Origin of the sequence: Amycolatopsis sp. cmx-4-61 (assembly GCF_046548775.1) — a bacterium.
GTDB lineage: Bacteria > Actinomycetota > Actinomycetes > Mycobacteriales > Pseudonocardiaceae > Amycolatopsis.
This window is the reverse complement of sequence record NZ_JAEBEI010000004.1, coordinates 392,496-448,325: the sequence shown is the minus strand read 5'-3', so window position 1 is coordinate 448,325 and position 55,830 is coordinate 392,496. Positions and strand designations below refer to the sequence as shown.

53 protein-coding genes and 2 pseudogenes (1 of these 55 cut by a window edge) are annotated in these 55,830 nt (G+C 72.0%); 26 read left to right on the top strand and 29 right to left on the bottom strand.

The window, feature by feature from the left end; all coding sequences use genetic code 11:
• From ACLJOU_RS16925 to ACLJOU_RS16895, 7 genes and pseudogenes are all read right to left on the bottom strand, one after another.
• Positions 1-207: pseudogene (locus ACLJOU_RS16925) on the bottom strand (IS5/IS1182 family transposase); the annotation flags it as partial.
• Between the two features lie 198 nt (positions 208-405).
• Positions 406-2,391 carry an RICIN domain-containing protein gene (locus ACLJOU_RS16920; RefSeq protein ID WP_410568328.1) on the bottom strand — a complete coding sequence of 662 codons (1,986 nt, stop codon included), beginning with the start codon at positions 2,389-2,391 and terminating at the stop codon, positions 406-408.
• Between the two features lie 35 nt (positions 2,392-2,426).
• Positions 2,427-4,181, bottom strand: coding sequence for a glycoside hydrolase family 35 protein (locus ACLJOU_RS16915; RefSeq protein WP_410568326.1), 1,755 nt, complete (start codon positions 4,179-4,181; stop codon positions 2,427-2,429).
• Entirely contained in the window at positions 4,174-5,721 is a 1,548-nt protein-coding gene (locus ACLJOU_RS16910) for an alpha-N-arabinofuranosidase (protein WP_410568324.1), read from the bottom strand. Before ACLJOU_RS16910 ends, ACLJOU_RS16915 begins: the two co-directional genes overlap by 8 nt.
• Positions 5,718-7,061, bottom strand: coding sequence for an ABC transporter substrate-binding protein (locus ACLJOU_RS16905; RefSeq protein ID WP_410568322.1), 1,344 nt, complete (start codon positions 7,059-7,061; stop codon positions 5,718-5,720). Before ACLJOU_RS16905 ends, ACLJOU_RS16910 begins: the two co-directional genes overlap by 4 nt.
• A 33-nt stretch (positions 7,062-7,094) precedes the next feature.
• Positions 7,095-7,904, bottom strand: a complete 810-nt coding sequence (locus ACLJOU_RS16900) for a carbohydrate ABC transporter permease (protein ID WP_410568369.1) — start codon at positions 7,902-7,904, stop codon at positions 7,095-7,097.
• Between the two features lie 70 nt (positions 7,905-7,974).
• Entirely contained in the window at positions 7,975-8,901 is a 927-nt protein-coding gene (locus ACLJOU_RS16895; protein WP_410568320.1) for a carbohydrate ABC transporter permease, read from the bottom strand.
• A 171-nt stretch (positions 8,902-9,072) separates the two neighbouring features.
• On the opposite strand from ACLJOU_RS16895, the gene ACLJOU_RS16890 reads away from it, so the two are divergent.
• Complete coding sequence (locus tag ACLJOU_RS16890; RefSeq protein ID WP_410568318.1) at positions 9,073-10,125, top strand: LacI family DNA-binding transcriptional regulator; 1,053 nt, start codon at positions 9,073-9,075, stop codon at positions 10,123-10,125.
• Positions 10,126-10,379: 254 nt separating this feature from the next.
• The gene (locus ACLJOU_RS16885) at positions 10,380-10,565 is read left to right on the top strand and encodes a hypothetical protein (protein ID WP_013229246.1); all 186 of its coding nucleotides are present in this window, start codon (positions 10,380-10,382) and stop codon (positions 10,563-10,565) included.
• Here ACLJOU_RS16885 and ACLJOU_RS16880 read toward each other — a convergent pair.
• Positions 10,540-11,166, bottom strand: a complete 627-nt coding sequence (locus ACLJOU_RS16880; protein WP_410568367.1) for a DsbA family oxidoreductase — start codon at positions 11,164-11,166, stop codon at positions 10,540-10,542. The two genes, ACLJOU_RS16885 and ACLJOU_RS16880, sit on opposite strands and share 26 nt — an antisense overlap.
• Before the next feature lie 121 nt (positions 11,167-11,287).
• Here ACLJOU_RS16880 and ACLJOU_RS16875 point away from each other — a divergent pair, with 121 nt between their 5' ends.
• From ACLJOU_RS16875 to ACLJOU_RS16865, 3 genes are all read left to right on the top strand, one after another.
• Entirely contained in the window at positions 11,288-11,887 is a 600-nt protein-coding gene (locus tag ACLJOU_RS16875) for a QsdR family transcriptional regulator (protein ID WP_410568316.1), read from the top strand.
• 198 nt (positions 11,888-12,085) lie between these two features.
• Positions 12,086-13,015, top strand: a complete 930-nt coding sequence (locus ACLJOU_RS16870) for an alpha/beta hydrolase family protein (RefSeq protein ID WP_410568314.1) — start codon at positions 12,086-12,088, stop codon at positions 13,013-13,015.
• Positions 13,016-13,167: 152 nt separating this feature from the next.
• On the top strand, positions 13,168-14,160 hold the full coding sequence (locus ACLJOU_RS16865) for an LLM class flavin-dependent oxidoreductase (protein WP_410568313.1): 993 nt from the start codon (positions 13,168-13,170) through the stop codon (positions 14,158-14,160).
• A 1-nt stretch (position 14,161) separates the two neighbouring features.
• Here ACLJOU_RS16865 and ACLJOU_RS16860 read toward each other — a convergent pair whose 3' ends face one another.
• The 4 genes and pseudogenes from ACLJOU_RS16860 to sigK form a co-directional block, all read right to left on the bottom strand.
• Positions 14,162-14,836: a fasciclin domain-containing protein gene (locus ACLJOU_RS16860; protein ID WP_410568311.1), complete on the bottom strand. Its 675-nt coding sequence runs from the start codon at positions 14,834-14,836 to the stop codon at positions 14,162-14,164.
• Positions 14,837-14,929: 93 nt separating this feature from the next.
• Positions 14,930-15,787: pseudogene (locus ACLJOU_RS16855) on the bottom strand (molybdopterin-dependent oxidoreductase).
• Positions 15,780-16,463: an anti-sigma factor domain-containing protein gene (locus ACLJOU_RS16850; protein WP_410568309.1), complete on the bottom strand. Its 684-nt coding sequence runs from the start codon at positions 16,461-16,463 to the stop codon at positions 15,780-15,782. Before ACLJOU_RS16850 ends, ACLJOU_RS16855 begins: the two are co-directional and overlap by 8 nt.
• Positions 16,460-17,056, bottom strand: coding sequence for an ECF RNA polymerase sigma factor SigK (gene sigK, locus ACLJOU_RS16845; RefSeq protein ID WP_410568307.1), 597 nt, complete (start codon positions 17,054-17,056; stop codon positions 16,460-16,462). Before sigK ends, ACLJOU_RS16850 begins: the two co-directional genes overlap by 4 nt.
• A gap of 326 nt (positions 17,057-17,382) precedes the next feature.
• Here sigK and ACLJOU_RS16840 point away from each other — a divergent pair, with 326 nt between their 5' ends.
• Together ACLJOU_RS16840 and ACLJOU_RS16835 are read left to right on the top strand one after the other, a co-directional pair.
• Positions 17,383-17,796 carry an SsgA family sporulation/cell division regulator gene (locus tag ACLJOU_RS16840; RefSeq protein ID WP_410568305.1) on the top strand — a complete coding sequence of 138 codons (414 nt, stop codon included), beginning with the start codon at positions 17,383-17,385 and terminating at the stop codon, positions 17,794-17,796.
• A 110-nt stretch (positions 17,797-17,906) separates the two neighbouring features.
• Positions 17,907-19,274 carry a class I adenylate-forming enzyme family protein gene (locus ACLJOU_RS16835; protein WP_410568303.1) on the top strand — a complete coding sequence of 456 codons (1,368 nt, stop codon included), beginning with the start codon at positions 17,907-17,909 and terminating at the stop codon, positions 19,272-19,274.
• Here the strand turns inward: ACLJOU_RS16835 and ilvD are convergent.
• On the bottom strand, positions 19,253-20,944 hold the full coding sequence (ilvD, locus tag ACLJOU_RS16830) for a dihydroxy-acid dehydratase (protein WP_410568301.1): 1,692 nt from the start codon (positions 20,942-20,944) through the stop codon (positions 19,253-19,255). The genes ACLJOU_RS16835 and ilvD overlap by 22 nt on opposite strands.
• A 116-nt stretch (positions 20,945-21,060) precedes the next feature.
• Here ilvD and ACLJOU_RS16825 point away from each other — a divergent pair, with 116 nt between their 5' ends.
• The gene (locus ACLJOU_RS16825) at positions 21,061-22,137 is read left to right on the top strand and encodes a dihydrodipicolinate reductase (RefSeq protein ID WP_410568299.1); all 1,077 of its coding nucleotides are present in this window, start codon (positions 21,061-21,063) and stop codon (positions 22,135-22,137) included.
• Complete coding sequence (locus tag ACLJOU_RS16820) at positions 22,134-22,619, top strand: carboxymuconolactone decarboxylase family protein (protein WP_410568297.1); 486 nt, start codon at positions 22,134-22,136, stop codon at positions 22,617-22,619. Before ACLJOU_RS16825 ends, ACLJOU_RS16820 begins: the two co-directional genes overlap by 4 nt.
• 31 nt (positions 22,620-22,650) lie before the next feature.
• On the opposite strand, the gene ACLJOU_RS16815 is transcribed toward ACLJOU_RS16820, so the two are convergent.
• On the bottom strand, positions 22,651-24,216 hold the full coding sequence (locus ACLJOU_RS16815) for a GMC oxidoreductase (RefSeq protein WP_410568295.1): 1,566 nt from the start codon (positions 24,214-24,216) through the stop codon (positions 22,651-22,653).
• Positions 24,217-24,425: 209 nt separating this feature from the next.
• Between ACLJOU_RS16815 and ACLJOU_RS16810 the strand changes: the two genes are divergently transcribed.
• Entirely contained in the window at positions 24,426-24,794 is a 369-nt protein-coding gene (locus tag ACLJOU_RS16810) for an RNA-binding S4 domain-containing protein (protein WP_410568293.1), read from the top strand.
• 167 nt (positions 24,795-24,961) lie between these two features.
• Entirely contained in the window at positions 24,962-25,447 is a 486-nt protein-coding gene (locus ACLJOU_RS16805) for a sigma-70 family RNA polymerase sigma factor (protein WP_410568292.1), read from the top strand.
• 10 nt (positions 25,448-25,457) lie between these two features.
• Here the strand turns inward: ACLJOU_RS16805 and shbA are convergent, their stop codons facing one another.
• Together shbA and ACLJOU_RS16795 are read right to left on the bottom strand one after the other, a co-directional pair.
• Positions 25,458-26,105, bottom strand: coding sequence for an RNA polymerase sigma factor ShbA (gene shbA, locus ACLJOU_RS16800; RefSeq protein WP_410568365.1), 648 nt, complete (start codon positions 26,103-26,105; stop codon positions 25,458-25,460).
• Between the two features lie 247 nt (positions 26,106-26,352).
• The gene (locus ACLJOU_RS16795) at positions 26,353-27,297 is read right to left on the bottom strand and encodes a hypothetical protein (RefSeq protein ID WP_410568290.1); all 945 of its coding nucleotides are present in this window, start codon (positions 27,295-27,297) and stop codon (positions 26,353-26,355) included.
• A 317-nt stretch (positions 27,298-27,614) separates the two neighbouring features.
• On the opposite strand from ACLJOU_RS16795, the gene ACLJOU_RS16790 reads away from it, so the two are divergent.
• Both ACLJOU_RS16790 and ACLJOU_RS16785 read left to right on the top strand, forming a co-directional pair.
• Positions 27,615-27,791 carry a hypothetical protein gene (locus ACLJOU_RS16790; protein WP_410568289.1) on the top strand — a complete coding sequence of 59 codons (177 nt, stop codon included), beginning with the start codon at positions 27,615-27,617 and terminating at the stop codon, positions 27,789-27,791.
• A 154-nt stretch (positions 27,792-27,945) separates the two neighbouring features.
• Positions 27,946-30,258 carry a putative bifunctional diguanylate cyclase/phosphodiesterase gene (locus ACLJOU_RS16785; RefSeq protein ID WP_410568287.1) on the top strand — a complete coding sequence of 771 codons (2,313 nt, stop codon included), beginning with the start codon at positions 27,946-27,948 and terminating at the stop codon, positions 30,256-30,258.
• A 117-nt stretch (positions 30,259-30,375) separates the two neighbouring features.
• Here ACLJOU_RS16785 and ACLJOU_RS16780 read toward each other — a convergent pair whose 3' ends face one another.
• Positions 30,376-31,203 carry a cyclase family protein gene (locus tag ACLJOU_RS16780; RefSeq protein WP_410568286.1) on the bottom strand — a complete coding sequence of 276 codons (828 nt, stop codon included), beginning with the start codon at positions 31,201-31,203 and terminating at the stop codon, positions 30,376-30,378.
• Positions 31,204-31,349: 146 nt separating this feature from the next.
• On the opposite strand from ACLJOU_RS16780, the gene ACLJOU_RS16775 reads away from it, so the two are divergent.
• A complete protein-coding gene (locus ACLJOU_RS16775) occupies positions 31,350-31,775 on the top strand; it encodes a DUF5709 domain-containing protein (RefSeq protein ID WP_410568284.1) in 426 nt (141 codons plus the stop codon).
• Between the two features lie 22 nt (positions 31,776-31,797).
• Here ACLJOU_RS16775 and ACLJOU_RS16770 read toward each other — a convergent pair whose 3' ends face one another.
• Positions 31,798-32,175 (bottom strand): MerR family transcriptional regulator, encoded by a 378-nt coding sequence (locus ACLJOU_RS16770; RefSeq protein ID WP_410568282.1) that lies wholly within the window; start codon positions 32,173-32,175, stop codon positions 31,798-31,800.
• Between the two features lie 64 nt (positions 32,176-32,239).
• On the opposite strand from ACLJOU_RS16770, the gene ACLJOU_RS16765 reads away from it, so the two are divergent.
• The gene (locus ACLJOU_RS16765) at positions 32,240-33,403 is read left to right on the top strand and encodes an MFS transporter (protein WP_410568280.1); all 1,164 of its coding nucleotides are present in this window, start codon (positions 32,240-32,242) and stop codon (positions 33,401-33,403) included.
• A 49-nt stretch (positions 33,404-33,452) separates the two neighbouring features.
• On the opposite strand, the gene ACLJOU_RS16760 is transcribed toward ACLJOU_RS16765, so the two are convergent.
• Complete coding sequence (locus tag ACLJOU_RS16760) at positions 33,453-34,655, bottom strand: glycoside hydrolase family 18 protein (protein ID WP_410568278.1); 1,203 nt, start codon at positions 34,653-34,655, stop codon at positions 33,453-33,455.
• A 144-nt stretch (positions 34,656-34,799) separates the two neighbouring features.
• Here ACLJOU_RS16760 and ACLJOU_RS16755 point away from each other — a divergent pair, with 144 nt between their 5' ends.
• Positions 34,800-35,189 (top strand): hypothetical protein, encoded by a 390-nt coding sequence (locus ACLJOU_RS16755; RefSeq protein WP_410568276.1) that lies wholly within the window; start codon positions 34,800-34,802, stop codon positions 35,187-35,189.
• Here the strand turns inward: ACLJOU_RS16755 and ACLJOU_RS16750 are convergent.
• Positions 35,183-36,526: a pyridoxal phosphate-dependent decarboxylase family protein gene (locus ACLJOU_RS16750; RefSeq protein ID WP_410568363.1), complete on the bottom strand. Its 1,344-nt coding sequence runs from the start codon at positions 36,524-36,526 to the stop codon at positions 35,183-35,185. The genes ACLJOU_RS16755 and ACLJOU_RS16750 overlap by 7 nt on opposite strands.
• Before the next feature lie 104 nt (positions 36,527-36,630).
• Here ACLJOU_RS16750 and ACLJOU_RS16745 point away from each other — a divergent pair, with 104 nt between their 5' ends.
• Complete coding sequence (locus ACLJOU_RS16745; RefSeq protein ID WP_410568274.1) at positions 36,631-37,164, top strand: GNAT family N-acetyltransferase; 534 nt, start codon at positions 36,631-36,633, stop codon at positions 37,162-37,164.
• Here the strand turns inward: ACLJOU_RS16745 and ACLJOU_RS16740 are convergent.
• Positions 37,154-37,621 (bottom strand): nitroreductase family deazaflavin-dependent oxidoreductase, encoded by a 468-nt coding sequence (locus ACLJOU_RS16740; protein ID WP_410568361.1) that lies wholly within the window; start codon positions 37,619-37,621, stop codon positions 37,154-37,156. The two genes, ACLJOU_RS16745 and ACLJOU_RS16740, sit on opposite strands and share 11 nt — an antisense overlap.
• An 82-nt stretch (positions 37,622-37,703) precedes the next feature.
• Here ACLJOU_RS16740 and ACLJOU_RS16735 point away from each other — a divergent pair, with 82 nt between their 5' ends.
• The 4 genes from ACLJOU_RS16735 to ACLJOU_RS16720 all read left to right on the top strand — a co-directional run bounded on the left by ACLJOU_RS16735 (position 37,704) and on the right by ACLJOU_RS16720 (position 39,984).
• Entirely contained in the window at positions 37,704-37,961 is a 258-nt protein-coding gene (locus ACLJOU_RS16735; protein ID WP_410568272.1) for a hypothetical protein, read from the top strand.
• Between the two features lie 96 nt (positions 37,962-38,057).
• Entirely contained in the window at positions 38,058-39,236 is a 1,179-nt protein-coding gene (locus ACLJOU_RS16730) for a PucR family transcriptional regulator (protein WP_410568270.1), read from the top strand.
• A gap of 56 nt (positions 39,237-39,292) precedes the next feature.
• Entirely contained in the window at positions 39,293-39,772 is a 480-nt protein-coding gene (locus tag ACLJOU_RS16725; protein ID WP_410568268.1) for a DUF2975 domain-containing protein, read from the top strand.
• Positions 39,772-39,984 carry a helix-turn-helix domain-containing protein gene (locus ACLJOU_RS16720; protein ID WP_410568267.1) on the top strand — a complete coding sequence of 71 codons (213 nt, stop codon included), beginning with the start codon at positions 39,772-39,774 and terminating at the stop codon, positions 39,982-39,984. Before ACLJOU_RS16725 ends, ACLJOU_RS16720 begins: the two co-directional genes overlap by 1 nt.
• Here ACLJOU_RS16720 and ACLJOU_RS16715 read toward each other — a convergent pair.
• A complete protein-coding gene (locus ACLJOU_RS16715) occupies positions 39,981-40,451 on the bottom strand; it encodes a MarR family winged helix-turn-helix transcriptional regulator (protein WP_410568265.1) in 471 nt (156 codons plus the stop codon). The two genes, ACLJOU_RS16720 and ACLJOU_RS16715, sit on opposite strands and share 4 nt — an antisense overlap.
• An 87-nt stretch (positions 40,452-40,538) precedes the next feature.
• On the opposite strand from ACLJOU_RS16715, the gene ACLJOU_RS16710 reads away from it, so the two are divergent.
• On the top strand, positions 40,539-40,946 hold the full coding sequence (locus ACLJOU_RS16710; protein ID WP_410568263.1) for a RidA family protein: 408 nt from the start codon (positions 40,539-40,541) through the stop codon (positions 40,944-40,946).
• Positions 40,947-41,071: 125 nt separating this feature from the next.
• Here ACLJOU_RS16710 and ACLJOU_RS16705 read toward each other — a convergent pair whose 3' ends face one another.
• Positions 41,072-41,569: a hypothetical protein gene (locus ACLJOU_RS16705; RefSeq protein ID WP_410568261.1), complete on the bottom strand. Its 498-nt coding sequence runs from the start codon at positions 41,567-41,569 to the stop codon at positions 41,072-41,074.
• A gap of 269 nt (positions 41,570-41,838) precedes the next feature.
• Between ACLJOU_RS16705 and ACLJOU_RS16700 the strand changes: the two genes are divergently transcribed.
• Positions 41,839-42,909, top strand: a complete 1,071-nt coding sequence (locus ACLJOU_RS16700) for a DUF3068 domain-containing protein (RefSeq protein WP_410568259.1) — start codon at positions 41,839-41,841, stop codon at positions 42,907-42,909.
• Here the strand turns inward: ACLJOU_RS16700 and ACLJOU_RS16695 are convergent.
• Complete coding sequence (locus ACLJOU_RS16695) at positions 42,906-43,664, bottom strand: class I SAM-dependent methyltransferase (protein WP_410568258.1); 759 nt, start codon at positions 43,662-43,664, stop codon at positions 42,906-42,908. The genes ACLJOU_RS16700 and ACLJOU_RS16695 overlap by 4 nt on opposite strands.
• Before the next feature lie 97 nt (positions 43,665-43,761).
• On the opposite strand from ACLJOU_RS16695, the gene ACLJOU_RS16690 reads away from it, so the two are divergent.
• Positions 43,762-44,994 (top strand): glycosyltransferase family 4 protein, encoded by a 1,233-nt coding sequence (locus ACLJOU_RS16690; RefSeq protein WP_410568359.1) that lies wholly within the window; start codon positions 43,762-43,764, stop codon positions 44,992-44,994.
• An 896-nt stretch (positions 44,995-45,890) separates the two neighbouring features.
• Here ACLJOU_RS16690 and ACLJOU_RS16685 read toward each other — a convergent pair.
• Both ACLJOU_RS16685 and ACLJOU_RS16680 read right to left on the bottom strand, forming a co-directional pair.
• Positions 45,891-46,073, bottom strand: coding sequence for a hypothetical protein (locus ACLJOU_RS16685; protein ID WP_410568256.1), 183 nt, complete (start codon positions 46,071-46,073; stop codon positions 45,891-45,893).
• 3 nt (positions 46,074-46,076) lie between these two features.
• Positions 46,077-47,759 (bottom strand): hypothetical protein, encoded by a 1,683-nt coding sequence (locus ACLJOU_RS16680; protein ID WP_410568254.1) that lies wholly within the window; start codon positions 47,757-47,759, stop codon positions 46,077-46,079.
• Between the two features lie 70 nt (positions 47,760-47,829).
• On the opposite strand from ACLJOU_RS16680, the gene ACLJOU_RS16675 reads away from it, so the two are divergent.
• Positions 47,830-49,032, top strand: a complete 1,203-nt coding sequence (locus ACLJOU_RS16675; protein WP_410568252.1) for a polysaccharide biosynthesis protein — start codon at positions 47,830-47,832, stop codon at positions 49,030-49,032.
• Positions 49,033-49,205: 173 nt separating this feature from the next.
• On the opposite strand, the gene ACLJOU_RS16670 is transcribed toward ACLJOU_RS16675, so the two are convergent.
• A complete protein-coding gene (locus tag ACLJOU_RS16670; protein WP_410568250.1) occupies positions 49,206-53,216 on the bottom strand; it encodes an alpha-(1->3)-arabinofuranosyltransferase family protein in 4,011 nt (1,336 codons plus the stop codon).
• Between the two features lie 110 nt (positions 53,217-53,326).
• Here ACLJOU_RS16670 and ACLJOU_RS16665 point away from each other — a divergent pair, with 110 nt between their 5' ends.
• The gene (locus ACLJOU_RS16665) at positions 53,327-54,001 is read left to right on the top strand and encodes a class I SAM-dependent methyltransferase (protein WP_410568248.1); all 675 of its coding nucleotides are present in this window, start codon (positions 53,327-53,329) and stop codon (positions 53,999-54,001) included.
• Here ACLJOU_RS16665 and ACLJOU_RS16660 read toward each other — a convergent pair.
• Together ACLJOU_RS16660 and ACLJOU_RS16655 are read right to left on the bottom strand one after the other, a co-directional pair.
• Positions 53,995-55,737, bottom strand: a complete 1,743-nt coding sequence (locus tag ACLJOU_RS16660) for a hypothetical protein (RefSeq protein WP_410568358.1) — start codon at positions 55,735-55,737, stop codon at positions 53,995-53,997. The two genes, ACLJOU_RS16665 and ACLJOU_RS16660, sit on opposite strands and share 7 nt — an antisense overlap.
• An 11-nt stretch (positions 55,738-55,748) precedes the next feature.
• A protein-coding gene (locus tag ACLJOU_RS16655) for a substrate-binding and VWA domain-containing protein (RefSeq protein WP_410568246.1) crosses the window boundary here: on the bottom strand, positions 55,749-55,830 show its final stretch. 1,499 nt of this gene lie beyond the right edge of the window; only the last 82 of its 1,581 coding nucleotides appear in the window; its start codon lies beyond the right edge, outside the window — the gene reads right to left on this strand; it ends in the stop codon at positions 55,749-55,751.

Below are 55,830 nucleotides of genomic sequence, written 5' to 3'. Positions count from 1 at the left end.
GGCAAGGCTGATGCGGTGGTCGGTGGCGAGCCGGTGGACGGGGGTGGCGTCACGGAACCAGCGCAGCACCAGGACCGCCTGCTGGTAGGGGGTCAGTGCGCGGCGGCCTCGGCGAGTGCCGCGCCGCTTGCGCTGCACCCTCAGAAGACGGGCGACGAACCAGACCAGCTCTCGCGCCACGTCGAGCGTGGCACCATAATTGATCACGTGGGGCCTCTGGAACCTCGGACTTGATCTTCGCAAATCCAGTCCTACCAGGGGCCCCACGCCTCAACCCCGGTCAACACGCGCACCCGGCCCCAGCCTTACTGAGAAAACCTCAATGTGGCCTTCGGTGCGTGAGACGCACCGAAGGCCGCCTTGGGTGCGTCTGACGCAACCAAGGCCGCCTTGGGGCGCTCGGGGTCAGCGGGTGACGGCCTGCCAGCGCTGGTTGGGGCCGTTCGTGGGCTTGTACAGGCCGATGCGGGCGCCGTCCTCGCGGGATTCGCCGATGACGTCGAGCAGCTGACCGCTCGCCGCGTTGACGAATGTCCAAGTACCGTCGCCCGTCGTGGACAACGTCCATTCCGCCGCCGGGTCGCACGTGCCCGCCGCGGCCAGCGTCACCGCGCCGCCGGCCGTGCCGAGCACCTGCCCGGTGCCCGCGTTGGTGATGGTGAACCGGTCGCGGTTGCCGTAGCGGCCCGTGCGGTCGGTGAGCGTCCACCGCTGCGCCGCCGCGGAGGCGTCCGTCGTGCGCTGGACCAGCGAGCCGTTCTCCGCCGAGAGCGACTTGCCGCTCTGCACCCCGGTGAGGGTGACCGGCTTGCCGGAGCCGATGCCCGTGCCGGCCGCCGTCGCGGAGACGCCGTCGACCAGGAAGCTCGTCACCGAGCGCGCCGGCACCCGCAGCGTCGCCCGGCCCGCGGCCACCCGCACCGGCTTGCCGCGTTTGAGCGCCCCGGTGACGTCGGTGACGACCGGCGTCACCGACGCGCCCGGCCGGACGTTCCGGAAGCCCGACAGGTCCAGCGTGACGTCCTGCTCGTCCGTGCCCGCGTTGGTGTGCACGACCGTCGCGAGGTCCTCACCGCGCACGGCGGCCGTCGACGCGGTGTCGTCCACCCCGATCAGGCGATCACCCGGCCGGATGTAGTGGGTGAAGTTCCGCATCGTGTTGAACTTCGTGTTCGTCTTGATCGGGCAGGTCCGCAGCGTGGCGTTCGCCGGGCAGTCGAACGGGACCTGGATCTCGCCCCAGTTCATCCCGGCCGCGCTTTCGCCGCCCGGCTTCATGTTGTCGTAGTCCTCGATCGGCTGCCAGCTGACCCACGCGCTCGGCTCGAGCAGCCGCAGGTCGTCGGTGATCTGCTTGGCCATGCCGAGGCCGGGGTCCATGTCGGTGAAGTCCTGCCGGTCGAGCCAGCTGCCGCCGACCTCGCTCATCCACAACGGCTTCCCCGCGCCCTTGGCCAGGTCCCGCGGGACCGGCCGGTTGCCGGTGCCGTAGGTGTGCACGTTGAGCCGGCCCGCCGCGGCGCGGGCGTCGGCCGACCAGCCGGCCCAGTCCGCCGCGAAGATGTCCGGGTTGGTCTCGTCCGGTGCCGAGACGATCGCCCGCGAACCGGCCGACTTCAGGGCCGAGGCCATCGCCGGGATCAGCCGGGACTGGACCGAGGGCCCGATGTGCGCGCCTTCCTGCCGCCCGCCGGTCGGGTTCCCGTCGGCGCCCAGGGTGGTCTTCCAGTAGTTCGTGTTCGGCTCGTTCATCGGGTTCACCGACGCGAACTTGATGCCGTGCGCCTTTTCCAGGGTGCGCACCGCCTGCGTCAGGTACGCGGTGAAGTCGCCGATCCGGTCGGACCGCAGCTGCTCGTCGGTGGCGGTGAAGCCGCCCGAGACGTACCCGGACACGGTCTGGAAGTACGGCGGCGAGTTGCTGAACGCCTCCCACTTCGTGACGCGGTTCTTGATCCGGTCGACCCACCAGCGCTGGTTAGGGTCCGCCGCCGGGTCGAACTCGGCCGGATCACCGGGTGTCCACCAGTCCCTGTCGGCGCGGGTGGTGCCGGCCGGCGCCTTCCACCAGCCGGGGACCGCGGCTCCCGGGCGCAGGTACGCCGGGACGTCCGGGGCGTTGCCGCCACCGACGTTGAACCGGGCGATGTTCAGGTTCAGCCCCTCGGGCCCGAAGACGAGGTCCGCCAGCTTGTTCCGGACGGCGTTCGGGTAGCCGCCGGTCGCCTCGGCCATCCAGGCCAGGCTGGCGCCCCAGCCGTCGAACGGCTGCTGCCGGTAGGTCGGGTCCGGCTTCACGGTCACGGTGGTGGCCGCCACCGCGGGCGCGGCCACGACCGCGCCGCCGACCAGAGGTACACAAAGGACGGTGAGCAAACGCCGCAGGTTCATCGTCGAACTGCCCTTCGGTGCGGTGGGGACTCTTCTCAGGCCTCGGTGTGGCCGAGCAGCGGCCGCGGCACGAACCGGACCGCGGGGTCGAGCAGCGTGCCCAGTTCGAGCACGACGAGTTCGTTGGCGCCCGCCCGGACCACCGGACGCGGCACGTACAGCGTCCGTTGCGGGCCCCGCCGCCAGTACCGGCCGAGCGCGAACCCGTTCAGCCAGGCGACGCCCTTGCCCCACTCCCCGGTGTCGAGGAACAGGTCGGCGGGCTCGTCGACGTCGATCCGGGCGCGCAGCACCACCGGCCCGGCCACCGCACCCGCCACCGGCTCCGGTCGCGCGGGCCGCAGCGACGGCAGGGCGGCCAGGTCGAACGGCAGCACGTCCCAGCCGGCCAGCGGTTCGCCGTGCAGCGCCGCCCCGCCGATGATGCCCTTCGCCTCGCCGATGCGCGGGCCGTAGTCGACCCGGCCCTGATCCTCGACCAGCACGAGCAGCTCACCGGCCGCGCGCGGCAGCGGGATCGCGCGCTCGTGGTGGTCACGGCTGAGCGTGCCCACGAGGGCGCCGTCGAAGAACACCGTGGCGCGGTCGCGGACCTCGCCGAAGGTCAGCACGCCGGGCCGCTCGCCCTGCACGGTCGTGCGCAGCAGCGCGAACTGCGGCATCGGCGTCAGGTCGTCGAACGCGGGCAGGTCCTCGTGGAACTCCCAGGTGCCCCAGCGGTCCGGGGCGTCGAGCAGCCGGACGGGGTCGCCGAGCACTCCCGACGGCGTCGGCGCGGGCCGCGGCGGCGGCGGGACCGTGTCGGGGACCTTGTGGTAGCGGGCGATCACGTCGCGGAAGGCGTGGTACTTCGGCGTCGGGTCACCGGCTTCGTCCAGCGGCGCGTCGTAGTCGTAGGAGGTGATCAGCGGCTGGTAGACGCCCTTGTCGTTGGCCCCGTTGGTGAGGCCGAAGTTGGTGCCGCCGTGGAACATGTAGAGGTTGACCGACGCGCCCGCGGCGAGCAGCGCGTCGAGTTCCGCCGCCGAATCCGCGGCCGGCGTCGTGTGGTGGTGGGCACCCCAGTGGTCGAACCAGCCGTTCCAGAACTCGCTGCACATCAGCGGCCCGGTCGGCTGGTGCGCGCGCAGGATCGCCAGCCGCTCCTCGGCGCCGGAGCCGAACGACGCCGTGCGGTGGAGCCCGTCGAGGCTGCCGGCTTCCAGCATTTCCGGGGTCGGCTGGTCCACTGTGGTCAGCGGCACGGTGACGCCGGATTCGCGCGTGTGCTCGGCAAGCGCTTTCAGGTAGCGCTTGTCGTCGCCGAACGCGCCGTACTCGTTCTCCACCTGGACCAGCAGCACCGGCCCGCCGCGGTCGACCTGGTGCGGGACGACGACCTCGTACACCTTCGTCAGGTAGTCGCGCACCGCGTCGAGGTACTTCGGCTCGGACGAGCGCACCCCGACCGACGGGTCGCGGAACAGCCAGGCGGGCAGCCCGCCGTTGTCCCACTCGGCGCAGATGTACGGGCCGGGCCGCACGATCGCGTACATCCCGGCCTCGGCGACGAGCCGCAGGAAGCGGTCGAGGTCGAGCCCGCCGGTCAGGTCGAACACCCCCGGCTCCGGGGCGTGCGCGTTCCACGCCACGTACGTCTCGATGGTGTTGAGCCCCATCCGCCGGGCCTTGTCGATCCGGTCGGCCCACAGGTCCGGGTGGACGCGGAAGTAGTGCAGGGCACCGGAGAGGATGCGGAACGGGCGGCCGTCGAGCAGAAAGTCGTGCTCCCCGATCACGAACTCAGGCATGCGGGCCCGCCTGCGGGGTCAGCTGCAGCACGGTCCAGGACAGCGGTGGCAGTGTCACGGTGATGGTGGTCCCCCCGGGGTCGGACGTCGCGGCGGCGCCGGGTAGCGGCACCGGCCGGACCGGTTGTGCGTCGGCGGTGTTCGCGGTGTGGCGGTTCTCGCCGTCCGGCGTGGTCAGCGTTTCGGCGGCGTAGACGCCGAACCGGGCGCCACGCAGGCGGATCCGGACCTCGGTCGCCGACGCCGTCGCGCGGTTGGTCAGGAACACCGCCCCGCGCCCGGACTCCCCGACCGTCGCGGCGACGTCGACGAGGTCGACTTCGCCGTGCTGCGCGGTCCGCAGCTGCTCGCCTTCGACGCTCAGGCGCAGGCTCGCCCCGCGGGCCAGCGCGGCGACCCGCTGGAACGGGTGGAACGTCGTCTGCCGCCACGCCGGGCCGCCGGGCTCGGTGCGGATCGGCGCGATGACGTTCACCAGCTGGGCCTGGTTGGCCATGGTGACGCGGTCGACGTTGCGCAGCAGGGAACCCAGCAGCGAACCGACGACGACCGCGTCGGTCACGGTGTAGGTGTCCTCGATGATCCGCGGGTGCTGCCGCCAGCCGCCCTCGGCGAGTTTCGCCTGGTCGACCTCGTTCCAGCGGCGCAGGTCCCAGACGTTCCACTCGTCGACGCTGATCCCGATCTTCTTGTCGAGGCCCAGCTCGGCGAGGGTTTCGTCGATGACACCCGCCGTCGTGCGGATGTAGCGGTCCAGCGCGGCCGCGCTGGCCAGGTAGCTGTCGGTGTCGCCGTGCAGTTCCTGGTAGTAGGCGTGCAGCGAGATGTGGTCGGCCAGCTCCGCGGTGTGGCGCAGCACCGTGCGCTCCCACTCGCCGAACGTCGGCATGTCGGCGTGCGAGCTGCCCGCGACGACCAGTTCGAGGTCCGGGTCGATCATCCGCATCAGCCGGGCGGTCTCGGCGGCCAGGCGGCCGTACTCCTCGGCCGTCTTGTGGCCGATCTGCCACGGGCCGTCCATCTCGTTGCCCAGGCACCACAGCTTGAAGCCGAACGGGCGGTCGGCGCCGTTGGCGCGGCGCCGCTCGCTCAGTTCGGTGCCGCCGGCGTGGTTGCAGTACTCGAGGACGTCGGCGGCCTCCTGGACGCCGCGGGTGCCGAGGTTGACGGCGTACATCACCTCGGCACCCGCGGCTTCGGCCCACGCGGCGAATTCGTGCAGGCCGAAGCGGTTGGATTCCACGCTGTGCCACGCCGGATCCAGCCGGACGGGCCGCTCGGGCCCGACACCGTCTTCCCAGCGGTAGCCGGAAACGAAGTTCCCGCCGGGATAGCGGAGCACGGTGGGGCCGAGTTCCCGGACCAGCTCGAGGACGTCGCCGCGGAACCCGCGTTCGTCCGAAGTGGAGTGCTCCGGTTCGTACAGCCCGGTGTAGACGGACCGGCCCATGTGCTCGACGAACGAGCCGAAGAGGCGACGCGGAACGGGGCCGATCACCTGAGCAGGGTCGCCGACGTCGCCTTCGATGTGGACGGTCATCCGGCGCTGACCGTGAAGCCCTGCTGGTTGCCGTAGTCGACGATGGCCTGCTGCCAGGCCGCCAGCCCGGCGTCGAGGCCGGTGCCGTTCAGGTAGGCCTTGCCCGCGGTGTCGCTGAAGACGCTGTTGGCGTAGGTCTGGTACGGCAGGTAGGTCCAGCCCGGGGCGACGTCCTTCGATGCCTGGGTCAGCACCTGGTTGATCTTCTGGCCACCGAAGTACGGCACGGCCTCGTCGACGAACGCCGGCGAGGTCAGGTCGGCCGTGGTGGACGGGAAGCCGCCGCTCTTGATGAAGGGCTGGACGCCGCCGGCGTGGTTGAGCCAGCGCACGAAACCCGCGGCCAGCGCCGGGTTCTTGCTCTGCTTGACCACGGACTGGGCGCTGCCGCCGTTCTCCGCGGTGACCGCCTTCTGGCCGTCGTAGGTCGGCATCGGCGCCACGGCCCACTTCCCGCTGCCACCGGGCACCGAAGAGATGAAGTTGCCCGGCATCCAGGCGCCGGTGACCAGGGAGGAGATGGTGCCGTCGCCGAGGGCGCGGAACCAGTCGTCGGACCACTCCTTCACCGGGGCGAGCAGCTTGCCCTGGATCATCTGGTCCCACATCGCGGTCCACTTCTTGGTGCCCGCGTCGGCGAGGTTGACCTTGACGTTGCGGCCGTCGACGGTGAACGGGTGGCCGCCGGCCTGCCAGATCATGCTCAGCACGGCCCCGGGGTCACCGGTGTCCGAGGTCATGTACTTGGTGGGGTCGGCGGCGTGCAGCTTCTTCGCCGCGGCGATGTACTCGTCCCACGTCTTCGGCACGGCGATGCCGTTCTTGTCGAAGACCTCCTTGTTGTAGAACAGCGCCATCGGGCCGGAGTCCTGCGGGAGGCCGTAGACGCCGTTGCCGTTCTTCACCTGCGCCCACGTCGAGGCGCTGTAGTCCTTTTCGAACGAGCCGAAGCCGAACTGGTTGAGATCGGCCAGCGAATCGGTCAGCGCGAACTGCGGGAGGGCGTAGTACTCGATCTGGGCGACGTCGGGGGCACCCGAGCCGGCCTTGATCGCGTTCTGCAGCTTGGTGTACTCGTCCTTGTTGGTGCCCGCGTTGACGTAGTTGACCTTGACGTTCGGGTATTCCTTCTCGAACGCGGCCACCTGGTCCTTCGCCGACGGCGTCCAGCTCCAGTAGGTGATCTCGCCGCCCGCCTTCAGCGCGGCGTCGACGGAGTCCTGGGTGCCGGTGGCGGCGGCGGGCGCGGACGACGAGCCGCCCCCGGACGAGCAGCCGGCCGCCAGTGCGGCGGCCAGCGCCACGGCGGCGAGCGCCTTGGCATTGCGGATGCGTGACATCGAGTGTCCCTTCACGACGGTGTGACGGCGGGTTTACTGCTTGACGCTTCCGGCGCTCAGCCCGGACTGCCAGAACCGTTGCATGAGCAGGAAAGCGAGGACGAGAGGGATGATGGTGAGCAACGACCCGGTGAGGACCAGGTTGAAGATCGGCTGGGCGCCGGCGCCGTTGGCCTGGGCGCTCCACTGGTTGAGCCCGACGGTCAGCGGGTACCACTTCGGCTCGCTGAGCATGATCAGCGGCAGGAAGTAGTTGTTCCACGTCTGCACCATCGTGAACAGCGCGACCGTGATGATCCCGGGGACCAGCTGGCGCAGCGTCACGGTGAGGAAGATCCGGAGTTCGCCCGCGCCGTCGATCCGCGCCGCCTCCAGCAGCTCGTCCGGGATGGCGTCGGTGGCGTAGACCCAGACCAGGTACAGGCCGAACGGGCTGATCAGCGACGGGATGATGACCGACAGCGGCGTGTTCGTCAGCCCGAGCTTGCTGAACATCAGGAACGTCGGCACGGCGAGCGCGGTCGGCGGCACGGCGACGGCCCCGAGGACGACGGCGAACACCGCGCGGCGGCCGGGGAAGCGGTACTTGGCCAGGCCGTAGCCCGCGGCCGTGGCGAGGATCGTCGCACCGCCGGCCCCGACCACGACGTACAGCAGGGTGTTCCCGAGCCAGCGGAAGAAGATCCCGCCGTTGTAGGTGAACGTCTGCCCGATGTTGTCGAAGAGGGCGAACGAGTCGCCGAAGGACAGCCCCGAGGTCGAGAACAGCGACGGCTGGGTCTTGGTCGCGTTGATCACCAGCCACACCAGGGGCACCAGGGTGTAGAGCAGGTAGAGCGCCATGAAGCCGGTGAGGACACGCGACTTGCGGGGTCTGGTCACGGAAAACTGCGTCCTGGAAAGAACGGCCACGTCACACTTCCTTCCGCGAGCCGCGCAGCTGCACGACGTAGGCGATGACCGCGGTGATCACGCCCATCACGATCGCGACGGTGGCGGAGTAGTTGTACTGCTGCCCGTTGAAGGAGAGGTTGTAGGCGTACATGTTCGGCGTGTAGAAGGTGCCGATCGTGTTCGGGACGAGGTTGCGCATGATGTTCGGCTCGTTGAACAGCTGGAAGCTGCCGATGATCGAGAAGATCGTCGCGACCACGATGGCGCCCCGGATCGCGGGGAGCTTGACCGACCGGATCGTGCGGAACGTGCCGGCGCCGTCGATCGCGGCCGCCTCGAACAGCTCCTTCGGGATCACCTTCAGCGCGGAGTAGAAGATGAGCATGTTGTAGCCCACGAACTCCCACGTGACGATGTTGCCGATCGACGTGAGCAGCCAGTTCGGCGACAGCGGCTGCACCGCGGTGCCCAGCAGGTGGTTCAGGTCGGCCGCGAGCCCGAAGTGGTCACCGTAGATGAAGCCCCACATCAGCGCGGCCACCACGGCGGGGACGGCGTAGGGCAGGAAGATCACGATCCGGAAGAACCCGGCGGCGTGCAGCCGGGCGCTGTCGATCGCCAGTGCCGCGATCAGCGCGAGCAGCAGCATGATCGGCACCTGCACGGCGAGGAAGACCAGCACCCGCCGGAAGGCCTCCCAGAACTTCGGGTCGCCGAAGACCTGCACGTAGTTGTCGGCGCCGACGAAGACCGTGCCGCCGAAGAAGGCCTGGTCGCGGAAGAGGCTGAGCACGAACGCGTAGACGACGGGCGCGATGAAGGTCAGCGCGAAGACCAGCATGAAGGGGGCGACGAAGAGCCAGCCCCGCCACTTTCGCCGCGGCCGGCGGGCCGCGGGCGCCCGGCGCGCGGGCACCGGGGCGGGCGGAGCCGCTGTGGACGTCATCGTCTCTCCGAGTGTTCGCCTCGCCAGGCGCGGGACCCGGCGAGATGTTTACGTCAACATGAACGGCCGCAGAGTAACGTGTTGACGTAAACATGTCCAGGACACCGTGTGACAGCCGGGGCTTCGCCCCGGGCCGGGGGCTTCGCCAGCCGGACCCCCGAAAGCTAAGGAGTGACCGTGCCGCGCCAGACAGCGACGTCATCCGCATCCGGCCCCGCCCGGCGCCGGGGCCCGTCGATGGCGGACGTGGCCCGCGAGGCGGGCGTGTCGGGCCAGACGGTCTCCCGGGTGGCCAACGGGAAGACCAATGTGGACGACGCGACCCGCGAGCGGGTCCTCGCCGCGATGCGCCGGGTCGGCTACCGCCCCAACAGCGCGGCCCGCGCCCTGCGCAACGGCCAGTTCCGCAGCATCGGCGTGATCATTTCGGCCCTCCCGACGTTCGGCAACAGCCGCACGCTCGACGCCATCGCGGCGGCGGTGGTGACGGAGGGGTTTTCGATCATCCTGATGCCGGTGACGCGCCCGACGCAGGGCGAGGTGACGGGCGCGTTCAGCACGCTGAACGAGCAGGCCGTCGACGGCGTCATCATCCTCATCGAACAGCACCAGCTCGACCAGAGCGAAATCGAGCTGCCGCACGGGCTCCCGGTGGTGGTGATCGACTCGAGCGCCCGCTACGACTACCCGGTGGTGGACAACGACCAGGCCGACGGAGCCGCCCGCGCGACGAGCCACCTGCTGTCACTGGGCCACTCGACGGTCTGGCACATCGCGGGCCCGCCCCAGTCGTATTCGGCCGAGCGCCGCCGGAAGTCCTGGCAGGCCACTTTGGAGCGGGCGGACCGGGTGGTCCCGCCGGTACTGGCCGGTGACTGGTCCCCGGAGTCGGGCTACCGGGCGGGGTTGCGGCTGGCGGCGGACCCGACGGTGACCGCGGTGTTCGCGGCGAACGACCAGATGGCGTTGGGATTGCTGCGCGCGTTGCACGAGACGGGTCGCGGGGTGCCCTCGGAGGTGAGCGTGGTGGGCTTCGACGACATGGAGGAGTCGGCCCATTTCTGGCCCCCGCTGACGACGATCCGCCAGTCGTTCGAGGCGGTGGGTCGCCACGCGGTGGAGGCGTTGTTGACGGAAATCGAGACGGGCACGGAGGCCGGAGAACCGGTGCTGCTCCCGACGGAGCTGGTGGTCCGCTCCAGCACGGCCCCGCCCCCTGCGTGAAACGAAACTGTCGGTGCCGTCCGGTGGCGTGGAAACGCGGGCGCCGCCGCGGACGCGGCTCGCTGCAGTGATCAGGCGGGCCGGGCCGGCGGCTGCGCGAGGCGGGTGGTGGGCCGCGAAGGTGGTCGGGGAAAAGGTCGTTTCAGGCGGGCGGGGCGGGGGAATTACCGGCCACCAACGCCGGGACCCCCCGTCCCGCGAACGTCGCAGTGGTGTGGACCATTCGGGCGCACCCCCACGGAAACGAGGCCTTCATGCTCGCCATTCTCGCCGCCGTGCTCTTCGGGCTCGCTCTGCTCATGGAGCTGGCCGGGTTCGGGCTGGGCCCGGTGATCACCACCGGGACGCTCACCACCGCCGGGCTGTTGTGCGTGGCCCTGCACCTGGCCGGGGTCGCCACCGACCGGTCGCGGTTCACCCGGCGGCGGCGCCGTCGCTGACTCGCCTCAGCACCTGCGCGAACACCTCCGGCGACTGGGCTCCCGCCACGCCGAACCGCTGGTCGATCACGAAGAACGGCACGCCGGACGCGCCGAGCGCGCGGGCCTGCTCGCCGTCCGCCGCCACTTCCGCTTCGTACGCGTCGGACTCGAGCACGGCCCGCGCCTCCGCAGCGTCCAGGCCGGCTTCCGCGGCCAGTTCCACCAGCGAGTCGCGGTCGAACAGCGAGCGCCGCTCGGTGAAGTGGGCCCGGTAGAACCGGTCCACGACGGCGTCGGCCAGCCCCCGGTCCGCGGCGAGGTGGACCAGGCGGTGGCCGTCGACGGTGTTGCCCATGTGGACACCGTCGAGGTGGTACTCGAGGCCGTCGGCGGCCGCGCGCTGCTCCATCCCGGCTTCCATCGCGTCGGCTTCTTCCAGGGTCCGGCCGTACTTCTCGGCCAGCACCTCGCGCGTCGGCCGCGAAGTCCCGCGCGGGAACGACGGGTCGAGCTGGAACGAGTGGTGCACCACCTCGACGTCCACGCCGGCTTCGGCCACCGCCTGCTCGAAGCGGCGTTTGCCGAGATAGCACCAGGGACAGACCAGATCGGACCAGATGTCTACGCGCACGAAACCCACGCTAACCGAAGGGGCGGCGCGCACTTCAAGGTAACCGGCGGCCACCTGCGGACCGCACCATGCGGGCCCGCTCCGAAGCCGGCGAAGCTAGGGTGAGCCGGTGACCGTCTCGACCGACGACATCGTCCGGCACGCGGCCCGGCTGCTGATGGCCGGGACGCGCCTCGACCTCGGCCGGATGGCGGCCGAACTCGGGATTTCGCGCACGACGTTCTTCCGGCGCGTCGGCAACCGCGACGATCTCATGGGCGCCGGGCTGCGGCTGCTCTCCGACCGGACCTGGCAGCGGGCGCTCGACGGCTGGCGCGCCCGGCACGGCGACGCGGTGCGCACGCCGGAGGGCCGGCTGCGCTGCCTCTGGGTCATGGAGGAGTACCGCCGCGAGGTCGCCGGCAGCGACGGCATGCGCAAGCTGATCGAGGCGGAGTCGAGCGTCGCCCTGCGCGTGCTGACCGACCCGCGCGGCGCCGTCCAGCCCGGGCTGGTCGACGCGCACGTCGAGCTGTTCCGGGCCGACACCGAAGCCGCCGGGCTGGCCCCGCTGGTCGGGCTGCCCGACCTGGCCTTCGCGGTGGTCCGGCTCGGCGAGTCCTTCCTCTATTCCGACGTCCTGGCCGCCCGCTCGGTGGACCTGACCGTGGCGACGACCCTGGTCGACACCCTCGTGCGCGGCGCGCTGGATCCGGTACCGGTTCACTGAGCGACCGCCCAGTTCGTCACCCCACTCCCCCATTCGGAGGATGTGGAACATTTCGCCAAGGTGTTTCATAGGCGACGGGAAAGCGGTTACCCCGCCCCCCGCCCGCGGCACCCCCTTTCCGTTGCCGTGCACCAGTTCTCCGATCCGCCCGTCTGTGTCCGGGCGAGCTTTCGCCTGCCCGGGGAAAGAGAGCGATCCATGTCCGCACTCACCAGCCCGCCGACGTCGTCCGGTCCGGGTGAGAAAATTTCCCGCCGCCGCGGGTGGCGTGCCAAGGCTGCCGGCGTCGTGCTGGCCGCACTGGCGCTGACCACCGGCGTCGCCGCGCCGGCGCCCGCCGCCGCGAACCCGTACGAGCGGGGTCCCGCCCCCACCACGGCCAGCATCGAAGCCACCCGCGGCTCGTTCGACACGAGCACCGTGACGGTGTCGCGGCTGGCCGTCTCCGGCTTCGGCGGCGGCACCATCTACTACCCGACGACCACGACGGCCGGCACGTTCGGCGCCATCTCGATCGCGCCCGGCTTCACCGCCACGCAGTCGAGCATCGCCTGGCTGGGCCCGCGCCTGGCCTCGCAGGGGTTCGTGGTGTTCACCATCGACACCCTGACCACCAGTGACCAGCCCGACAGCCGGGGCAGGCAGCTGCTGGCGTCGCTCGACTACCTGACCCAGCAGAGCTCGGTCCGCTCGCGCATCGACAGCACCCGGCTCGGCGTCGTCGGGCACTCGATGGGCGGCGGCGGCACCCTGGAAGCGGCGCGCTCGCGCCCGTCGCTGCAGGCCGCGGTGCCGCTGACCGGCTGGAACCTGACGAAGAACTGGTCGACGCTGCGCGTGCCGACCCTGGTCGTCGGGGCGCAGTCGGACACCGTCGCGCCGGTGGCGTCGCACTCGATCCCGTTCTACACGAGCCTTCCCTCCACTCTGGACCGCGCGTACCTCGAGCTGCGCGGGGCGAGCCACTTCGCCCCGAACTCGCCGAACACGACGATCGCGAAGTACACGCTGTCCTGGCTCAAGCGCTTCATCGACAACGACACCCGCTACGAGCAGTTCCTCTGCCCGATCCCCAGCACCAGCTTGTCCATCTCGGACTACCGGGGTAACTGCCCGCACAACGGCTGAGGCGCGAAGGGTCTTCGGGGCCGGCGCGGGTGACGACTCCCGCGCCGGCCTCAGATCGCGCACGAGGACCCGCACTCGACGGCCTGGACCGGCTCGAGCAGCGGTAGTCCACCAGCTGGAACACCTCGCCGGCCGGGGGCAGAATCGGCACTGTGCCACGACCACTGCGGAAGCTCGGCTTCCTGACCATCGGCCTGTTCGACGCGGCCGACCCGCGCCGGGGTCACGAGTCGACGCTGGAGATCATCGAGCTGGGCGAACAGCTCGGGTTCGACAGCGCCTGGGTGCGCCACCGGCACCTGCAGTACGGCATCTCGTCACCGGTCGCCGTGCTGGCCGCCGCGTCGCAGCGGACCAGCCGGATCGAGCTCGGCACCGCCGTGATCCCGCTCGGCTGGGAGAACCCGCTGCGGCTGGCCGAGGACCTCGCCACCGTCGACCTGCTCTCCGGCGGCCGGCTCAACCCGGGGATCAGCGTCGGGCCGCCGATGCGCTGGGACGAGGTCAAGCACGCCCTCTACCCGGACACCGCGGACGCCGAGGACTTCTCCTACGACCGCGTCCAGCGGCTCCTGGACTTCGTGCGCGGCGAGCCGGCGACCGGCTTCAGCGGCACCCAGGGGTTCGAGGTGTTCTCCGACCGGGTCCAGCCGCAGGCACCCGGGCTCGGCGACCGCCTCTGGTACGGCGGCGCGAGCCTGCGCTCGGCGGAGTGGGCGGGCAAGCACCGGATGAACTTCCTGACCAGCAGCGTGGTCAAGGCCGAAGGCGAGAGCACGGACTTCGCCGAGATCCAGCTTTCGCACATCCGGACGTTCCGCGAGCAGCACCCCACCGGCCGCATCTCGCAGGGCTTGGTCGTGATCCCCACCGACCGCGCGACACCGGAACAGCGGGCGAAGTACGCGGCCTACGCCGAGAAGCGGCTGCCACGCACCGCGGAACCCCAGGGCCCCGCGCGGATGCTGTTCTCCCCCGACTTCGTCGGCACGTCCGCGGAAATCGCCGAGCGGCTGCACGCGCACCAGGCGTTCCGCGAGATCGACGAGGTGGCTTTCGCCCTGCCGTTCACCTTCGAACACGAAGACTACGTGCAGATCCTCACCGACATCGCGGAACGCCTGGGCCCGCTGCTGGGACGCTAGATCACTTGTTGGTGCCCGGCGTCAGCACCTTGTCGATCACGAAGACCGTGGCGTTCTTCGTGGGGATGTTGCCGCACAGGATCTTCGCGCCGTTGATCGTCATGTTGTCGCCGGTGCCCTCGATCTTGACCGGGCCGCCGGCGGTGTTGAGCGTGTCGACGGAACCGGCCGCGGCGAGGCTCTTGGCGTCGTAGCGCTTGCCGACGACGTGGTACTGCAGGATCGGCGCCAGCTCGGCGGGCTTGCCGGCCAGTTCGTTGAACTTGGCGTCGCCCAGCGCGGCGAACGCCGGGTCGGCCGGCGCGAACACCGTGATGGCTTCCTGGCTGTTGAGCGTGTCGACCAGGTTGGTGGCCTTGACGGCCGCCACCAGCTTGGTCAGCAGCGGGTTCGTCGACGCGGCCGAGGCGACCGGCTGCGGGCCCATCGAGTCCAGCGAGCCGGGGGCGGAGCCCTGCGGCAGCTGCGAACAGGCGGGGCCGAACACGTCGGCGTTGGTCGTCACGCCGTTGGCGGTACCGGAAGCCATGCTGGACGACGGCGCGGGCATCGACGACGACGGCGCCATCGAGCTGCTGGAACTGCCCGACGAAGCGGTGTCGCTGCCGCTGCACGCGGTCAGCGAAAGGGCGGCAACGGCGGCGACGCCGATTCCGGCGACACGAAGCTTGGTCACTTGAATCACTCCCATATGCGGCTGAGAACTTCTTCTTGATGGGTATTCGGAGCTGTCCGTTGAACGGGTTGGCCCCCATTCAGGTGATCCGGGTCACCGTGCGGTGAAGGCGATGCCGTGCCACCCGGTGGCGCCGTCGGGCACGGTACCCGCGCGCATTTCCGTCTGCGGGTAACCGCTTTTGTCGGTCGCCCGGCAGCTGGACTTCGGCGATCCCGGTGTGCTGCGCCCACGCGATCCCGGCGACCCGGACTTTCCCGGCCGGGACGGTTTCGAAACCCTTGGGCGGGTCGATCCGCGATTCCGTCTTGATCGGCGCTTCGCGGCCCCAGCCGCGTTTCAGCCAATACGCCTGCCGCACGGCCCAGGTCGTGACTTCGAGGTCGGTCACCCATTTCGTGGCCGACACGTACCCGTACAACCCCGGAATGACCAGCCGGGCCGGAAAACCGTGTTCGAGCGGCAGCGGCTCGCCGTTCAGGCCGATGGCGAGCATGGCCCCCCCGCGAGCGGTCCACGGCCGCGGCGACCGGGCTGCCGGACGTCCACCCGTCCACACTGGACGGATAGAGCGACCGCGCCGAGGTCGGGACGCACGTACACCGCGACGAGCCCGACGAGCCCGAGCCCGGTGATCACCACCAGCCCCGGCACCGGCGTGCGGCGCGACAACAGCCCCGCCACCGCCGCGACGAGCACCAGCACCACGGCCATCTCGGACAGCAGCACGAGCTTGTCGTACGTGCCGACCGTCCGGACGGTGAAGTCCTTGAGCCACACCGGGGTCAGGTCGATGGCGCCGTTGCCGACCGCGAGGTACGGCGACGCGTTGACCCCCACGAACCCGGCCACCAGGTGCCCCGCCGCCAGGTGCCCCGCCGCCGGGGCCGCGACGAGGGCCAGGACGCCCAGCAGGGCGGCCGGCCCACGGCGCAGCTCGCCGCTAGACAAGGGCAATCCGGGTGACGGCGGGGGTCGTCGGACCGGCCGAACCGCCGGCCGGCTCGACGGTGATCCCGATCCGGTCGACGTCCGCGGGCAGGTCGGCCACGAGCATCCGCTGCGACGCCGCGGGCGTCATCAGCCCGGCCGACCGCGCGCCGCCGGTGCCGATGAGCCACACCTGGTAGACGTGCCCGGCGTCCAGCGCGGGCAGCTCCGAGGCGAGCAGCACGGCCTGGTGCCGGCTGCGCGAGACGACGAGCGTGGCGTGCCCCTCGCCGACGCCCTGGATGGCGGACGCGTCCGGCGCGCTCAGCACCGAGTCGACGGGCGCGGGTGCCCTGGTGACGCCGAAGACGACCGCGACCACGGCCGCGGCGGCCGCCCCGAAGAGCGCGGTCCGCAGCTGCCACGTCTTGGCCCGCGCCTTGCCGTCGAGCGCCACCGGCACCTTCGGCGGCAGCTGGCGGGTGCGGGCGACGTCGGCGAGCACCACCAGCTTCAGCTCCGGCGGCGGGTTCACCGCGGCGGCGACGCCGAGCCGCGCGCCGGTCGCTTGCAGCTCCGCCACCTCCTGGCGGCAGGCGGTGCACTCCCCGAGGTGGCGCTCGAACTCGGCGCGCTCCGCCCGGGAGACGGCGTCGAGGGCGTAGGCCCCGGTCAGTGTGTGCAGTTCGGCGGTCACCGGTCCACCCCCAGGCAGTCGCGCAGGCGGATCAGGCCGTCCCGGATGCGGGTCTTCACGGTGCCCGGCGCGACCTTCAGCACCTCGGCGACCTCGGGGTAGGTGTAGCCGTTGTAGTAGGCCAGCACGATCGACTCGCGCTGCAGTTCGGTCAGCGCGGACAGGCACTGCCGCACCCGCTGCTGCTCCAGCCCGGCCAGCGCGGACTCGGTGACCTCGTCGAACGGCCGCCGCACGTCCATCAGGCCGGCCCGCTCCTCGCGGTCGACGCCGGCCTGGTGCGAGCGCACGCGGTCCACGGCCCGGCGGTGGGCGATGGTCAGCACCCACGACAGCGCGCTGCCGCGCTCCGGCTCGTACCTCGTGGCCTTGCGCCACACCTCCACCAGCACCTCCTGCGCCACTTCTTCGGCCTGCGCGCGGCTGCGCAGCACCCGCACCGCCAGGCCGAGCACCGGCCCGGCGACGAGGTCGTACAGCGACGCGAACGCCGTCTCGTTCCCCGCCGCCACCCGCCGAAGCAGTTCTTCGGCGCTCGGCGCGGGCGCCGGCGCCTCGTCCGGCTGCAGCCGCAGCCGCCCACGCTCACCCATGTCCGGCACCCTCCACGTCACCCACCACTTCCTCGGCAGGGGTTCGCGGCCGGGCGGCGGGGCGGACTGGTGTGCGGTGACCCTTCCCACCCGGAAGGCGCAACTCCGGCGCGGGGACCCATCCGGCGCCGCCGCCGCTACGAAAGACTGTGACCGTCGATCACCGTCGGTGAGGGAGTTGCCCGATCGGCCACGCCGCCGGTGACCTCGGACACTTCTTGATCACCCCAGAGTGTGAAAGTTATTCGGAACGCTGGGCGTTGAACTGACTATGGGTTATCCCTGGAAGCAACCGAAGTTAACCGACGAGTAGCAAAGGCGGTCCGATGACCGACCCCGACAACCTGATCAACGTCCGCATCGACTTCGCCCTGCGCACCTTCGGGGCCGCGCCGCGGCCGGTGCCGGCCGAGCTGGAGTACGACACCCTCGACCCGTACGCGGTCGCCGTGGTGCTGCACGCCGGCCCGAGCGCGGTCCGCTGGCTCTTCGGCCGCGACCTGCTCGCCGACGGCCTCCTGGGCCGCTGCGGCGACGGCGACGTGCGGATCGGGCCCGCCGGCGACCCCGCGCTGGTCGTCGTGGAGCTCAGCTCCCCCGACGGCGCCGCCGTGCTCGAAGCGCCCGCCAAGGAGATCGCGGCCTTCCTCGACCGCACCTACGACGTCGTCCCGGCCGGCAGCGAGAGCGACTGGTTCGACTTCGACGAGGAGATGGAGAAGCTCTCGTACCAGGACTGAGGCCTGTTCTGGTCAGCCCGCCGCGCCCCCGCGCGAACCGGCGGCCGGAGCAGTGAAGTCATGCGGCGGGCGACGGCGGAACAAGCCTCACCTGAGTACGGTCCTCGAGCGTGAGCTTCTTCCTGACGAAGGTCCTCGCCGCGTTCGACGACGGCGGTGACCGCCCCCTCTTCATCCAGGACGGCGTCACCACCTACCACCAGGCCCGCGACCGGCTGCGCCGCCTGCACGGCGGACTCGGCACCGTCGGAACGCTCGCCGTCGACCTGCGCAACCAGCCCGAAACGGTCCTCGTCCAGCTCGCCGCTCTCCTCCGCGGCGCCACCGTCCTCCTGGTCCCGGCGTCGGCCCCGGCCCGCGACCGGCTCGCCGCGGCGAGCGGCGCCACCGTCGTCACCGACCGGCCGCAGGACTGGCCCGTCGGCGACGTCCGCACCCTCGGCGACCTCGACGGCGAACCCGAGCCGCTGCACCCGCCGGAGAACGTCCGCCTCCTCTTCCCCACCGGCGGCACCACCGGCGCGCCCAAGCTGATCCGCCACAGCGGCATCTACGACGGCATGGCGCACCTCTTCACGCCGGCACCGGACGGCCCGGGCCGCACGTTGCTCGTCGCCCCGATGACGCACATGACCGGCAACGCCACCGTCCTCGGCGCGCTGCTGCGGCAGGACACCGTGGTGGTGCACGACGGCTTCGACGCAGGAGCGGTTCTTGACGCGATCCAGGCACACCGGATCGACACGCTCTCGCTGACTCCGCCCCGGCTGGCCGCGCTCCTGGACCACCCGAAGCGCCCGGAGACCGACCTCGGCAGCGTCCGCTCGCTCTCCCTCGGGGCTGCGCCGCTGCCGCCGCACCGGCTCGCTCAGGCCCTCGACGTCTTCGGCCCGGTCGTCGGCCAGGGCTACGGCCTCACCGAGGCGCCGATGATCGCCAGCATCTCCGCCGCCGAGCTGCTCGACCGGCCGGAGCGGCTGGGCTCGGTCGGCCGGATCGTGCCCGGGATGGAGGCGCGCATCACCGACGCCGGCGAGGTCGAGGTCCGCGGGCTGGCCATGATGGAGGGCTACCTCGGCGGCCCGGAGGTCGGCGCGGGCTGGCTGCGCACCGGCGACCTCGGCCGCTTCGACGACGAGGGGTACCTCTACCTGCTCGACCGCGCGGACGACGTCGTCGTGGTGGGCGAGCACGGCACGAAGGTGCCCACCACCGTCGTCGAACACGCCCTCGCGGCGCACCCGGCCGTGCGGGCCGCGGCCGTCTTCGGCGTCCCCGGCCCGGACGGCCGGCTGCTGCACGCCGTCGTCGTCGCGGCCGGGGAGGTGACCGGGGACGACCTCAAGGCCCACGCGCGGGCCGCCTTCGGGCAGGAGCACTACGTCCCGGCGGCCGTGGACTTCGTGGCGGCGCTGCCGCTGACCGACGTGGGCAAGGTCGACAAGCGCGCCCTCGCTCAGCTCGTGACGGCCCCGTAGGACGACGACTGCACCAGCTTGACGTACTTGCCGAGCACGCCCTCCGGGAACTTGTTCGGCAGCGGCTCCCAGCCCTCCCGGCGGCGGGCCAGCTCGGCCGCGTCGACCAGCAGGTCGATGCTGCGGGCCTTGATGTCGACGGCGATCCGGTCGCCGGTGCGGACGAAGGCGATCGGCCCGCCGTCGACCGCCTCCGGCGCGACGTGCCCGATGCACAGGCCGGTGGTGCCGCCGGAGAACCGCCCGTCGGTCAGCAGCAGCACGTCCTTGCCCAGTCCGGCGCCCTTGATCGCCGCGGTGATGGCCAGCATCTCCCGCATACCCGGGCCGCCCTTGGGGCCTTCGTAGCGGATGACGACGACGTCGCCGGCCTCGATCCGGCCCTCGTTCAGCGCTGTCATCGCCTCCTGCTCGCGCTCGAACACGCGCGCCGGGCCCTCGAAGCCGGCCGTGTCGAAGCCGGCGGACTTCACGACCGCCCCCTCGGGGGCCAGCGAGCCGCGCAGGATGGTGATGCCGCCGGTCGGGTGCAGCGGGTTGTCCAGGCCGCGCAGGACCTCGCCGTCGATCGGGTCCGGGTCCAGCTCGGCGAGGTTCTCGGCCACCGTGCGGCCGGTCACCGTGAGCGCGTCACCGTGGATCAGGCCCTCGTCCAGCAGGGCCTTCATCAGCACCGGGATGCCGCCGTGGCGGTCGATGTCGTTCATGACGTACTTGCCGAACGGCTTCAGGTCGCCCAGGTGCGGGACGCGGTCGCCGACCGTGTTGAAGTCGTCGAGCGTCAGCGGCACCTTGGCCTCGTGCGCGATGGCCAGCAGGTGCAGCACGGCATTGGTCGAACCACCGAGGGCCATCACGACGGTGATGGCGTTCTCGAACGCCTCCCGCGTGAGGATGTCCCGCGCGGTGATGCCGCGTTCGAGCAGGCCGATGACGGCTTCCCCGGACAGGTGGGCGTAGTGGTCGCGACGCCGGTCCGCGGACGGCGGCGCCGCCGAGCCCGGCATGCTCATCCCCATCGCCTCGGCCGCCGACGCCATCGTGTTCGCGGTGTACATCCCCCCGCAGGCGCCTTCACCCGGGCAGATGGCGCGTTCGATGCGGTCGAGGTCGGCGGTCTTGAGCCGGCCGGCCCGGCAGGCCCCGACCGCCTCGAAGGCGTCGATCAGCGTGACGTCCTTTTCCGTGCCGTCGGTGAGCTTCACCCAGCCGGGGGCGATCGTGCCCGCGTAGAGGAAGACCGACGCGAGGTCGAGGCGCGCGGCGGCCATCAGCATGCCCGGCAGCGACTTGTCGCAGCCGGCCAGCAGGATCGAGCCGTCGAGCCGCTCGGCCTGCATCACCGTCTCGACGGAGTCGGCGATGACCTCGCGGGAGACCAGTGAGAAGTGCATGCCGTCGTGGCCCATGGAGATGCCGTCGGACACCGAGATGGTGCCGAACTGCAGCGGGTAGCCGCCGGCCGCGTGCACGCCTTCCTTCGACGCCTGCGCCAGCCGGTCCAGCGACAGGTTGCACGGCGTGATCTCGTTCCACGAGCTGGCGACGCCGATGATCGGCTTGCCCCAGTCGCCGTCGCCCATTCCGACCGCGCGGAGCATGCCGCGCGCGGGCGCGGCCTCGATCCCGTCGGTCACCGTGCGGCTGCGGGGCTTCGGGTCGATCGTCATCGCGGGCCTCCGATTGCGGCGTTCGGGCGCTGAAGCATGTTACCAACGGACGCGCGGTCCGCTGGCCGGAACGATTTCCTACCCGCGGGCGGAACCACCGGCGAAAACTCGGCGCCATGATCTCCACAGTGGTGTGGGGCACGGGCAACGTGGGCCGTGCGGCAATCCGGGCCGTCGACGCCCACCCGGCGCTGAAGCTCACCGCGGTGCTCGTCCACGACCCGGCGAAGGTCGGCAAGGACGCCGGCGAGCTGGCCGGCGTCGGCGCGCTGGGGGTCGCGGCCACCGACGACATCGGGGCCGTCCTGGCGGCGAGTCCGCGCGCGGTCGTGTACGCCGCTTCGGGAGACGTCCGGTTCGACGACGCGCTCGCCGACATCGTGCGGGCCGTCCGGGCGGGCACGGTGGTCGTGACGCCGGCCCTGTACCCGCTCTACGACCAGCGCAACGCGCCGCCGGAGCTGCGCGACCCGGTGCTCGCGGCGATCAAGGACGGCGGCGGCTCGCTGTTCGTCTCCGGCGTCGACCCCGGCTGGGGCAACGACGTGCTGCCGCTGCTGGTCAGCGGGCTCGGCACGGAGATCGACGTCGTCCGCTGCCAGGAGATCTTCGACTACTCGACGTACGAGCAGCCCGACTCCGTCCGGTACCTGGTCGGGATGGGCCAGCCGATGGAGTACGACCCGCCGATGCTGATGGCCGGCGTGCCGTCGATGGTGTGGGGCGGGCAGGTCCGGCTGATCGCGCGCGGCCTCGGCGTCGAGGTCGACGAACTGCGCGAGACGCTCGACCGGCGTCCGCTCGGCGAAACCGTGTCCACGCGGACCATGGGCGAGTTCGAGAAGGGCACGCAGGGCGCGGTGCGGTTCGAGGTGCAGGGCATCGTCGGCGGCGAGCCGCGGATCGTCATCGAGCACGTCACCCGCATCCACCCGTCGTGCGCGCCGGACTGGCCGACGCCGCCCAGCGGCGACGGCGCGCACCGCGTGATCGTCGAAGGCCGGCCGCGCATCGAGGTCACCGTCGAGGCGACGGACGAAGGCGAGAACCGGTCGGCGGGCGGCAACGCCACCGCCGTCGGCCGCCTGGTCGGCGCCATCGACTGGCTGGCCGCGGCCGAACCCGGCCTGTACGACGCGCTCGACGTCCCGCTGCGCCCGGCAGCCGGCAAGCTCGGAAGGAGGCGCTCGTGAACATCGACATCCCCGAGGGCAAGGACCCGATCGGGTACGTCTGGGGCGAACTGGTGCCCGGCATCGGGATCGCCGCGTCGCAGTTCTCGCTGGCCGTGTACGAGCACACGACGCTGGGGCTGCGGGAGTTCGAAGCCGCGCGGCTGCGGATCGCGCAGCTCAACGGCTGCGCCTTCTGCCTCGACTGGCGCACCGAACGCGACGGCGTCAAGGTCGAACCGGAGTTCGCCGACGCGGTGTCGGAGTGGCGCACCACGGACCGCTTCGACGACCGGACGCGGCTCGCGGCCGAGTACGCCGAGCGGTACACCTCGGACCACCACAACCTGGACGACGAGTTCTGGAAGCGGATGTCCGAGCACTACACGCAGCGGGAGATCGTCGAGCTGTCCATGAGCCTCGGTGCCTGGCTGGCCTTCGGACGGCTCAACCACGTCCTCGGCCTCGACACCGTCTGCGTCCTGCCGTCCCACCGGGGGTGAGGGGCGGGCCCCGCCCCGCACCCCCCGCGGGTCAGAAGTCCTGCGCGATGATCTTCTCGATGTTGCGTTCCGCCAGCGCCGTGATGGTGACGAACGGGTTGACGCTCGTGTTGCCCGGGATCAGCGAGCCGTCGATCGCGTACAGGCCCGGGTGGCCGGCGAGCCTGCCGTAGTTGTCGGTCGCCTTGCCGAGCACCGCGCCGCCGAGCGGGTGGTAGGTGAGGTGGTCGCCCCAGATCTTGTACGTGCCGAAGAGGTCGGTCCGGTAGATCGTGCCCTCGGTGGCGTTGATCTTGTCGAAGATGGTCTTCGCCATGTCGATGCCCGGCTGCTTCCACGCCGTCTGCCAGTTCAGCTCCACCGCGCGGGTGGCGGGGTTCCAGGTGAACTGCGCGCGGTTCGGGTTCTTCGTGATCGACAGGTAGAACGACGCCCACGTCTCGATGCCGGTCGGCAGCGGCGCGACCTCCGCGAAGGCGCCGCCCGCGGCCCAGTTGTCGATGCCGCCGCACGGGATGGTCGACTGCGAGGCCCCGGTCGGGTCCCAGATGTGGTTGGCGCGCCCGCACATCACGTTCCCGTTGTCGCCCCAGCCCCGGCCGACCTCGTCGTTGAGGTTCGGCAGCGCGCCGGTCGCCTTGAGCTTCACCAGCAGCTTGCTCGTGCCGACGCTGCCCGCGGCGAAGAACACCGTGTCGGCCGTGACGGTCTTGATCGCGGACACCGCGCCGGCGGTGGTGAGCTGCTCGATCGTCACGGTGTAGCCGCCCCCGGCGGCCGGCACCACCTGCGTGACGCGGTGCAGCGGCGAGATGCCGACCCGGCCGGTCGCGGCGATCTTCGGCAGGTAGGTCTTCTGCAGCGACTTCTTGCCGTAGTTGTTGCCGTACAGGATTTCCCCGGCCAGCGCCGACTTCGGGACGGTGCCCGCCGCCTCCTGCTCCATGTAGTTCCAGTCGTACACGTCCGGCACGAAGACGAACGGGAACCCGGACCGCTGGGCCTGTTTCCGGCCGACGCGGGCGAACTGGTACCAGTCGGTGGTGTCGAACCAGGCCGGGCGGACGCTGGCGACCCCGAGCCCGGCGTTGGCGCGCGGGTAGTAGACGTCGTACATCTCGTTCGCGTCGACCGTGGGCAGGATCGCGCCGAAGTTCTCGCGCTTCGGCGTCACGGCCATGCCGCCGTTGACGAGCGAACCGCCGCCGACCCCGCGGCCCTGGTACACGGTGATCCCGCTGAACTCCTCGGCGTCGAGGATGCCGGTGTAGCGCGGGATGTCCTTGTCGATCGGGAACCCGAGGAAGTTGGACAACGGCTGCTTCGTCTTGGTGCGCAACCAGTACGAGCGCTGGTCCGGGCTGGTCGTGGCGCAGAAGATCCTGCCGTCCGAGCCCGGGGTGTCCCAGGCCATGCCCATTTCGACCAGCTGCACGTCGACGCCGGCCTGGGCGAGCCGCAGGGCGGCGACAGAACCGCCGTAACCGGACCCGATCACCAGCGCGGAGACGCGGGCGCCGTCGTTGATGGCGGCCGGTGAAGCCGTCGGCTGCGGCGCGGCGGCCGACGCTCGACCGGCCAGCGCGGCACCCGCCAAGATAGAACCAGTTCCAGCGATGAAGAGACGACGGGATATCGAGCCAGAAGTTGTTCTCCACAGGGGTTCGTCGCTCATGCCTTGTTCCTCACCGTTGAGGTATTTTAGAACAAGTTATAGCTCGGTGGTGCAGACAAGTCGACATATACCCACGGGTAACCTGGCGGGGTCGCGGGGTGGTGCCGCTGAATGGGCCATGATGGACGACTGTGGAGTCCACCCGAGTGGACCGCTGGCTCTGGGCGGTCCGGCTGACGAAGACCCGCCCGGACGCGGCGGCGGCCTGCCGCGGCGGCCACGTGCGCGTCAACGACAAACCGGCCAAGCCGGCGACCACGGTCGTTCCGGGCGACGAAGTGCGCCTGCGCGTCGGCGGCACGACGAAAATCTTTGACGTGGTCCGCGTGATCCAGAAGCGCGTGGGCGCCCCGGACGCGGCGACGTGCTACGTGGACCGGACGCCGAAGCCGCCGCCGGAGACGGCGATCCCGGTCGCCCGCCGGGACCGCGGCGCGGGCCGGCCGACCAAACGGGAGCGCCGGGTGCTGGACGCGTTCCGGTTCGGGCAGGAACCCTAGGGCCGCAAGCCGTCCGGGACGTCCGGCCGGGCAGGCCTAGGTCATTTTCCCCGTCGATCAAGGGATCGCCGCTTCTTTCCCGGCCGTTCCGGAAATAGCCGGGAATCCGCGCCGGGCCGATCGGGCCCGCGGGAATGCGGGTAGTTCCTCCGCACGGAGGGAAACCCATGACCGACCCGGACATCCTGCTGGCCGCGGCGCGCCCGCTCGTGGTGCGCTACTGCCGCGCGCGCCTGGACCCCGATTCCGCGGACGACGTCGCCCAGGACGTCTGCGTGGCGCTGCTCGAGGAGCTGCCTCGGCGGCCGCCGGAACGGCCGTTCCCGGACTTCGTCCGCGGCATCGCGCGCACCGAAGTGGCGGCCGCGCGCAAGGCGGCCGCCCGGCCGGACGAGCCGGTGGCCGAACTGCCCGACGAGCCCGACTCGGCCATGGGACCCGAACACCACGCGCTGCGGCGGGAACTGCGGGAGCGGATGGCGAAACTGCTGCGGGTGCTGTCGCGCAAGCAGCGGGAAATCGTCGTGCTGCGCGTGGTCGTCGGCCTGTCGGCGGAAGAAACCGCGGCGGCGGTGGGCTCGACGCCGGGCGCGGTCCGCGTCGCCCAGCACCGGGCACTCGGCCAGCTGCGGCGGGTCGTGACCAGCCCCTGACCGCGCCGCACTAGAACCCGCCCTCACCGATCATGCCACGCAGTTTCGTCAAGGCGCGGAACTGCGTGATGCGGACGTTGCCGGCGGAGATGCCCAGCGCTTCCGCCGTCTCGTTCGCCAACAGGCCGGCGACGATCCGCAGCGACAGGATGTCCTGGTGCAGCGGCGGCAGGGACGCGATCAGCCGGCCGAGCCGGGCGCCCAGGTCCAGCTCGAGGACGTGGTTCTCCGGCTCGTTGCCGCCCAGCGGCCGGTCCGGCAGCTCCGGGACCGGCTTCGACCGGTCCCTGGCCACCGAGCGGAACGCGTCGGCGACCTTGTTCGCCGCGATCGCGCGCACGAGGTACACGAACGAGCCCCCGCGGTCCTGGTAGTTGGGCAGCACCTTCAGCACCGCCAGGCACACCTCCTGGGCGACGTCGTCGGCCGAAAGGTACGACAGGTCCCGGCCGCCGATCCGCGCCCGGCAGTAGCGCACGACCATCGGCTTGATGAGCTCCAGCAGCGCCTGGACCGCAGCCGGGTCGCCGCCGCGGGCCGCCGCCACCACCGGGTCGAGCCGCTCCTTCGCCAGGCCGCCCTCCGGCCTCGGCGCATCCTCCAGCACGGTGTAGCCGTCGACAGCCGCCGCCACCACCGGCGCCGCCTCCGCGATCATGGTTTCCACGTGCCCTCCTCGTGTCCGCCGGCGGGGCCGTCGTCCGTCCACAACGGACATTACGGTGCCTGGACGGTTCCCGGTCCGACATCCGGAGTAATCGAGGCGCTGACCAGCAACGTTGCAGTGCGGGAGGGGTTGTCCGGATATTGTCCGTTAATCGTTCACACCCCCGCGGAAGTGATCGACGGACATGGGCGCCGCACCGGGCGAACAGCGGACAAATACCGGACAGATCCCGGAAGATTCAGCTCCAGCGGATTCCGTACGCGAAGCCGGGAGCGAGGTTCCGGAACCGGACGTGCACCTCGCCGGCGTCGTCGGCCGCCAGCGCGGCACCGGTTCGCGTCCGCTCGTCCGCCCCGGCCGGGGAAACCTTTTCCTCGCACACGATCCGCTTCGGCACGCGCTCACCGAACCGGACGTGCAGGTCGAACAGATCGCACGGGTGCCGCGGCACGCAGACGTACCGCGGTTCTCGCAGGTTCGCGCGGAACCGCAGCCCGACCTCGTGCCGCGCGCCGCGGCGCAACGGCTCCGGCAGCCGCAGCGGCAACCCGATCCGGTCACTCGATTCCATCGCCCGGCCGGCCAGCACACCGCCGTGGAACACGTCCACGCCGAGATCCGATTCCCGCACCGGACCACCGGAGCCGCCGGTGGCCGGCAGGGTCAGCGCGAGGTCGAGCACGGCGATTTCGTCGGCGTCGGCGATCACCCGGCGGAATTCGAACGCCTCCGCCACCGGCTGGTCGAGCGCCAACGTGACGCGCAGTTCTTCGGTGTGCCAGCCGCGGCCCGGCGTGCGCCGGTCCGCCGGCCGGGCCGCCACGGCCAGCGCGGCGACCTGCTCGATCCCCTCGTCGATCCGGCGCCGGACCGTCCGGTCGTCGCGGTCGAGCGTAATCGCCGCCCAGTGCACCCGTTCCTGGTAGAACGGTTTCCGCGCCCGCTCGTCGAGCGCGAATGCGGCGAGCAACGCGATCTTCAGATCGTCCGGCAACGACTCGACCAGCGGGCGCAATCGCTCGGACAGCTTGCGCCGCATCTCCACGGTTCCGTCATCTTCCAGAATGCCGCAAACAGCGCGCAATGCGGGACCGATCCGGTCCGCGAGCGGTGTCGTGAAAATTGCCCTCCCTTTGCGCAGGGCCTTGAGTTCGCCGACCACGTCCGCCGCACTGAGGCTCACCGTTGTCTCCCCTTCCTCGCACGGGCATCAATGCTGGCCAGCGCCACCCCCCGATGTCCAGTCGAGCACGCGCCGGCAAACGGATCGTTATCCCGCGGTTTCCGTTCCGGCGGCCACACCGAAAGGCCGAAACTCCTTGGCAATCGGCTAACAACGGTCGCATTGCACCACCGCGATTTCCCGGTGGAAACCCACGCGACCGGAGCGGTCGAAGTGCCGAAATGACGAACCGCACACCGGGTTTCCGGGCCGCCACCCCCGCGGGTGAACGTGTCCGGGCCCGGTTGGCGGCGCCGCGGCGCGGGTATTTGTTGATCATGAGCCCGACGATGTGGCGCCTGCTGATCTCGGGGTCGCTGCGGCTGTTCCTGATCACCGCCGTGCCGGCCGCCGCGCACCTGTCCGTGTTCGCCGGGCTGGTGGCCGGGGTGATCGCGTTCGTCGTGCCGGCCCCGCACAGCCGCCACGACGACCGCGTCGGCCCCGGAGGCTGACGCAGCGCGCCCCTGCCGGTCACCGCCGGCGGCACGGCCGCCTGGCACCGCCACGACCTCGTCCGACGGCCGCCGGTGCCGGTGCGTTTGTGGATGATCACGCGCGGTGTAGTGTTTGCCGGTCCGACCGGCGTGCGTGACCACGTGAGGTGCCATGACAGTGCGGCGGTACCCAGCGGCCATCCTGCTCGTCTTCGTCACGGCGGCCGTGGTCGTGGTCAACGGCTTCGCCTTCTGCGGCGACACCTTCGCCCAGTGGGTCGACGACGGCATGCAGCTCGGCGCCGGGCTCGCCGCAGTGGTCTGCGGGGTCGTCGTCGCGCGGCGGGTGCGCCGGCACCAGCGCTGGTGGCGGGTGCTGGTCGCGCTCGGCATGGCCGGCTGGTCGCTCGGCCAGTGCGTCTGGTCCTACTACCAGCTGATCGACGGGCGCGGGCTGCCCTCGCCGTCGCTGGCCGACGTCGGGTACCTGAGCTTCCCCGTGTTCGCGCTCGCCGCCCTCTTCGTCCTGGCCAGGGCCCGGGTGCGGCCGGACCGCGAGCGCTGGCAGCCCGCCCAGTGGACCGCGCACTTCGGCGTCGCGGTGGTGCTCGACGGGCTCGTCGTCACCGGCTCGCTGTTCATCCTCACCTGGACCGCCGCGCTCGGGCAGGTCGTGCGGGCCACCGGCCCGGACGCGCTGACCTGGGCCGTCGCCATCGCCTACCCGCTGTCGGACCTCGTGGTGGTGGTCGTCGCGGTGCTGCTCGTCGTGTTCGACCGGGTGGACCGCCCCTACCGCGCGAACCTGCTGCTGGCCGCGCTCGGGATCGTCGCGCTGGCCTGCTCCGACAGCGTGTTCGCCTACCTGGTCAGCATCGGCGCGGAGAGCATGAAGCCGTGGTCGGACGCCGGGTTCGTGCTCGGCCCGCTGTTCATCGCCTTCGCCCTGCTCGTCACGCCCGGTACGCGGCGGCGCGACGACACGGGTCAGCCCGTCGGCGTCGACTGGTGGCAGGTCGCGCTGCCGTACCTGCCGGTCACCGCGGTCGCGCTGCTGATCACCGTGCAGATCGTGGCCGGGGCCGGCCCGGACGGCGTCGAGGTGTTCGTCGGCGCGCTCGTGGTGTTCCTCGTGCTCGCCCGGCAGCTGCTTTCCCTGCTGGACAACCGGTTGCTCCTGCGCCGGGTCTACGAGGGCCAGCAGCAGCTGACCCACCAGGCCTACCACGACCCGCTGACCGGGCTGGCCAACCGCGCGCTGTTCGCCGACCGGCTGGACCGGGCCGTCGAGCAGGGCGCCGAGGGCGGGCACCGGCCGCTGGTGCTGATCTTCGTCGACCTGGACGACTTCAAGGAGGTCAACGACCGGTTCGGGCACGCCGGCGGGGACGTCCTGCTGCACGCGGTCGCCCAGCGGCTGCTGAGCTGCGTGCGGGCGGACGACACGGTCGCCCGGCTGGGCGGCGACGAGTTCGCGATCCTGCTGGAGGGCGAGGTCGACGCCCCGCAGGCGATCGCCGACCGGATCCAGAGCGCGCTGCGGCGGCCGTTCGCGGTGCACGGCACGCTGGTGCCGGTCCGCGCGAGCATGGGCCTGGTCGTGCCGGACCCGGCGGAACCGCTGGTCACCGCGGACGTGCTGCTGGGCCGCGCGGACACGTCGATGTACGCGGGCAAGCGGCTCGGCAAGGACACCACCGTCGTGTACCACCCGTCGCCGGACGGGCCGCCCGACTTCCCGTCGGCGCTGCGCCGCGCGGACGGCGGTCTCCCGGAGGGCTTCGCACTGGTGTTCCAGCCGATCGTCCGGCTGGCCGACGAGACGCCGGTGGCGGTGGAGGCGCTGGCCCGCTGGACCACGCGGGACGGCACGTCGGTGTCACCCGAGACGTTCGTCCGCGCCGCCGAAGGCGCCGGTCTGGGCGCGGAACTGGACGCGCTGGTGCTGGACCTGGCCTGCCGCGAGATCACCGCAGCCGGGCTGGACCTGACCGTGCACGTCAACGTGTGCGCGAGCCGGCTCGGGGCCGCCGCGCTCGAGGAGAGCGTCGGGTCGGCCCTGGACCGGTACGGCCTGCCGGCGGAGCGGCTGATCGTCGAGATCACCGAGACGGTGCCGGTGCCGGACCTGGCGGACGGTGCCGCCGCAATCCGCCGCCTGCAGGACTTGGGGGTCCGGGTGGCGCTCGACGACTTCGGCGCGGGGTACAGCTCGCTGACGGTCCTGCACGCGCTGCCGGTCGACCTGATCAAGCTGGACCGCGCCCTGACGACCGGCGTCCGCCCCGATCGCGACGCGGCCCTGTGCCGGTCGCTGGTCGGGCTGTGCGCGGACCTCGACGTGGCCGTGGTGGCCGAGGGCATCGAGACGGCCGAGCAGGCCGAACTGGTCACCCGCGCCGGCTGCACGACGGCCCAGGGCTACCGCTTCGGCCACCCGGCCCCGCTCTCCTCGCTGCGGCTCTCGACGCTGTCGGCCGGCTAGTCCGGACCCGAGCGCCCCAATGTGGCCTTGGTTGCGTCTGACGCACCGAAGGCCGCCTTGGGTGCGTCACACGCACCGAAGGCCACATTGGGGCGCTTGAGGCCGGGCTGACCGTGGCTAGTCCGCCGGCAGGCCCGGGGGCAGGACGCCGAAGATCGTCGCCGTCGAGCCGGCGCCCCTGCGGTTGATCGGGCCGCCCGCCAGCACCCAGGCGCCCGTCGTGGGCAGGGCCTTGAGGTTCGCCAGGATCTCCAGGCTGATCCGGTGGCGCCGGTAGACCAGCTTGGACACCGTGTACGTCTCGTCGGTGCCGACGTCCGGGCTGAACGTGTCGGTGCCGGTGCCGCCGCGCCGGCCCAGGCGGCCCGTGTCGATCAGCCACTGCACCGCCGGGATGGCGAACCCGGGCTGGTGCAGGACGCCGTCCGCGTCCGTGTTCGGGTACGCCGGGGTGCCCCACTTGGCGTCCCAGCCGGTCCACAGCACGACGACCGACTCGTCCGGGATCCGGCCGTGGCGCTTCTCCCACGCCTTGAGGTCGTCGATCGTGACGGCGTAGTCCGGGTTCGCCGCGGCCTTCGCCCGGACGTCGATCTTCACGGCCGGCCGGAACAGGTCCGCCGGGTCCATGTCGTCGGCGAGCGGTTCCCCGGTGTTGAAGTGCCCGGGCGCGCCCCAGTGCGTCCCGGTGTGCTCGCCTTCGCGGACGAACTGCAGGTAGTAGCCGTCTTCGGGGATGGTGGCGATGGTCTCCAGCTCGAAGGCCGGGTCGCCGGGGAAGACGTTGGTCGTGGCGGGGTCGTTGACGTGCGACAGGTTGACCAGTTTCAGCTGGTCCAGCCGCGGCGGCGGCGCGGCTTCCGCGGCCTGCGCCGCCCGGCCCGACAGTGCGGCGCCGAACACCCCCGCCAGTCCCGCGGCCAGCACCCTGCGTCTCATCGGCATGAGGGATCACCTTTCACCGTGCGGGGCGAGAACCCCTGGGTATGGCACCGACTTCTTTCGGAGGTCCGGGTGGCGGAGCCCCCGGTATGACACCGTCTTATCACCCGGACACGGAACAGCCATAGGGCTTGCGCGAAGATGGGTGCGTGGACGACGACATCGAAGACAACGCCGACAACGGCCTCCTCGACCCCGAGGACACTTTGGACGACCGCGACGAACTGTCGGAAGGTTATTCACCGCCGGAACGCGCGCAGGCGACCGAAGGCTGGGGCACCACCGCGCACGAGACCGCGGAGGGCGAAAGCTGGGCGGGCCGGCTCGCCCGCGAGGTCCCCGACCTGGCCGACGACGCCGGCGACGACGGGCTCGGCGACAGCGAGGACACCGACGGCGAGCTGATCGACGACGAGGTCGGCGACGTCCGCGCGGGCCGCCTGGTCGCGTCGGACGAAGGGTTCGGCGAAGACAGCGACGAGGAGCTCTACGCCTCGGACGCCGGCATCGACGGCGGCGCGGCGTCGGCCGAGGAAGCGGCCGTCCACGTGATCGACCCCTCCCGCCGCTGGTGAGCTGCCGGGCCGGGCGTACCGCTCACGCCGGCTGAGCGCCGTCGTACGCCCGGACCGCGGCCAGGTACTCCCCGATCGCGTCGCGGTTGCGCAGCAGGCATTCCGCCCGCCGGGTCATCCGGTCGCGTTCGGCTTCCAGCGTCGCGATCATCTCCGGGGTCGCGTCCGGGAAGTAGATCGCCCGTGGCTTGTCCAGGCACGGCAGGATCTGCTTGATGATCCGGGTCGGCAGGCCGGCGTCGAGCAGGCCGCGGACCTGGATCACCCGGTCGACCGTCGGTTCGTCGTAGTCGCGGTAGCCGTTGGGGCCGCGGCCGGCGATGATCAGGCCCTGCTCCTCGTAGTACCGGAGCAGGCGGCGGGACGTGCCCGTGCGCTCCGCGAGTTCGCCGATCCGCATGTGCGCCACCTCACAGTCTCCGCGGTAGACCTTCACATCTGTGTGAGGGTTCGAGCATAGCGGCATGACGAGCCTCCGCACCCGCACTCTTCCCCTGACGGCCCTCCTCGCCCTGACCACGGCCGCGTTCGTCACCGTGCTCACCGAGGCGCTGCCCGCCGGCGTGCTGCCCGGGATGAGCGCCGGCCTCGGCGTCGGCGAATCGGCGGCCGGCCAGGCCGTGACGATCTACGCGCTCGGCACCGCGCTGACCGCCATCCCGCTGTCCGCCGCCACCGCACGGTGGTCGCGCAAACGCTTGCTGCTCACCGGGGTGGCCGGGTTCGCCGTGGCAAATACCGTCACCACCCTGTCCGCGGACTACGCGCTCACGATGGTGGCCCGGTTCGTCGCCGGCGTGGCCGCGGGCGTCGTCTGGGCGCTGCTCGCCGGCTACGCGCGCCGGCTCGTGCCGGGCAACCAGGGCCGCGCCATCGCGATCGTGATGGCGGGCATCCCCCTGGCGCTCTCCCTCGGCATCCCGGCCGGGACGTTCCTGGGCGGCCTGCTCGGCTGGCGCTGGGCCTTCGGCGTGATGTCCGCGCTCGCGGTGGTGCTGCTGGGGTGGATCGCCGCCGCCGTACCCGACCGGCCCGGGCGGGCGAGCGGCCGGACGCCGGTCCTGCGCACGCTCACCGTCCCCGGCGTCGTGCCCGTGCTCGCCGTGACGCTCGTGTTCGTGCTGGCGCACACCGTGCTCTACACCTACATCGCCGCCTTCCTCGCCCACGCCGGCTTGGGGGACGCGGTGGACGTCGTCCTGCTCGTCTTCGGCGTCGCGTCGATGGCGGGCATCGGCGTCGTCGGCGCCCGGATCGACCGCGCGCTGCGGCCGCTGATGGTGCTCAGCACCGTCGGGGTCGCGATGGCCGCCACGCTGCTGGCGGTGTTCGCGAGCAGTCCGGCGGCGGTCTATGCGGCCGTGGCGCTCTGGGGGCTCGGCTGGGGCGGCGTCCCGACGCTGCTGCAGACGGCGGCCGGGAACGCGGGTGGCGAAGCGGCGGACAACGCCCAGGCCATGCTCGTGACGCTGTGGAACGCCGCGATGGCGGCGGGCGGGGTGGCCGGCGGGGTCCTGCTCGACGCGGCCGGGGCGGCGTCCTTCCCCTGGACGCTGCTCGTCCTCCTGCTGCCGGTGCTCGCCGTCGTCCTCGGCGCGCGTCGGCACGGGTTCCCCGCTCGGTCCTGAGTGGACGAAGGGCCCGGACGCGCTCGCGCCCGGGCCCTCCAGCTTGTGATCAGCAGCGGCCCGCGATGGCCCGCAGCAGTTCGGCGTTCGCCGTGTCGCCGGACAGCTCCCAGGCGAACACGCCGCCGAGCCCCTGCGACTTCGCGTAACCGGCCTTCGCCGACGCCGTTTCGGGCGTGTCGTAGCTCCACCACTGCGAACCGCACTTCGCGTACGCCGTACCGGCGACGCGGCCGTTGGCGGGGCACTTGGTCTTCAGGACCTTGTAGTCCTCGACGCCGGCTTCGTAGGTGCCCGGAGCCGGGCCGGTGGCGGTGCCGCCCGGCTGCTTCTGCGTCACGCCGTCCCAGCCGCGGCCGTAGAACCCGAGACCCAGCAACATCTTCGCCGGCGGAACGCCCTGGTGCCGCAGCTTCTGGACGGCCGCGTCGGCGTAGAACCCGGCGGTCGGGAGGCCCGGGTAGGCGCGCAGCGGCGAGTGCGGCGCGGTGGGGCCGGTCGGGCTGGCACCGGCGACGAAGTAGTCGTAGGTCATCACGTTGTACCAGTCGAGGTACCGGCTCGCGGCGCCGTACTCGGTGGCGTCGATCTTGCCGCCCGCCGAACCGTCCGCGGTGATCGCGGCGGTCACCAGCTGGCGCCCGAACTTCGCGCGCAGCGCCTTGACCAGCCCGGTGAACGCCTTCGGGCCGCTGGTGTCGCAGGTGTTCCCGCAGGCGTTCGGGTACTCCCAGTCGACGTCGATGCCGTCGAAGACGCCCGCCCAGCGCGGGTCGTTGACGAGGTTGTAGCAGGATTCGGCGAACTTGGCCGGGTCCTTCGCCGCCTCGGTGAACCCGGCCGACCAGGTCCAGCCGCCGAACGACCACAGCACCTTGAGCTTCGGGTGCAGCTTCTTGAGTTCGAGGAGCTGGTTGAAGCTGCCGTGCAGCGCCCCGGCCTCGGTGCTGTCGGCCTGGCCGCTGACGCTCGTGGCGGCGTCGTAGGGCATGTCGTGGTCGGCCCACGGGTCGCCGACCGCGCACCCGCCGCCGGTGACGTTGCCGAAGGCGTAGTTGAGGTGGGTCAGCTTCGCGGCCGAACCGGACGTTTCGATGTCCTTGACGTGGTAGCCGCGGGCGTAGACGTCCCAGTCGGCGAAGTAGGCCATCACCTTGCCCTGGTGCTGTCCGGCCTCGGCGGGTGGCGCGACGACGGCGGCGCCGGCGAGCGCGAGCGCGACGATGGCGATGCGTTTTCTCCTGCGGAGCACGGAATTCTCCTCACCGGCCGGGCGGGCGGACGTGCCGAGGCTAACAGGTCCAGACCACTGCGGACCAGAGCGAATCGGGGTGGTCAGCGCCTTTCGCGGTACCTCCGCAGCCGGGTCCCGATTCACGCGTGCGATGATCGGCCGATGACCGAGTTCGGCTGCGCCCGCTGTTCCGGCGAGGACGCCCTGACCGCGCTGGCCTTCTGCACGACCCGGCTGGACAAGACCCACCGGCTGGTCGAGCGGTCCCGGTTCAGCGTTTCCCTGCGCCGGTGCCCGGAATGCGGCCAGTCGTTCGCCGCGATCTTCACCGAGTTTGTCGACCGGGCCGGCGAAGACGCGCAGTACTTCGAGTTCGTCCCGCTCACCACGGCCGAGGTTTCCTCGCTGGCCGCGCAGGGCGCCCAGGTGGACCTCGCCGAGCTGGGCGCGCTGGGCAGCGTGCGGCGCCGGCTGTCGTCGAGCTGGCCGACGGGCGGCGAGAAGGAGATCGCCTGGCGGACGGACTCACTTTCGGTGCGCGAAGGTCACTGAGCCAGGCGGAGGATCGCAGCGGCACCGCGGTCGACGTCGGCCTCCGTCGTCGACCAGCCGGACACCGAGATCCGCAGGTACCGGCGGCCGCGCCAGGTGGTGCCGCCCAGCCGGCACGTGCCGTCGTCCTGGACCTTCCGGATGAGCTCGTCGGTGTCCCCGCGGACGGACACCAGGACCTGGTTGAGGACGACGTCGTTGCCGATTTCGGCACCGCCGTCGGCGAGTTTCCCGGCGAAGCGGCGCGCCAGCCGGCACGAGCGGCCGACCAGCTCGGCGACGCCGTCGCGGCCCAGCTCCCGCAGCGCCGCCCAGACGGCGAAGCCGCGGGCCCGGCGCGACGACTCCAGGGTGAGGTCGCCCATGCCGGACACCTCCCCGGCGCCGGTGAGGTAGGCGGCCCGGTAGGCGATCGCGGCGGCGTGGACGTCCGGGCGGGCGCAGAAGGCGAACCCCGAGTCGTACGGGACGTTCAGCCACTTGTGCCCGTCGCAGGCCCAGGAGTCGGCGAGGTCGATGCCGTCGAGGAGCGGCCGCGTTTCCGGGTTGGCGGCGGCCCAGAGCCCGAAGGCGCCGTCGACGTGGATCCAGGCGTCGCCCACGGCTTGCCGGGCGGCGCGCAGGTCGTCGCACGCGCCGGTGTTCACGTTCCCCGCCTGCAGGCAGACGATCAGCGGCCCGGTCCCGGCCGCGCACACCCGGCCGAGGTCTTCGACGTCGATCGCGCCCTGCGGGCCGGTGGCCACCGGTTCGACGGCCGCGGTGCCGAAGCCGAGCAACCGCAGGGCGCGGTCGATGGTGGCGTGCCGCTCTTCGCTCGCGACGACGCGGACGCGCGGGGCCCCGGAGAGCCCGTCGCGCTCGACGTCCCAGCCCGCTTCGGCGAGGACGTGGTGGCGGGCCGCGGCGAGCCCGGCGGTGTTCGCGGCCTGGCCACCGGTGACGAACCCGGCGGACGCGCCGGCCGGGATGCCGAGCAGCTCCTTGAGCCAGCCGCCGGCCACGTCTTCGGCAGCGGCCGCGGCGGGCGAGAGGACGGCGTTGAACCCGTTCTGGTCCCAGCCGGCGGCAAGGACGTCAGCGGCCGTGGCGGCCGGGAGGGCACCGCCGACGACGAAGCCGAAGAAGCGGGGCCCGGCGGTGGCGACGAGCCCGGGATCGGCGGCGCGGGCGAGCTGTTCGAGCACTTCGGACGGAGCGGTCGGGTGCCGCGGGAGCGGACCGCCGAAGCCGGCCCGCAGGGCGGCGGCGTCGATCGGCCGGGCGACGGGCCGGTCCGCGAGGGAGGCGCGGTAACCGGCGGCCAGCTCGGCGGCGCGGGCCAGGAGAGCGTGCAGTTCGTCCACGAGCCGACTCTAGGCCGGGTCCGCGCCGGAGCGTGCCGTCCGGCGTTCACCTTCGGGCGGGAACAATCGGCGGTCTCCCGGCGTAGCGTCCTGGTATGGAGACCCCGTTGAGCACCGACCGGCTCGTGATCCGGGACTGGACGCCTGCCGACGCCGAAGCCGCGTTCGCCGTCTACGGCGCGGAAGACGTGACGCACTGGCTGACCCCGGCCATGGACCGCGTCGGCGACATCGGCGCGATGCGCGCGGTGCTGAACGCCTGGCAGGAAGCGCAGCCGAACCTGCCGCCGCCGCGCGGGCGGTGGGCGATCGAGCGCAAGGAGGACGGCGCGGTGATCGGCGGCCTCGGCATCCGGCTGCTGCCGCCGTTCGAAGAGGACCTCGAGCTGAGCTGGCAGCTCGCCCCCGGCGTCTGGGGCAAGGGCTACGCCTCCGAGGCGGCGACCGCGCTGATCGGCTGGGCCTTCACGCAGGACACCGAAGAGCTGTTCGCCGTCGCGCGGCCGAACAACACGCGGGCGATCGCCGTCGCCAAGCGGCTCGGCATGCAGTGGGTCGGGGAGACCGACAAGTACTACAACCTGCGGCTGCAGGTGTACCGGATCCGGCACACCGACCTCATCGACTGACCGGCTCCAGCAGGAACACGCGGATTTCGCGGTGCTCGGCCCGCACGGCGTAGCGGTCGTACGCGGGCCAGTACGCCGCGACCGCGTCCCACGTCTCCCGGCGCTCGTCCCCGGTCAGGAGCCGCCCGGTGACTTCGATGGTGCGGCCGTGCAGCGCGACCGTCGCCTTCGGCTGGGCCAGCAGGTTCGCCGACCACGCCGGGTGGGCCTCGCCGCCCCAGTTCGAGCCGATCACGACGTACCCGCCGGCCCGCTCGACGTAGAGCAGCGGCACCTGGCGCGGCTCGCCGCTGCGCCGCCCGATCGTCGTGAGCAGCAGCGTCCGCAGCCCGACCGCCGCGCCGACGCCGACCCGGCCGCCGCTGATCCGCAGCAGCACCCGGTCGGCGGGCACGAGTGCCCGCCCGAGCACCGCGAACGCCCTGCTCTTGCCGAACCCGGCGAAGACACCTCGCAAACCGGTCACGGCGTGATCCTAGGTCCGGCAGAGCGGGCGATCATGACCCGCCCCGAAGACGGTCGAGATCGCGCGGAACCAGGTGCCCGCCGCCCGGTTCGAACGCGCGGACATACGTGAACTGTCCTTCGAGGACGCGACCTGGGACGCGTTCTCGATGCTGCAGCCGCCCCGGGCCGAACCACCCGGTCCGGGCGTCCAGCTTCGCCGCCGGTCCGCTCGAGGAGCTGCTGCGGGAGGGCTGGAACCCGCCCGCGAGGAGGAAGCCGAGTTCGTGCCCGACCACGACGACGCCGGCCCGGAGCCGCACGTCCACCTCACCGCGCGCACGCCGGCCTGAGCCGTCGAGACCACCCTGCCGTCGACCATCCGGCGGAGCTGAATTTTGCTCAACTTCGTGCATGTCCCGTGCGGCGGACCCGAGCTAAAGTGAGGGATGGGCATCGACGCTCTGGCCAGGCCGGTACCTCGCGAACACCGCGAGCTCGTGCGCGAAATGCTGGCCAGGCTCCCCGAGTTCGCCGATCGCCTGGCCCGGCTGCTCAGCGAGCAGGACGAGTTCTACCGGCAGGTCGAGGACGTCGCCCCGGGCGAACTGCGGCAGGTCTGCCGGGCCAACCTCGAACGCGCGCTGACCGCGCTGGCCGAAGGCCGCGGCCTCGCCCTCGACGCCGCCCGCAAGACCGGCCTCGCCCAGGCGCGCCAGGGCATCCCGCTGCCGGCCGTGCTGCGCGCCTTCCGGATCGGCGGCACCTTCGTCTACGAAGGCCTCCTCGAGCTCGCCGGCCCGGAATTCCTCAACCCGACCCGGACGATCGAGATCAACTCCTACGTCTGGAAGGCGATCGACCTCTACTCCGACGCGCTGACCACGGCGTACGACCAGGTCGCGGCCGAGCCGTCGCACGCGGACGCGCGGCTGCTGGACGACCTGCTGCGCGGCCGGCTCGCCGGCCAGGCGGACATGGAGGCCGCGGCGCGCGAGCTGGGCCTGCCGACGGCGGGCATGTTCGTCGCCGTCGTCACCGAACGCGTCGAGCCGGACGAGCACGACAGCGTCGAGGCGCTGCTGCGGGCGCGGCGCTGGCGGTCGGCGTGGCGGCCCGGCGGCGAGGCCGGCCTGGTCGCGATCGACCGGATCGAGGACCTCCGGCGGCTGCGCGAGGTCCTCGGTTCGCTGCCGGTGGCGGCCGGGATGAGCCGGCCGTTCAGCGGGTTCCCCGACGTACCGGACGCCCTGCACCGGGCCCGGATCGCCCGCCGCTCGCTGCCGTCGGGAACGGCCGGGGTGGCGGTGTTCGGCGACTCGCCGGTGACGACGCTGGTCGCGGCCGCGCCGGAGATGGCCCGCGAAGTCGTGCGGTCGGCGCTGGCGGGCGTGCTCGCGCTGCCGGGTGCGGAACGCAAGGTCCTGCTCGACACGCTGCTCGCGTGGTTCGCCGGCCACGGCTCGGCGAAGGACGCCGCGGACCGGTTGTTCGTGCACCCGAACACGGTCCGCTACCGGCTGCGCCGCGTGCAGGAGCTGACCAAGCGCGACCTGAGCGACCCCGTGGACATCGGCGAGCTGTACGTCGCACTCGAGTCCGTCCGCTTGGAGCCGGCGCCGAGTTGATCGAATTTCGATGTCCACCGATTGACTTTCGATAGGTATCGCGCGATAGTCGGCGCATGGTTACCGAGAAGTGGGCCGTGGCCGCGCTCCGGGTGTTCCTCGTGGTGCTGTTCGGCGTCCTCGTCGTGTTCCAGACGCTGTCGCTGCCGGGCGGAATCGCCTACCACGCGCAGCAGAACCCGCACGACGCGCCGCTGCGCTGGCCGCTGACCGCCATCGCGGTCTTCCTGGTGCTCTGCGTGGAAGTGGTGGTCGTCGCGACGTGGAAGCTGCTGACGCTGGTCAAGAAGGACCGGATCTTCACCACCGCGTCGCTGAAGTGGGTCGACGTGATCGTCTGGGCAGTCGCCGCGGCGTGGCTGGTGCTCGCCGGGATGCTGCTCTTCGTGGGCTTCAACGCCGATGACCCGGGCATGCCGATGCTGCTGTTCCTGGTGACGGTCGCGACCACCGTGCTCGGCCTGCTGATGGTGGTCATGCGCGCCCTGCTGCGCCAGGCGACGGCGCTGCGCTCGGACCTGGAAGCGGTCATCTGATGCCGATCGTCGTGCGCATCGACGTCGAACTGGCCAAGCGCAAGATGAGCGTCGGGGAGTTCGCCGAGCAGGTCGGGCTCACGCCGGCCAACGTGGCCGTGCTGAAGAACGGCCGCGCCAAGGCGGTCCGGTTCAGCACCCTCGAAGCGATGTGCCGGGTCCTGGACTGCCAGCCCGGCGACCTGCTGGAGTGGGTCGAAGACGAGGCCTAACCCAGGTCGGCGGGCCGCACCCGCAGCTTGGCGGCGATCCGGGCGAGCGCCTGCTGATCGGCCGCGGTGAGCGGGTCGAGGACGTCAAGGACACTGCGGACGTGCGTGGGCGCGGCCCGCTCGACCACCTCGAACCCGGCGTCGGTGAGGGTGACGAGGGTGTACCGGCCGTCGCCGGGATCGGGCGTGCGGCGCACCCAGCCGCGGTGCTCGAACCGCTTGACCACATTGGACAGCCGGGACAGCGATCCGTTGGCCAGGTAGGCGAGTTCGCTCATCCGCAGGCGGCGCTCCGGCGCCTCCGAGACGTGGCTGAGGGTGAGGTACTCGAAGAGCGTCAGGCCGGCTTCGTGCTGCAACGGCGCCTCCAGCCGGCCGGGGAGCAGCAGGATGAGCGACACGAGCCCGGTCCACGCTTCCTTCTCGGCCGGGCTGAGCCAGCGCGTGCCTTCTTGATCCGTGGCCATACCGGGAGCCTATCCACCGCGGGATGACTTCATGCTTGAAGTCGTGCTAGGTTGACTTCAAGCATGAAGTGAACGGAAGGAATCACCATGTTCTTCGTGACCCCGGGCTACGGCCCCCGCCACCTCGCGGCCCTGCACTACAGTCAGGCGGTCCGCATCGGCGACCGGGTCGAAATCTCGGGCCAGGGCGGGTGGGACGACGACACGGTGTTCCCCGCGGACCTGGAGCAGGAGATCATCCAGGCGTTCGACAACGTCGAGCGCACGCTGGCGACGGCCGGTGCCACCTGGGCCGACGTCGTCGCCGTCGATTCGTTCCACATCCCGACGGCGGCCGACACCATCGGCGACGACCACACGCGGGTGATGGTGGAGCAGTTCCGCAAGCGGATGGGCGACCGCGCACCGATCTGGACGCAGCTGGGCGTGGCGGCACTGGGCGCACCGGGAATGCGCGTGGAGATCCGGGCGACCGCGATCACCGGCCAGCACTGATCCCCGCCCGCCCCCACCCAAGCGCCCCAAGGCGGCCTTCGGTGCGTCAGACGCACCCAAGGCGGCCTTCGGTGCGTCTGACGCAACCAAGGCCACATTGGGGCGCTCGGGGACCGGGGGTGGAGCTAGGCCGCGTCGGCCTCGACCAGGCGGGCCAGCTCCAGCAACGTCTCCTCGAAGCCCGGACCCGCCGTCAGGGCCACCGTGAGCGGGCCGCCGCGGCGGTGTCTGCCCACCGGCAGCGTCACCGCCGGTTCCGTCCATTGCGGACGATCCACACCGGCCGAAACCACCACGTCCGTGCGGGCCGGGCGGTGGCGGCAGCCGCCCGCGTCGAGGTCGAGCACCACGTTGCCGTGCAACGAAAGCAGGGCCGCCACGTCCGCCACCGCATCGCGCAGCTCGCGGTCGGCGATCGAGTCCGAATGGGCGCCGATCGCCGGCCGGGGCGGGTCGGCGTCGCGGGCGAGGCGGGGCACGATCGCGCCCAGATCACCCGAAGCGCACGTCAGCACCCGGATTCCGGGCACGCCCGCCCAGGGGTCGGTGAGGGTGATCCCCGCGCTCGCGGCGGCCGCCACGATCCGGGCCCGCCAGCGCGCGGTCGCCGCGATGGCGACCATCGATGGGTCCTGGAGCAAAAGGGGCGTTCTCCTTCACGGTCGGGCGCGGCGGCGGGGATCGTCCGATGGTGGGCCCGCGCCCGTTGTGCTGGGGAACAAACATGTTTGGCCCCTTGGTCCGAACGGCGGCGCCCGTGCGACCTTCCGGTCGCACCGGACATCTGTGACCGCCGGTCACACTTTGACGCGCGACGTGGCGCGGGCCACTATCCGTGCACCTGATTACCGCCGGGTAATTTGCGTGTCCGGAGTACGACCCAGGAGGACCGTTGCGACGAGCTTTGGGCCTGATCTTGCTGGCGCTGGGGGTCTTCGCGGTCGCCGGGGCGGTGCTGCTGCCGACCTACGTCTACCCGAAGCTCGCCAAGGTGCCGCTCGACCAGGATTCGACGTCGGTGCTGGAAGGCACCGCGAGCAAGGTCCTCGCCGTGACCGACAACGGCGCCGGCCCGGTGACCGAGATCCGCAAGGACGCGAAGCTGACCGCGACCGCCCGCGTCCAGGCGAACTTCGCCCGGCCCGAGATGCACGAGGACACCGACTACGCGGTGTGGCTGCTCGGCGTGCAGGTCAAGGACGACGCCGACGGCACGGTGCTCAGCGCGAGCAAGCGGCAAGTCTGCTTCGACCGGCGCACCGCCGAGGGCTACGACCCGCGCGGGGACGCGGACCCGAAGTGCACCAAGGAAAGCAGCTACGTCACCGAACTCGGCGACAAGGCCGACAAGGCCGGTGCCAAGCCGCCGGAGCAGAACGTCTACAAGGCCCAGCCCGGTCTGAACTTCAAGTTCCCGTTCGCCACCGAAAAGAAGGACTACCAGGTCTACGACGACAACACCGGACAGGCCGTCACCGCCCGGTACACCGGCACCGAAACGGTGAACGGGATCGAGACCTACAAGTTCGTCCAGGACATCCCCGACACGAAGCTCGAGACGAAGTCGGTGCCCGGGTCGCTGGTCGGCGCCACCGGGTCGGCCGTCGACGCCGACCTGTACTACCGCGGTGTCAACACGATGTGGGTGGAGCCGGTCACCGGGGTCGAGGTCAAGCAGCAGCAACAGCAGCACCAGGAGCTGCGGCCCGCCACCGGCAACCCGACCGTCGTGTTCGACGGGACGCTGACCTACAACGCCAAGACGATCGCGCAGATGGTCGACCAGATCGACGCGAACAAGGGCAAGCTGGAGTTCCTGTCGAGCACGGGCCCGCTGTGCCTCGGCATCGGCGGCGCGGTGCTGATCCTCGTCGCGATCTACCTGCTGGTCCGCCGGCGCCCGGCCGCCCCGCCGGCCCCGCCGCGGCGGCGGCAGCGGGTGCCGGTGGGCGCGGACCGCTAGCGCCTGCGCATTACCAGGACCAGGTTCCAGGACGCGATTTCACGGAGGCCGGGAATCCGCACGATCCACATCGCCCAGCTCGGGTGGTAGCGCGGATACCCGGCCACCAGATCGGCCAGCGGTGACTTCTTCGCCCAGCGGAGTGCGGCGCCGACGGAAACCGGGAAGAGGCTTTCCCCGAATTTGTTCTTCGGCTGCTTCCCGAGTTTCCTGGCATAACGCTGCCGGGCGTAGTAACCGCCGAGGAAGTGCCACGGCGCCGTCTCGTGGCCGCCCCACGGCGAATACCACGGCGTGAACGACGCGAAGACGGTGCCGCCGGGTTTGGTCACCCGGCACATCTCGTCGAGCATGACCCACGGCTCGGCGACGTGCTCCAGCACGTTCGACGAGTAGCAGACGTCCACGGACCCGCTGCGCATCGGCAGTTCCGTGCCGCTGGCGCGGATCATGTTCTCCCCCGGCTCGCCGCGGGCGGACAGCTCGCCGACGTCGGGGTCCAAGCCGAGATAGACCGCGCCGGCCGCGCGGAAGGCGTCGGAGAAATAACCCGGGCCGCCGCCGACGTCGAGCACCGTGCGCCCGGACAGCGGAGCGTGCGCCGCCAATTGCCGGACCGAGTCGGCGGCGAGTGCGGAATAGAAGCCGTCCGGGTCGGTCTGTTCGGTGAGAAATGTCCGGAACAGGGTGACGGAACGGCGGAGCGTCGCGCGGTGGGGCTGCGCCGTCGCGACGAGAACCGGATTACCTACCATTGAACCGTCGCTTTCCCGAATACGTTCATCTAGGGTGTACGCACCAGTAACCTAGCACCGTCGCTACAGTTTGGATAACCCGATGGAACGTCCTCGTGTGCTCCTCCTCAACTGGCGCGACACCGGCCACCCCGAGGGCGGCGGGTCGGAGCGGTACGTCGAGCGGATGGCCGAAGGGCTGGCCAGAGCGGGGTACCGGGTCGAGATCCAGTGCGCGGCCTACCCGGGCGCGACGGCGGGCGAGTGGCGCGACGGCGTCCGGTACCGGCGGCGGGGCAACAAGTTCAGCGTCTACGCGCACGCGCTGCGCGCGATCCGCCGGTCCCGCGCCGACCTCGTGGTCGACGTGCAGAACGGGATGCCGTTCTTCGCGCGGCTGGTCGCCGGCTGCCCGGTGCTGGTGCTCGTGCACCACGTCCACGAGGAACAGTGGATCAGCGCGCTCGGCGAGACGCTCGGGCGGATCGGCTGGTGGATCGAGTCGCGGCTGGCGCCGTGGCTGTTCCGCGGGTGCCGGTACGTCACGGTTTCCGAGGTCACCAAGGCGGAACTGGCGGAGCTGGGCGTCGAGCGCGAGCGGGTGACGGTGGTGCCGAACGGGCTGGACGCTCCGCCACCGTGCGCGTCCGGACGGGACAGTGAGCCGATGCTGGTCGCGGTGAGCAGGCTGGTGCCGCACAAGCGGATCGAGCACGCCATCGACGTCGTGGCGCGGCTGGGGCGGCGCTGGCCGTCGCTGCGGCTGGAGGTCGTCGGCCAGGGACCGTGGGACGAGGTCCTGCGCGCCCACGCGGCTTCGCGCGGGGTCGCGGACCGGGTCGTCCTGCACGGCTGGGTCGACGAGCAGGCCAAGCACGAGATCCTCGCGCGGTCGTGGCTGCACCTGTGCCCCTCGGTCAAGGAGGGCTGGGGCATCGTCATCATGGAGGCCGCGGCCCACGGCGTGCCCTCGGTCGCCTACCGCGCGGCCGGCGGCGTGACGGAGTCCATCGTGGCGGGCCGCACCGGACTGCTGGCGGACGACTTCGACGATTTCACGGCCCAGGTGGACACGCTGCTGGCCGACGGCCTGCGACGCGCGCACATGGGCCTGGCGGGCGCCGAGCGGGCCGGGAAGTACAGCTGGGACACGAGTGCCGGGCAGTTCGAGTCACTGGTGCGGGAGGTCGCCGGGAAGCCGGTGCCCCGCCCGCGAACCCTGGTCCCGTACCGCGGCCCGGAACTCGCCCAGCAAGCGGACAGCGGCCGCCTCGTCGAAGTCCTTGCGGCGGGCCCGCACCGTGACCGTGGTCCGGCCGCCGGTCGTCGCCACGCCGAACGCCACGCCTGAGCGGCCGCTCGCCGCCGGGTGGAACGCCAGCGTGCGGACCTTCTCCCCCGCGGAGACCACGCCGAGGTTCGACACCAGGAACGTCGACCCCAGCCTGCCCGCCAGCAGCCGGGTGCCCAGGCGGGCCAGGCGGCTGCTGCGGGCCGGGAAGTCCGGCTCCGGCGGCTGGGCCGCCAGCACCGCGGCGACGTCCGCCCCACGGCGCAGCCGCAGCCGGAAGAACGCGCTGTCGTGCACCGGTTCCGGCGCCGCACCCGGCCGTCGTGACGCGCCCAGTGCCGCCACGACCCGCGCCGTGCGGGCGCCGTGCGCGCGGTTCCAGCGTTCCGTGGCGTGCGCGGCCGCCGCGACGAATCCCGCGGCCCCCAGCCGCAGGCACGGCTCGTCAGCGGCCGCGAAGACGTCCCCGGCGGCCGCGAACCCGCCGTGCGGGGTGATCCGGCCCGGTGGCGCGAAAAGCGCCTCAGCGAGCCGCTGGAGGGCCGACAGGGCAAAGGGTTTGCCGCCCGTGCGTTCGCCGATACCCCGCGCTCCCGAGGAAACCGGGACGTCGAGGAGGATGCCGAGCAGGGACAGCAGGCCGAGGCCGTCGAGCGCGCCGTGGTGGGCGGCGATGAGCAGAACCGGACCGCCGGCGGCGACGCGGATCAACGGCGCACCGCGTTCGTAGGGTGCCGAGGCGAAGCGGTCCCGCACCGTGGGCAGGTCGGTGATCCGCTCGATCTGCGGCACCACACCGAGATGCGGGTACTGCTGGACCGCGGCCGCCAGGCGCGCGCGGAGCTTCTCCGGTTCGGGTGCGGCCGCGACGAGCTCCGCTTCGAGGAGGATGCTCCAGGAAACGGTGGGGTCGCCGTAGAGCCCGACGACGCGGTGGGCGTGGTCGGAGGCGAGCGTCAGCGGTCCCCGTAGATCTTGAGCGGGTGGTCGGCCGGGTTGTACTTCACCTGCGCGTTGAGCTTTTCCTGCACCGGAGCCGCGGTGTCCGGATCGGCGCTGGTGATGAGGGCGAAACCCCCCGCTGTCGCCGCTCCGCCGCCGATGATGACGGCGACGATCACGCCGATGACCGTGCCCACGTGTCACTCCTTCCGCGGCGGGAGAATCCTGCCGCGGCCCAATGTACGCATCGGTAACATGCGGCACAACACCGCGACGCACAGCAACGTGAGCGCTACTCCGTTCGCCAGCAAGGCCGGCGTCCACGAGATCGCTTTCACCGCGGGCACACCCGGGGTCCGGTACAGCGTCAGCCAGTCCCCCGACCACACCGGCGCCGCGTCGGCGAGCAACCGCGGGTCGACGTAACCGGGTGTCCCGTGCTCGACGAGGATCCAGCCGATCCCGGCGGCGGTGAGCTCCTTCGCCGACGTCGCCGCGCGGACGTCGCCGATCCGCGGGTCCTCGCCGGTGATGCGCTCGGCGCCGACCTGCAGGGTGTCGTCCACCAGCACGGGTTTCGGCAGCACGCGCGGCGCCGGGTCGAGCTGGGTGCGGTCGTCGTTCCAGGCGAACCCGCGGAACGCCGAGAGCGGCAGCACGAGCACGTCGCCGGGCCGGTCGCCGAGCTCTTCGGCCACCGCGCGCCAGTCGGCCGGGTACTGCGCGGTGCCGAGCCGTCCCCAGCCGCCCCACGCCAGGTCCGGCATCGTCAGCAACGGGAAGACGACGGCCGCCGTCACCAGGGCGACCCGGCCCCGCCCGGTGTTGAGCTTCGCCGCGGCGGCTTCGACGGCCAGCGCGAAGCCCAGTGCGAGCGGGAGAGCCCACCACGCCACCCACTTCTGGGCGTCACGCAGCAGTCCGGCGCCGGGCACGTGCCGGGTCGCCGCGGTGAGGACGGCATGGCCGCCCGGCAGCGTCGCCAGCGAGGCCAGGAGCACACCCAGGACGCCGAGGGCGGTCAGGGAACGGACCGGTGCCTTCCCCCACCGCTTCGCGAGCGGCCGGAGCCCGGCGATCGCGAGCGCGACGACGAGGAGCGTCAGCACCGGCACCAGCGGCACGGCGCGGCTGCCGGGCACGGTTTCGGCGTTCCAGATTCCGCCGAGCCCCAGCACGCTCAGCAGGGCGGGCCCCCAGCTTTCGGCGCGGGCGCTGAACGCCGTGACGCCGTCCGGGTCGGAGAACGTGCCGCCCGCGTTGAGGAACGTCGGGACCAGCCACGGCAGGTTGAGCGCGATGGCGAGCGGGACGGTCTGCCAGAGCCGCCGCGAGCCGGCGGCCACGACCATCACGGCGGCCGCGAGGACACCGCCCGGCGGAGTCAGGACGGCCGGGGCGCAGGCGAGCACGAGTCTCGGCAGGGCACCGGGTTCGCGCTCGCGCGCGGCGAGCCCGGCGCCGGCGATCCACGGCAGGCACGCGTAGGTGAGCAGCAACGGCCAGTGCCCGATGAACAGCCGTTCCGCGAGGTAGGGCGTCCAGGCGTAGGCCGTCGCGGCGACGAGCCGGGTGCCCAGGTGCTCGGTGGGCACGAGCCGGCCCGCGCCGAACGCGGCGAAGAAGAAAGCCAGGAGCAGGACGATCTTCTGGACGATGTCACCGGGCAGCACGGTCGTGGCGAGCGCGACGGCGGCGTCGGCCGGGACCGAGCGCGGCAGCGTGCCGCCGATCCCGAAGGCGTCCGGCACGAAGTACTGCCGCGGTGCGAACACCATGTCGTAGCTCAGGACGAACCCGCGCCCGAGCAAGGGCGCGCACACGGCGAGCGCGAGCGCGGCGGACAGCACGGGGAGGGCCGCCCGCCTGCCCGGTGCGTTCACGGCCCTTCCTTTCCGTTGCGTGCGCGGTTAGGGTCCCTGGTCATTACCCGCCGGTAATGGGAGCCCGCCGTTGAGCGTAGACACCGAAGTCCCGGCGCGGACCGGCAACCGGGTCGCGGCGATCCTCGTCTCGCTCGCGCTCGCGGGCAACAACGCGGCCAGCTACGTGCTCAGCCTGGCCGCCGCGCGGCTGCTGGCACCCGGCGCGTTCGGGGAGCTGAGCTCGCTGCTGGCGGTGCTGGTGATCGGCGTCGTGCCCGCGATGGGCCTGCAGACGGTGGTGGCCCTGCGGGTGGCGCGTTCGCCGTCGCCGGCCCGGGGTTCGCTGTTCGCGCTCGGCCTGATGACGAGCGCGGTCGTCGCCACGGCGGCGTTGACGCTGAGCCCGCTGCTGGTGCTGCTGCTGCACCTCGGTTCACTGGCCCCGGCGCTGCTGGTGACGGCGGCGCTCGGGCCGTTGACGCTGCTGGGCGTGTTCCACGGACTCCTGCAGGGCAGCCACCGGTTCGCCGTGCTGGCCGGCCTGATCGCGCTGGAGGGCGTGGGCAAGGTCGGCGGTTCGCTGGCGGGGCTGGTCGTTTCGGGCACCCCGACCGGCGCGCTGGCCGGAGCGGCGATCGGTTCGCTGGCGGTGGTCGTGGCGGGCTGGCAGATCTGCGGCCGTCCGCGGCCGCGCTGGGCCGACCGCCACGGCGGCGAGGTGCTGCACACGGCGCAGGCGATGCTGGCCCTGGTGCTGCTGGTGAACCTGGACCTGGTCCTGGCCAGGCACACGCTGGCGTCGGCGGAGGCGGGTGAGTACGCGCTGGGGGCGATCGTCACGAAGATCGCGTACTGGCTGCCGCAGGCGGTGGGGGTGCTGGTCCTGCCGCGGTTCGCGGTGGCCGACGGCCGACGGCGGGCGCTGCCGGTGGCGCTCGCGGTTTGTGCCGGCCTGGACGCCTTGGTGCTGCTGGTTTCGCTGGTGCTGGGACCTTCGCTGCTGGCCGTGATCGGCGGGTCCCGGTACGCGGGGAGCACGACGCCGGTGTGGCCGTTCGCGCTGGCGGGTTCGCTGCTGGCCCTGGTCCAGATCCTGCTGTACGCCCGCCTGGCGGACGGCGACCGCCGCGTGACGGTCCTGATGTGGTCGGCGGTGGCCGTGGAGGCGGTGCTGATCACGACGTGGCTGCACGGTTCACCCACCCAGGTGGTCACAGCGGCTGCGTGCACCGCGGGGGCGTTGGCCGCGGCGGGGGGGATCTTGGAGTTGCGGCCGCGCAAACCGGCCTGAGCAGCCCCCGTCTTCCACGCTACCGTCCGGCGCCGACACTTCCCTTCTCCGCAGTTCCCGGGTCCCGTGCGCCCCCAATGTGGCCTTGGTTGCGTCTGACGCACCCAAGGCGGCCTTCGGTGCGTCTCACGCACCGAAGGCCACATTGGGGCGCTTGCCGGGAGGGGAGGGGGTCAGGGGGTGGGGTTGGTGGGGTTTTCCTTGCGGGTGAACCAGTCCACGCAGGTGGCCACCGTTGCGGCCGCCGCCAGCAGCAGGGCCGCCTGGGTCACCGGGCCGTACGCCCACTCCTGGCCGTGGCCCAGTACCCGGCCCGTCACCGACACCGCCGCCGCCGCGGCCATGCCGCCGAACGCCAGGAACCTCGGGGCGCGCTCGGAGAACTGGCGGGCCAGCAGGCAGGCGATCAGCAGCACCACCGGCAGCATCCCGCCCAGCGCCACCAGCAGCCCGATGAGCGCGACCGGGGTCCACGAGCCGCCCGGGGCGATCGCGACCCGGCGTCGGCGCGCCGGCCACGCCACGCCCACCAGCAGCACCAGCACCGCCGCCGCGCCGATCAGGAGGCTCAGGCGGTAGTGCGCGTCCGGGGTGAACGACAGCGACACCACGCCGCCCGCGCCCGCCGGGACCACCCACGCCTGCTGCCAGCCGTCCACGCGGGTGCGGGTCAGCTGCTGTCCGTCCAAAGTGGCCGTCCAGCCCGCGTTCGCGTTCTCCGGGACCGCCAGCACCGCCTCCGCGCCCGGTCCCACCGTGACCGACCGCGAGGCCGCGCCCCAGTCGCCCACCTGCACCGCGCGGTGCACCGGCGGCGGCGAAACAGCGGCCGGGCGCAGCCACAGGTCCTGGACCACGAACGACTCCGACCGGTCCGTCCGCAGCTCGTGCCCGCCGGCCGGCAGCACGATGCCGCCCTCGGAGTCGCGGCACATCCCCAGCGCCAGCGGCCGGTGCGCGGTGAGGTCGGACAGCTTGCCCCGCACCGACGTCCGGTAGTCGAGCCCGTCCAGGTGGACGTTCGGCCCCGACCCGCACGGCACCGAGAACGCCGGGTCCGGCGCGGGCAGCAGGTCGTCGCTCCCGGACAGCGAAAGACTGCCGATGCCCACCACCGCACGCGCCGCGGGATCGTCGTCGTCGCCCGGCAGCACGATCTGCAGCTGGTCGGTGTCCAGCGGCTCGAAGGTCGCCGACCCGCTCGCGTCGAGCTGCACCGTCCGCGTCCCCGACCGGCCGGTCAGCTGCACCTGCCGCGGTGCGCGGGCCCCGCTCGACGGCGAAACCTCGATGCGCAGCCCGGAAATCCGCTTCGGCGACGGCCAGCCGAGGGTCAGCGCCGGCCGCAGATCGGTGACGTCGGGGCGCCACGCCGTGCCCGGGTCGCCGTCCACGGCCGCGAACCCGCCCGCCGCCGGGTCGCCGCCCAGCTGGGACGTCGAGGCCACGGTGACGCCGGGCAGCGACACCGGGTTGCGGCCGCCGCCCGCGGGCAGCACCGTGCCGCCGACCAGGTACGTCTGCTCGGCCGGCGTGCTGAACAACCGCCGGATGCCGTCGGGTTCCTCGCCGTCGCGGGCGGCCGAGGCGTCGCAGCGCACGGCGTCGCCGACCGGCAGGCAGGCGAACCGCGGCTGGGCGCCGCGCGTGAACGCGAACCCCGGCGCCGGGCCGGTCGGCAGGTCCGCGGGCACCTCCAGGGCGCGCTGCGGCTCGGTGCCCGGGATCTTCAGCTCCGCGATCCCCACGTTCCCGTCCTGCCGCCCGACCACCAGCGAAAGCAGCGTCACGCGCACCTTGCGGGTGACGCCGGCGGCGACGGAGTACTCGTGCGGCCCGGCGCCGCGGATCACCTGCTGGTCGACCGAGCCGTTGTCGGTCGTGATCCGGATCCGGGTCGCCGGCCAGCCCACCCGCAGGTCGTCGACCAGTTGCAGCTGGAGGGAGGTCACCAGCCGCGGGGTGTCCAGTTCGACCTCGAGCCACTGCCCGATCGGCCCCGTGAACGAAGACGAGTGCCACGCCGTGCGCGGGTCGCCGTCGATCGCGGCGAACGGCTGGTGCGAGGGGTCGGACCCGCCGAAGGCGTCGGCGAACGACGCCGCCGTCGAGGCCGTCACCGCACGGATGCCCCGGTAGGCGGCCACGGTCTGGTGCTCCTGGCCCGGGAACGGCAGCAGGTCGCCTGCCGCGCGTTGCTGGCGGTAGGCCTCGCCGGCGGTCAGGGTCTGGCTGAGGTTGTCGCGGACGCCGCCGACGTTGCGCTCGGCCCGGCGCAGGCCGTCGGTCACCAGCCGCGGGCCGCCGGGCGACCCGCCGTCGCCGGTGAGCACCGCCGGCGTCGCCGGGTCGAGCTGGCCGGAGTCGATCAGCGGCAGCAGGTTCTCCGGGCCGCCGCTGACCGTCGGGACGTCCGTCGCCGACGTCGCGGTCACGAGCGGCACCGGCTTCCGGACCTCGTAGACCTCGAGCGGCCCGAACTGGGCCGCCTTGGCGATGCCCGGCGACCCGGCGAGCCCGGCCCGCAGGGTCGCGACGGGCGGGGCCGCGGTCCGCGCGCGGTCGATGTCGTTGCGCAGCAGCAGGAACCGGTACCCGGAGCGGGCGAGCAACGCGGCGAGCCCGGCGTCGCCGCGGCCGTCGGCCAGCGCGGCGTCCACGGAGTCCATCAGCCGCGTGTTCCCTTCGGACCCCAGCGGCACCTGGTTGCGGACCGCCCACGGGCTGCGCGCGATCGCCTGCGCGGGCTCATCCACCGTGCGGCCCCACTCGTACTCGCCGAACCCGGTGGCCGGCAGCAGCAGCGTCCGCGCGTGCGGATCGGCCTTGGCGACGTAACCCATGGCGTCGTACCAGTAACCCGGCACCGCGTCCCAGCCCGGGCCGGAACGCAGGTTCAGCAGCCACGCCGGCGCGGCCATCACCAGCACCAGCAGCAGGCCGACCGCGGGCCGCAGGAACCGCCGCGCGCCGGGTACCCGGGCCGGACGGGAGATGCCGTGCGCGAACGCCAGCATCAGCGGCAGCCGCAGCACCGGCTCGAACTTGTGCACGTTGCGCAGCGGGGCCAGGGGCCCGTCGAGCAGGTGCCGGACCTGCTCGGCCAGCGGGCTGTCGAGCGAACCGACGTAGCCGACGGTCAGCAGCGTCAGCCCGGTCACCACGCCGAGCACGAGGAACCGCCGCTCGGGCAGGCCGCGCCGGGTCAGCCCGAACAGGCCGACCCCGGCGACGAGCCCGGTCGCGAGCATCAGCACCGGGTTGTCGATCAGCGACCAGCCGCCCGGCCACCACGGCGTGCCCTGCACGACGTAGGCGACCCACTGGTTGGTCCCGCGCAGCACCTCGAACAGCGACATCGGCGCGGTCGTGTTCGTCGCCGACTCGATGTAGTCCAGGAACGGCAGGCTGTACTCGCCGAGCAGCAGCAGCGGCAGGATCCACCACAGGGTCGCGCCGACGACGAAGACGAACCACCACAGCACGAGCTCGACGTGCGCCCGCGTCCAGCGGCGGGTCAGCAGCCACAGCCCGGGCAGGACGAGCGCCATCACGACCATCGCGCCGTTGACCCCGCCCATGGCCAGCACGGCCAGAGCGGACAGCCCGGCGGCCCGCCGCGGTGAGCCGATCGCCCCGGCCCGCACGAGCGGCACCAGGACCCACGGCAGCAGCACGGCGGGCAGCATTTCCGCGGACAGGCCGCCGATTTCGGTCAGCATCCGCGGGGCGAGCGCGTACCCGAGCGCGCCGATCAGCCGCGTGCGCTCGGTGCCGATCTTCATCGCCCGCGCGAGCAGCAGGGCACCGCCGAACGCGGCGCTGAGCAGGACCGCGCCCCACAGCCGCTGCGCGATCCACGCGGGCACGCCCACGGCCTGGCACAGGGCGAAGAACGGGCCCATCGGGAAGAGGTAGCCGTACGCCTGGTTCTGCAGCTCCCCCGCGGTGGCTTCCGGGTTCCACAGGTGCAGGGCGCGCCCCAGGAAGGCGAGCGGGTCGACGGCGAGGTCGAGTTTGGTGTCGAACGTCGTCTTCCCCGGCATCTGCAGGAACGACAACGTGGTCAGGGCCAGCACGATCCAGGTGCTGGGCCGGCGGAAGAACGCGCCCACCGAAAACTTCCGGGCGCCGCCGGAGGGCGGGGCGTCGTCCCGGGACCGTTCGCGGGTGGCGGTTACCATCCGGTAGATACTAGGCCGAAACCTGGCTACCATGTGCCGACAGTTTTGCAGAAGGCAGAGTTCCCCGGACTTCAGGCAGGTGCGCCATCTCCTTCGACGATGCCTGGGCGTTGGCCGAGCCGGTCAAGGGCTGGATGACGCGCGCGCAGGGCGAAGCGCTGTGGAACGCCGTGTGCCGCTTGGAGAAGGGTGACGTCGTCCTGGAAATCGGCAGCCACCAGGGGCGGTCCACGATCGTCCTCGGCGCCGCCGCCCGCACCGTCGGCGCCACGGTGATCGCCGTCGACCCCTTCGTGGACGGCCGGTTGTTCGGCGGATCGCCGACGCGGCAGTTGTTCGAGCGCAACATCCGCCGGGCCGGCCTGGACGACGTCGTCGAGCTCGTCGCCGGTTACAGCACGAAACTGCGCCCTGACTGGGACCGGCCCTTACATCTGCTTTACATCGACGGCAAGCACGACTACTGGACCTACACCGACGACCTGCGCTGGTCGGCACACCTGCCGCCGGGGGCGGAAATCCTGGTCCACGACTGCTTTTCCTCCGTCGGCGTCACGCTCGGCACGATCGCGAAGGTCCTCTTCGGACGGCGCTACACCTATGTGGACCGCGCCACGTCGCTGGCGCGGTTCCGGCTGGCCCCGCCGTCGGCCCGCGACCGGCTGCGCGTGCTGGCGCAGCTGCCGTGGTTCGTGCGCAACGTCGGGATCAAGGTCCTGCTGCGGCTGCGGTTGCGGCCGGTGGCGCGGCTGCTCGGCCACGACAGCCCGTACGACCCCTACTGAGTCACCGGCTGCCCGATTTCGACCTTCGCGACGCACACGGGCGCGCCCGGGCTCGACAGCTGCACGCCGATGTGGTCGAACAGGCCGTCGACCGGCAGGTACAGCGAGTGCAGCCCCGCCTGGAACCACACCGGCGTCCGGTCGACCAGGCCTTCGCCGCCGTCCGAGGTGAAGTAGTCGATCTTCAGCAGGTGCCTGCCGAGCACCGGTTTGTCGAGCGGCACGCTCACGAGCGTTTCGCCGACCGTGTACCCGCAGTCCCGCACCGGCCCCGGCACCCCGCGGGATGCCACGGCCACCCCGGTGATCAGGTGGGGAGTACCGGTCGCGTCGAGCTGGTGCATCCGGTTCGTCGGCTGGTCGAAGTGCGTGCCGGGCAGCAGCCCGACCACCCGCGACGCCCGCGAGTCCGCGCCGAACCATTCGTGGACCACGTCGGACGGGACGAACGTGTCGTAGAAGACCAGATCCGGGTCCTCGGCGACGGCCGCCCGGACGTTTTCCAGGTACTGCGCGGAATGCCCGAACCGCAGGGCCGGGGCCAGCCGCCAGAACCCCACCGCGGAACCGGCGAGCAGAAGCACGCACACCACCAGCGCGATCGGCCGTTCCCGCGTTCCGCCGGACGGCGCAACCCCGGCCGGCGGGAGGAAAGCGAACGCACCGCACAGCGCGGCCACGAAGGCCAGCTCGGCGAGGTACCTCGGGTCGTCCCCGGCGGCCGGGCCGACTTCGCGCAGCCGCGTCACCGCCAGCAGCCCGACGTCCACGGCGAACAGCAGCCCGAGCAGCGCCCAGGCGCGCCAGGCCCGGCGGCCACCCGCGCGCACACCGGCCACCAGCAGGGCCGAAGCCGCGGCGAAGAGCAGGACCACGACCGCGAACGGCGACGGCGCCCAGGTCGCGCCCGGGCCGGGCCCCGACCACGGCCCGCCGGCCAGCCCGGGCAGGAAGGTGTCGCCGAGCATCCGGCCGGTCAGGTCGGCGACGGTGCCGGCCGTCATCGGCGGGCCGCCGGCCCCCACCTGGCTCGACGTCAGCGCCAGGTAACCCGCGACGAACGCGGCGAGCAGCACCGCGTGTCCCGCCCAGTAGCGCCACCGGTCCCGGAAGGACTGTCCGAGCAGGACGGTCACCCCGGCCAGCAGCACCGGTACCACCGCGGCCTTCTCGTAGAACGCCAGCCCGAAGAGCGTCCACGCGAACGCGCCGATCCACCACCGGCCGCCGTCGCGCAGGTAGCGGACGTGCCAGTACGCGGCACCCGTGGCCGCCAGCACCACCGGGACGATCTGGACGCCGTAGGCCCACCACAGCGTCGGGACCAGCAGCAGCGTCGAGGCGGTGAACACGGTGAACGGCACCAGGATCGCCCACCGGCGGCCGAAGCAGCGCACCAGCAGGCACCAGAACAGCACCGTCGCCACGGCCCGCATCAGCAGCAGCGGCAGCACCATCAACGGGAAGTTCAGCGGCACCCACCACGTCATCACCGCGGCGAGGAAGAACCCGCCGGGGGTCAGGTGCCCGTGGTAGTCCTGGAAGAGGTAGCCGAGGTCGAACGGCCCGGCCACGGCGGCCCGGTAGGTCATGACGAAGTCGTCCTGGGCGAAGTTCCCGTGCAGCGCCGCCCAGGTGTGGAACGCGAAGGGCACCATCCCGGCGACGAACGCGGCGACGACCAGCGCGGACGGTCCCCGGGTCACCCGTGGCGCGGGCTTTTCGGTGTCCAGCAGCACGGGGATCCTCACTTCTTGCACGCGGGCGGCTGGCACATGAGCTTGCTCAGTGCCTGGTAGAAGACGTCGGAGATCTTGCGCGGGTCCGGC

Excerpts from the sequence above, each read along its gene's own strand:
- ACLJOU_RS16720 (WP_410568267.1), top strand. The coding sequence starts at position 39,772 with ATGCCGATCGTCGTGCGCATCGACGTCGAACTGGCCAAGCGCAAGATG.
- ACLJOU_RS16755 (WP_410568276.1), top strand. The coding sequence starts at position 34,800 with ATGACCGAGTTCGGCTGCGCCCGCTGTTCCGGCGAGGACGCCCTGACC.
- ACLJOU_RS16695 (WP_410568258.1), bottom strand. The coding sequence starts at position 43,664 with ATGGTAGGTAATCCGGTTCTCGTCGCGACGGCGCAGCCCCACCGCGCG.
- ACLJOU_RS16805 (WP_410568292.1), top strand. The coding sequence starts at position 24,962 with ATGACCGACCCGGACATCCTGCTGGCCGCGGCGCGCCCGCTCGTGGTG.
- ilvD (WP_410568301.1), bottom strand. The coding sequence starts at position 20,944 with ATGACGATCGACCCGAAGCCCCGCAGCCGCACGGTGACCGACGGGATC.
- ACLJOU_RS16915 (WP_410568326.1), bottom strand. The coding sequence starts at position 4,181 with ATGCCTGAGTTCGTGATCGGGGAGCACGACTTTCTGCTCGACGGCCGC.
- ACLJOU_RS16885 (WP_013229246.1), top strand. The coding sequence starts at position 10,380 with ATGCTCGCCATTCTCGCCGCCGTGCTCTTCGGGCTCGCTCTGCTCATG.
- ACLJOU_RS16780 (WP_410568286.1), bottom strand. The coding sequence starts at position 31,203 with ATGCCGATGAGACGCAGGGTGCTGGCCGCGGGACTGGCGGGGGTGTTC.
- ACLJOU_RS16870 (WP_410568314.1), top strand. The coding sequence starts at position 12,086 with ATGTCCGCACTCACCAGCCCGCCGACGTCGTCCGGTCCGGGTGAGAAA.
- ACLJOU_RS16905 (WP_410568322.1), bottom strand. The coding sequence starts at position 7,061 with ATGTCACGCATCCGCAATGCCAAGGCGCTCGCCGCCGTGGCGCTGGCC.
- ACLJOU_RS16765 (WP_410568280.1), top strand. The coding sequence starts at position 32,240 with ATGACGAGCCTCCGCACCCGCACTCTTCCCCTGACGGCCCTCCTCGCC.
- ACLJOU_RS16895 (WP_410568320.1), bottom strand. The coding sequence starts at position 8,901 with ATGACGTCCACAGCGGCTCCGCCCGCCCCGGTGCCCGCGCGCCGGGCG.
- ACLJOU_RS16705 (WP_410568261.1), bottom strand. The coding sequence starts at position 41,569 with ATGGTCGCCATCGCGGCGACCGCGCGCTGGCGGGCCCGGATCGTGGCG.
- ACLJOU_RS16715 (WP_410568265.1), bottom strand. The coding sequence starts at position 40,451 with ATGGCCACGGATCAAGAAGGCACGCGCTGGCTCAGCCCGGCCGAGAAG.
- ACLJOU_RS16785 (WP_410568287.1), top strand. The coding sequence starts at position 27,946 with ATGACAGTGCGGCGGTACCCAGCGGCCATCCTGCTCGTCTTCGTCACG.
- ACLJOU_RS16790 (WP_410568289.1), top strand. The coding sequence starts at position 27,615 with ATGAGCCCGACGATGTGGCGCCTGCTGATCTCGGGGTCGCTGCGGCTG.
- ACLJOU_RS16730 (WP_410568270.1), top strand. The coding sequence starts at position 38,058 with ATGGGCATCGACGCTCTGGCCAGGCCGGTACCTCGCGAACACCGCGAG.
- ACLJOU_RS16920 (WP_410568328.1), bottom strand. The coding sequence starts at position 2,391 with ATGAACCTGCGGCGTTTGCTCACCGTCCTTTGTGTACCTCTGGTCGGC.
- ACLJOU_RS16725 (WP_410568268.1), top strand. The coding sequence starts at position 39,293 with ATGGTTACCGAGAAGTGGGCCGTGGCCGCGCTCCGGGTGTTCCTCGTG.
- ACLJOU_RS16770 (WP_410568282.1), bottom strand. The coding sequence starts at position 32,175 with ATGCGGATCGGCGAACTCGCGGAGCGCACGGGCACGTCCCGCCGCCTG.
- sigK (WP_410568307.1), bottom strand. The coding sequence starts at position 17,056 with ATGGGTGAGCGTGGGCGGCTGCGGCTGCAGCCGGACGAGGCGCCGGCG.
- ACLJOU_RS16670 (WP_410568250.1), bottom strand. The coding sequence starts at position 53,216 with ATGGTAACCGCCACCCGCGAACGGTCCCGGGACGACGCCCCGCCCTCC.
- ACLJOU_RS16745 (WP_410568274.1), top strand. The coding sequence starts at position 36,631 with ATGGAGACCCCGTTGAGCACCGACCGGCTCGTGATCCGGGACTGGACG.
- ACLJOU_RS16710 (WP_410568263.1), top strand. The coding sequence starts at position 40,539 with ATGTTCTTCGTGACCCCGGGCTACGGCCCCCGCCACCTCGCGGCCCTG.
- ACLJOU_RS16900 (WP_410568369.1), bottom strand. The coding sequence starts at position 7,904 with ATGGCGCTCTACCTGCTCTACACCCTGGTGCCCCTGGTGTGGCTGGTG.
- shbA (WP_410568365.1), bottom strand. The coding sequence starts at position 26,105 with ATGATCGCGGAGGCGGCGCCGGTGGTGGCGGCGGCTGTCGACGGCTAC.
- ACLJOU_RS16840 (WP_410568305.1), top strand. The coding sequence starts at position 17,383 with ATGACCGACCCCGACAACCTGATCAACGTCCGCATCGACTTCGCCCTG.
- ACLJOU_RS16910 (WP_410568324.1), bottom strand. The coding sequence starts at position 5,721 with ATGACCGTCCACATCGAAGGCGACGTCGGCGACCCTGCTCAGGTGATC.
- ACLJOU_RS16825 (WP_410568299.1), top strand. The coding sequence starts at position 21,061 with ATGATCTCCACAGTGGTGTGGGGCACGGGCAACGTGGGCCGTGCGGCA.